We start from the raw sequence: 57,671 nt of genomic DNA, 5'->3' as shown, positions 1-57,671 counted from the left end.
TGCTCACCCCAGTCGAAGTCGTCCCCGGGCGGGCCGACGAACAGGTGGAAGAGACGCAGCGAGTCGGCACCCACGCTCTCGAAGTAGCGCTCGGGCGCGACGAGGTTGCCCTTGGACTTCGACATCTTCGAGCCGTCCATCGTGATCATGCCCTGCGTGAACAGGCGGTCGAACGGCTCGCGAAGGCCTTTCGGCGCGAGACCGACGTCCGCGAGCGCCCGTGTGTAGAAGCGGGCGTAGAGCAGGTGGAGGATCGCGTGCTCGATGCCGCCGATGTACTGGTCGACCGGCATCCAGCGCTCCGCCGCCGCGGAGTCGATGGGCTGCGTCTCGTCCCATGGGTTGCAGAAGCGCAGGAAGTACCACGACGAGTCGACGAACGTGTCCATGGTGTCGGTCTCGCGCTCTGCCGGACCCCCGCACTTCGGGCAGGTCGTGCGCAGGAAGCCTTCGTGGTAGCGAAGCGGTGACTCGCCGGTGGGCCGGAACTCGACGTCGTCGGGGAGCAGCACCGGCAGTTCGTCTTCGGGCACCTTGACGATCCCGTCGTTGGGGCAGTGGATCACCGGTATCGGGCAGCCCCAGTAGCGCTGGCGCGACAGCAGCCAATCGCGCAGGCGGTAGTTGACCATCCTCTCGCCGGCGCCCTGCGACTCCAGCCATTCGATTGCTTTGGACTTCGCCTCGGACGTATCGACGATCCCGTTGAGCCATTCGCTGTTGATGCGCGGTCCCTCGCCCGTGTAGGCCTCGCCGTCCCAGCCCGCCGGCGGTTGCACGGTGCGGATGATGTCGATCCCGTACGCCGTTGCGAAATCCCAGTCGCGCTGGTCCTCCGCCGGCACCGCCATGATGGCGCCGGTGCCGTAGGTCATCAGGACGTAGTCCGCGAGGTAGATGGGCACACGGCGCTGGTTGAACGGGTTGATGGCGTGCGCGCCGGTGAAGACGCCGCGCTTCTCGAGTGATCCCTCGCTCGACTGGCGCTCGATGTCTGACTCGTTGCGGACGCGCTCGACGAACGCGTCGACCTCGGCTCTCCCCTCGGGAGCGACGATCCGGGCGACCAGTGGGTGCTCCGGCGCCAGGACCACGAAGGTCATGCCAAACGAGGTGTCCGGTCGCGTCGTGAAGACCCTTATCGGGTCCAGGTCGTCGCGGCCGTCCACCGGCAGGTCGAACTCGGCTCCTTCGGAGCGCCCGATCCAGTTGCGCTGCATGGTCTTGACCCGCTCGGGCCAGTCGAGACCATCGAGAGCGTCGAGCAGGTCGTCGGCGTAACGGGTGATGCGGAAGAACCATTGCTCCAGATCCCGCTTCTCCACCGGGTCGCCACTGCGTTCGCAGGTGCCGTCGGGGAGGACCTGCTCGTTGGCCAGGACGGTCTGGCAGCCGGGGCACCAGTTGACCGGGGCGTTCTTGCGGTATGCGAGGCCGGAGTCGAGGAACCTCTGGAATATGACCTGGTTCCACCGCATGTACAGCGGGTCGTGCGAGCGGATCTCGCGCCGCCAGTCGTAGGAGGCGCCGAGACGCTTGAGGCTCGACTTGAGCTCCTCGATGCGGGCGTCGGTGAACGTGCGCGGGTGGACGCCGGTCTTGAGCGCCGCGTTCTCGGCGGGCAGGCCGAAGCTGTCGAATCCGAGGGGGCTCAGGACCGCCTTGCCCTGCATGGTGCGCTGCCGGACCAGGAGATCGCCGAATGTGTAGTTGCGCACGTGCCCCTGGTGGGCGGGCCCGCTCGGGTAGGGGTACATGCAGAGGACGTACTGGGACGGGCGGGGGTCGTCGTTGTCGACCTGGTACGCGCCCTGCTCCTCCCAGCGGCGCTGCCATTTGGCCTCGATGGCCTGGGGGTCGTACTGCTCTGCCATAGGCCCCAGGCTACTTGTGAGCGCTTGTCGGCTCCCGTGGGTTACGTGGCCCGCCGCCGGCGGCAACTTTCACGGCGTTCGGGAGCAGGTACTCGGCCGCGAACCGGATCCCCTTGGCCTGGTTGTTTGCTGGCGGGCCTAGCCGGAGGGAGCAGCCGCTGTGGGCGAGACCCTCCAGTGGGACCAGGTACGCAGATTCGAGATCGGGGGAGTAAACGCCGAATGCATCCACCTCACCGTGATAGCTGCGGGGAATGTTCTTGGTGTTACTGCAGGTGCGGAAGAAGAGGGTGCTGCCGAGGAGACGTGCGGTCTTACATTGCACCCTCATGGTTTCGTCAGGACGCAGGGCTACCAGGTCAACGCGCGAATGGGCGCAGAAGACCGGGAGGTATACCTGCCAGCCCGCCCGAAGGAGCGCGTGCGTCACTTCGAGTTCTGCTCTCGCCCCCACCTCAGACGGCATTTCGTGCATGCGCGTACCCTACGGACGGGCTGAGACAATGACCCGTGATGCTAGAGTGACAGTCCCCACGGGGCTGTAGCTCAGTTGGTAGAGCGGCGCCATGGCATGGCGTAGGCCACGGGTTCGATTCCCGTCAGCTCCACCGGAAACCGCAGGTCGCGGTGTCGCGGTAGCCACGTTGAGAGCGGTTGACGAGGCCAGCTCGGAGAGGCAGAGGGCACGTCGGCCGGGCGGATCGGCTCACTCGACGTAGCGCAGTGTGCCGGGCAGGTTCATCCGGCGGAGCCTGCGGGCCACCAGGGTAGGCGCGGTCGACGTCGCAGCCACTCCTATCAGGGCGGTCACGACGAAGGAGGAGGTGGTGACCGACCGCAGGACAGCGAGTTGGGGCACGGCCGCGGGGAAGACGAGGTCGAGGATCCATTGCAGGACGGCGAGACCCAGGCCCAGCCCGACCGCTGTGCCGGCCAGTCCGAGGAGCAAGCTCTCGATGACCCCGACGAACACCACACGGGGTACGCCGATACCGAAGGCCATCATGGTGGCGTGCTCACGGGCCCGTTCGTCGCTTCCGACCTTGCTGCTGTTGTACGCGACCAGGAAGGCCAATACGCCGATGACGATCTGCAGGATCACGAACAGTTCGGTGACGATAGAAAGGGTGTCGCGCATGGTCCCCAACAGGGAACTCGCGGCGAGGGCGGACGCGACCCCGGGAAGCGACGAGGTGAACCGCTGCAACTCGTCCATTGAGACACCGGGCCGCGGCACGAGGGTGGCGACGTTGACTATGTCCTGCAGCCCCATCATCTTCTCGTCCTTCAAGTCCATGTATGCGATGAAGCGATACGGACTGGAGATGACGGCGCGCACCGGCACCGCGGTGTCGACGAAGCGGTAGCCGGTGCCCTGACGCAGCGGATGGCGCAGCTCGACGGTGCGGCCGGTGCCGACACCAAGATCCGAGGCCGCCTTGGCCGAGATGACGATCCCACCCGGCGCGAGTCGTCGGGCGGCTACATCACTCGGGACGGCCAGAGGGTCCGACAGGTCCACCATGCTGATCGACACCTCGACGGTGGTGTTGCCTCGCAAGAGGTATCCCCCGGTGTTGAACCCGAGTGCGCTCTGTCGGACTAGGGGAGAGCCGGTGATGGACGTAACCGTGACCGAGTGCGCCGGCTGGTAGCCAGCCAGGTCGACGAGCAGTCGGTCGCCGCGCACCCCCGAAAGCGTCCTGGTTCCGGCATCGAGGGTGGCGCGGGTCGAGTCGGTTGCACCGAGGGCGGCCAGGAGCGGCGCGAGGATCACGCCTACGGCGAGCACCGTCATGACCGATCGAGTGGGAGCGACGGTGATACGACGCAACGGCGCCTGGGCCAGAGTCGTGCCCGGTAGCCGCAGCCGGCGAAGCAGCGCAGCAAGTCGGTGCCGTCCGCCCCGAAGATGCGGAGGCAGCAGTGCATAGGTTGGTGTGACCCGGACCGCCCGCCAGACCGGGTAGAAGCTGCCCGCCAGTGGGATGGCGAGCCCGAGTGCCGCGGCCACGACGAACAGGTGGCCTTGCCAAGGCGTCTGCCAGAACGGCAGGGGGAAGCGCGTCTTGATGATCGCCAGCACCCACGCGCCTATCAACCAACCGGCGACGACACCGAGGACCGTGCCCGCGATCGCCACCTCCGCAGCCAGTGCCAGGGGGCGGATCGTGATCTGGCGCGTCGGGACCCCCAGGGACATCGCGATACCGATGTCCCGCCTCTGAGACTCCACCACCCGGCGAGTCAGGTTGAAGGCGGCGAAGCCCGCCCCGCCCAGCACCAGGAGGGCGAACACGTCGAAGATCCTCTGCTCGCTGGTGATCTCGTCGTACAAGGCCCGGGTCGCCGGAGCGTCCCGACGGACCGTCACGGTGGTGGCGACGTCCTGCAACGTTGCGTTGAGGGCGCTGGTGAGGGATCTGGCCACCTGGCGGGGATCGCTGCCGTGCCGGGTCAGCGCCACCACGTCGTTGATCTCTCCCGGCGCGCCGCCCAAGCGCTGCACGAGGGTGATCGGAGCGAAGATGACCGCCCTCGTCGCCGCGCCCTGGATAGTCGCGCCGAGGATCGAGGTGAGGTTCAAGTACTCGGGCTCGAGGACGGTCCCCACGTAGGCGACCGTCAAGCCCCCGATGGTGAGGCTTCCCGAGGGGGGGAGGTGATGCTGGGCTGCGAAGTGCTCGTCGAGCAGCACGGACGACCCGCTCGCGTCCTGTGACCCGAGCGAGCGCCCGGCTGTCACCTTCCACCGGTCGACCTCGACACCACGCGCCAGGTCCACCCCTACGATGACGCCCGCGGCGGGGATCTGACCCTGCCCGCCCGCTCGGACGGGCAGATCGACGACGAACCGTCCTTCAGCGGCCGTGAGCTGATTGCCTCCGGCCGACTGAACCGCCCCGAGGAGCTTGGCGGACGGCAGCCCCAGACCAGCCGCGGTGGTGACCTCCAGGTCGTGGGCTGCAAGCCGGGCGAACGTGAGGTCGAGCGACTGGCGTCTCCATGCCGAGGTGCTGGCCAGGCCAGCGTAGATGCCCGCTCCCAGGGCGACGATGACGGCGATGGCAGCTACCTGCGTGACCCGCTTGCGCAGGTCTCGCCACGACCAGCGGACCCACAGCCCGGTGCTCACGCTACCAATGCAGCTCACCGGGCTTCGCGGGTCCACCCACCGGAGCTGTTACCGATATGACCCGCCCGTTGCTCAGCTCGACTACCACGTCGGCCATCCGAGCTATCTCCCGGTTGTGGGTGACGATAACGACGGACTGGCCGGTCGTCGCCCGGTCACGCAGCAGTTGGAGGATCTCGATGCCGGTGCGGAAGTCGAGCTCGCCGGTCGGCTCGTCGGCCAGGAGCACCGGGTTGCCCGTCGCCAGGGAGCGGGCTATGGCGACACGCTGTTGCTCGCCGCCCGACAACTCGTGCGGAAAGTGATGGAGGCGGTCACCGAGCTTCACGTCGCGCAGGATTTGGGCCGCGAGCTCGCCGGCCGGCCGCCTGCCCGAGGCCTCCGCGCCGAAGCGCACGTTCTCCAGTGCCGTCAACTCGGGAAACAGGTTGAAGGCTTGGAAGACGAACGTAACGGTCTTGCGCCGGTAGGCGAAGAGCTGCTGCCGGCTGAGATCCGTTATGCGCTGCCCCGCGACCTCGATCGCGCCCTCTGTCGGCGTGTCGAGGGCGCCGATCATGTTGAGCAAGGTCGTCTTGCCGCTCCCCGACGGCCCGAGCACCACGACGAGCTGGGCCGCTGCGATCGAGAGGGTCGCTGCGTCGAGCGCCACGACGGTCCCCGCCGGGGTCACGAACCTCTTGGTGACTCCCTCCAACCGGATGATCGCGCCGCCGCCTGGGGTGACATCTGTCTCCTCTGGCCCAGTCCCCGCCGCCTTCGGTCGAAGGAACGCGCGCACGCTGGGATCCTAAGCAGCGGCCGCTGGACGTACTAGGGCCGTTCGACCCTCAGCGCGCCGGTCGATCAGAGGGTGTCCGCCGGGGTGATCCCCAGTTCGGTGAGCCGTCTCGACCACTCGATCTTCGCCTGATCGAGACCAAGTGGAACCTGCCGGCGTGGATCGCGCAGGATTCGACCGGGCAGTAGTCAAAGAGGGTCGTGCTGCTCTGGGCCCAACGCGGCCACCGCCTCGTTGACCGAGGCGAAGAAGTGGTCGCGGCCGAACCGATCGGCAAGGCCGAAGCGGACGAGACTGTTGCGCATGTGCTCACCCGCGCGCGCCACCGCGAACGCCGCTTTGCGTTGTGCGATCTCATCGAGGACCTGGTCAAGAGAGCGAGCGCCGGTGAAGTCGATGTCACTCATCCCGATAGCGTCGAGCACGACCAGTTGCACGGTGCCCACCGCACGGCGAAAGGCGGCGTTCAGCTGATACCGGAAGTGCCCCTCGTTGGCGTACCAGAGCGGGGTTGCGAACAGGACGACGAGAACGCCAGGAACTTGCTGCGGCTCTTCTGAACTGGATAGCGGTGCCCAGCTGGTCGTCCGTGGGATCCGTCCGAGTACGTGCAACTGCGGCCGGGCGGACAGCCGGGTGCGGTCGAGGATGGCCAGCCCGACCGCAAGTCCGATGCCCTGCTCGATGCCGACGAGTGCGACGGTGAGGAGCGTCACCACGGCGAGACCGAACTCGATGAGGTTGAACGAGGCGATTGACCTCAGGTCGCGGATGTGCACGAGGCGGCCAGCGATGAACAGCAGAACTGCCGCGAGCGTCGCAAGCGGTAGGTCTTTCAGCAGACCGGCGACGGGGATCAGCAGCGCGAGCGCGATGGCAGCGGACAGCCCCGAGAGCTGGGTGCGGCCCCCTGCAGAGGCGGCGGCGGCCGTGCGTGGCGGGCTCGCGTCGACCGGGAAGGAGCCGGCGAGTCCGGAGAGGACGCTTCCAGCACCGACTCCGATGAAGTCGCGTCCTACGTCCACCTCGTAGCCGCCCTGGGCAGCGAACGCGCGGGTGGTGGCCGCAGTCTGGCTGATGACCACGATGGCAACGACGCCGGCGATCGGAAGCACGCTGCCCAGAGCCGACCATGAGAGCTGGGCCAGGCCGAAATGCGGTGCCCCGTGCGAGATGGTTCCGAGTATGGCGACCCCGTGCCGGTGCAGGTTGGCGAGCGCCACGACGAAGGCGGAGGCGACCAGCCCAACGAGGGCACCCGGCAACCGCCGGTCGATCCGGTCGACCACGATCACGATGGCCAGCACGGCAGCGCCGATGCCGAGCGTCCATCCGTTCGTTGCACCGAGGTGGTGGACGATCTCGTAGATGCGGTGCAGGTTGCCGCCCTTCGCCGCCGGGATGCCGAGGAAGTCCGGCAGCTGGTGGATGACGATGATGACCGCGACCCCCGCGAGGAACCCCGTGATGATCGGTTCGGAGAGGAACTCGGCGATCCAGCCGAGGCGCAAGAGCCCGACGAGGGCGACGATTGCACCGACGCTGACAGCGAGCAAGCCGACAAGTGCTATGTAGCGGGGTGAACCCGTCGCGGCGAGGTGACCGATCCCGACCGCGAACAGCGGCGCGATCGTGGAGTCGGCGCCCACCGACATCTGCGGGTTGGATCCGAGCGCAGCGAAAAGGAGCGCGCCGGCGATGAAAGCGTAGTAACCGGTGATCGGCGGCATCCCCGCGAGCCTCGACGTGGCGAGCTGCTCGGGGACGGCTATGACCAGGAGCGTCAGTCCCGCCAGCAAATCCAGCCCGGCCCACCGGCGCTGGTAACCACGCGCCGACGAGAACACCTGGCCCGCTGACTGGCGCAGTGCCGGGCCGAACTGTGCGAACCAGCGGTTCATCCGCGGTCACGGTATATCGCGATCGAACCCCCGCCTTCAGCAGGCGGGGGTTCGGATTCACGTCTGGGTTGTAAAGGCCTGGTTCAGCCGAACGAACTCCCGCAGAAGGTCTGGATGTCCTGCGAGGTGTCGGAGGCCGTGCCTTCCGTGCCGTTCAAGGATTCCTGCGTCTGCTGGCTGGAGCTCTCCATGGCCTCGCCGGCGGCGGCGAGTGCCTGGAAGGCGACGCCGTTCGCCTGCTTTTCAGCTTGGCCTTGGGCGCTGCCGCTGCCCGCTGCTTCGCAGAGCCCGTTGTTGTTGTGGCCATTGGGGCCAGGGTTTCCTGAGCCCGAGCTGCTCGCCATCGCCGGGACGAATCCTCCAAGGGACAAGGAGAGGATCCCCGCGGCGATCAGTGCCTTCCGGATCATCGAACCTCCAGGGTCGTATCGCCGGGCCGGTGCGCCCGGCGGCACAGAACGGTACCGGTTTGAGATGTTCTGTACCAAACAGGCATATCACGTATGTCTCAACCTTCCTGCCGGGTCCTCCGATAGCAGTCATATGAGAACAGGGCGGGCAGGCCCGTGGCGGTTGGGACGCGGCGGTGTGGAGTGGCAGCCATGAGCTTCAGGGTTCGGATTCCTCTACCCGGCCGGCGGCGCGCTGCCGAACTGAAAGCGGCGCTCAAAGCGGTCGAGGCGCTCAGCGGCGAGGTCGGCGATCTCAGGTCCGAGATCGACGACCTGCGCATGGAGAACGACCTACTCGCTCACTCGGTGCTCATCGACGTGCACACCGGGCTTGCGAACGCGGCCGCATTCGAACTCGATCACTTGCAGCTCAACGCCCGCCGGCGCCGCTCGGATCAGCCCTACTCAATACTGCTGGGACAAATCGACCACGGGGACAGCGGCGACAGTGCGACGCCGGAAGACAACGACGCGAGGCTCCTTGCGGTGGCCGAGGTGTTCAAGGCGAGCGTCCGGCAGGGAGACCGCGCCTACTGCTGCGACCAGAACAGGCTCGCTGTCTTGCTGGCGGGCTCGGACCTAAAGCAGGCGGTCGCCGCCGGCGAACGGTTCCGGTCTCGCGTCGAGAACGCCGGCATCGTGGACTGCTCGAACCCGCTCGGGGTGGTGACCGTCACGGTCGGCGTCATCGAGGCCGGGTACCGGCACGAAGCAGCCAAGGATGTGTTCGTCGAGGTGGAGGCTCTCGTCTCCGAGGGCGGGGCAGCCGGCTCCAACCAGCTCCTCTGGCCGCACTGACGGGCCTGGTACGGCGGGTTACTCGCCGGCGGCCAGGCGGGCAGAGGCTGCCGCCTCGGAGCCTCCGTCCCATGCCCATCGCTCTGCGTCGCCCCAGAGGCGATCGAACTGGTAGAAGTCACGCGCTTCGTCCAGGAAGATATGGACAACGAAGTCCCCGTAGTCCATCAACACCCACCGCGCATCGTCGAGTCCTTCGACTGAACGCGGCGAGCGAGCACTGGCCGCTTTCACCTTCGCCTCGACTTCCTCTGCGATGGTGCGCACCATCCTCGGGTTGTTGCCGCTGGTGATCACGAACGCGTCGGTGATCGCAAGGACTTTGCCGACCGCGAGAATTACCGTGTCGCCACCACCTTTGGACCACGCGGCCCGAGCGGCGACCGAGCAGTCCTCCTGCACCTGGTCGAGGGTTTCCGGGTCACGTGGTGCTGCTGTCACCGCAGCGTGCCCGCCAACTTCTTCACGCAGGACCTCCTGAGAGAGTGATTGCTGCAGATGACGCCGCCGCAGACCCCGACGTGACGCTGCCATTGCCGAGCCACTGCATGGCCAGCACGCCGACCGTGATCGCCAGCACGGCGAGCAGGAACATCACCACCAGGATTTGCTCCCTCACCAACCGCCTGCGCCGCTGCAAGCGGCGGAGCCTGTCGCCGGGCGGGGTCTCACGGACATCCACCACGTCGGTCTGCCGGAGCGAACCCGGAAGAACCATCAGGGTGTCCGGGAGCTCGCCGCCAGCCGCCAAGCCCCGGCCTGCGCCGGCGACCGCGGCCGTACGGGCAGCGGCACGAGGCGTGCGGACCGTCGTCATCTATCCCCAGCGTACATTCGCCGCTCCCTGATGCAGTGGACTGCGGCCTCGGGGATCAGATAGTCGAGCGGGCGACCGTTCGCGGCACGGGCGCGCAGGTCGGTGCTGGAGATCTCGAGGTTCGGGACGGTCACCTCTGCGACCCGCCACCCCTCCTCCTCCAGGGCCCTCGGGCGGCCCGACCCGGGCCGGTTCACGATCACCAGGGTCGACAGCCGGCGGATCTGGTCACCGCGCTCCCAGGTGGCGAGCTCACCGGCGACATCCCACCCGACTATGAGGAACAGCTCGTCTGCGGGGTTCTCCTCGTGCCATTGCGCAAGGGTGTCCGCCGTAAAAGACTCCCCGCCGCGCTCGATCTCCATGCGGCCTGCTTCGAGCCCGGGAACGTCGCCGACGGCGGCCGCCACCAACGCGAGCCGGTCACTTGCGGTACTCACCGCGCGGGACTCGGCCTTCTGCCAGGGGACGTTGGCGACCATGAGCACCACGCGGTCGAGACCCAGCGCATGCTTGGCGTTGATGGCCGCTACGAGGTGGCCAACGTGGATCGGGTCGAAAGTGCCACCGAATATCCCGATCCGCTCGCCCATGCGGTTGCCGACGTTAGGTGATCTGCTTTGCTCTCGGGCCCGGTTTCAGCCACCCTGGTTCTCTGTGAAGGAGACCTGGTCGCCGACAAGTTGGCGTGACTTTCATGCCGAACAGCAGCCGGAGTGGCCAGACGCGCACGCGCTCGAGCAGACGCTGAAGACGCTTTCCGTGCTGCCCCCCCTGGTCTTCGCTGGGGAGGCCCGCAGCCTCCAGCACGCCCTGTCCGAGGTCGCGGCGGGCGAGGCCTTCCTGTTGCAGGCGGGGGACTGCGCTGAGTCTTTCAACGACTTCACCGCCGACAGCATCCGCGACAAGCTCAAAGTGATCCTCCAGATGGCTGTCGTCCTCACCTACGGCGCCGGCGTGCCGGTGGTGAAACTCGGCCGGATCGCCGGCCAGTTCGCCAAGCCCCGCACCTCCCCGACCGAGGTCGTCGACGGGCGGGAGCTGCCGAGCTTCCGGGGCCACATCGTCAACGACGACGCCCCCACCGAGGACGCCCGCGTCCCCGACCCGACCCGGATGCTGACCGCCTACCACCAGTCCGCGTCGACGCTGAACCTGCTGCGGGCGTTCACGAAGGGCGGTTTCGCGGATCTGTCGCAGGTGCACACGTGGAACCAGCAGTTCGTCGCCCGCAGCACCGGCGGCCAGCAGTACGAGGAGCTGGCCGCCGAGATCGAGCGTGCGTTGCGGTTCATGCGCGCGTGCGGCATCAACCTGGGCGGCGAGACGACCCTGCAGCAGGTGGAGTTCTGGACCAGCCACGAAGCGCTCGTGCTCGGGTACGAGGAGGCGATGACGAGGCGGGACTCGTTGACCGGGGACTGGTACGACACGTCCGCACACCTGCTGTGGGTCGGTGAGCGCACCAGGCAGGCCGACGGGGCGCACATCGAGTTCCTGCGCGGCCTGTCGAACCCGTTGGGGGCGAAGATCGGTCCGGCCGCAACGCCCGAAGAGGTCGTCGCGGTCTGCCGGGCGTTGGACCCCGACCGGGTGCCGGGCCGCCTGACGCTGATCACCCGGATGGGCGCGGGACGGGTCGAAGGCGCACTGCCGGCGCTGCTCGAGGCCGTCCGCGAAGCGGGCCATCCGGTGGTCTGGGCGTGCGACCCGATGCACGGCAACACCTACACGAGCCCGGGAGGGCGCAAAACCCGGCATTTCGACCATGTCCTCGCCGAGATCCGGGAGTTCTTCGGGGTGTGCCGCCAGGAGGGGGTTTGGCCGGGCGGGGTCCACGTCGAGCTCACCGGCGACGACGTGACGGAGTGCCTCGGCGGGACCGAGGAGATCCTCGAGAACCATCTGGAGCTGCGCTACACGACTACCTGCGACCCCCGCCTCAACGGGAGCCAGTCGCTCGACCTGGCCTTTCAGGTAGCGGACCTGTTGCGGCGCTAGCCCACACCAGCAAAACCCTTAAAAGTTGATAAACACAGTCAGCTTTGCTTGACTGGCCCCGTGGAGACCGAGACCAGAGAGATCGATCCCGAGCTCGCGGCGGACATCGCCAAGTTCAGGCGCCTGTTGGCCGACCACCTGGCGGACCGGGTTGACGAGGACTCCTTCCGGGTCTTCCGGCTCAACAACGGCATTTACGGCCAGCGCCAGCAGGGCCACAACCAGATGGTCCGGGTGAAGCTCCCCTACGGGAACGTCTCGCCGGAGCAGCTCGAGCTGCTCGGCTCCGTCGCGGACCGCTACAGCCGTGGGTGGGGCCACATCACCACCCGGCAGAACATCCAGTTCCACTTCGTGCAGCTGGAGACGGTCCCGGACCTGCTCGAGGAGCTGGCGCAGGCCGGCCTGACGACGCGTGAGGCGTGCGGAGACACCGTCCGCAACGTCATGGGCTGCCACCTCGCCGGCGCCTGCCCGTTCGAGGTGCTCGACATCAGCCCTTGGGCGGAGGCGACGTTCCGCTACTTCCTCCACCATCCGTACGCGCAGCGGTTGCCGCGCAAGTTCAAGATCAACTTCTCCGGTTGCGTGACCGACTGCGGTCAGGCGATGTTCAACGACGTGGGCGTCGTTGCGGTCTCCCGGCCGCGCTCAGACGGAACGCTCGAGCCGGGTTTCCGGGTGTTCATCGCCGGCGGTCTCGGCGCCAACCCGCACCCCGCGCAGGCTCTCGAAGAGTTCACCGCCCGCGAGGACCTGCTGCCGACGATCGAGGCGGTGCTGCGGACGTTCGACCACTTCGGCAACCGCTACAACAAGCTGCGCGCCCGCCTGAAGTGGGTCGTCGACGAGCTCGGCATCGAAGAGCTCCGCCGGCGGGTCCTCCGCGAGCGCCAGCTGCTGCTCGCCTCGTCGAGCTGGCCCGGCGGGATCCCCGAGCTCGTTCAGGAGCTCGGCGACGAGCCGGCCGGCGTGTCGACCGCGGTGCAGCCGACCCCCATGGGAGTTCCCGTCATGTTGCGGGTCAGCCCGAAGGCAGATCCTTACACCCGCTGGGAGTCGACCAACGTCGTCGTGGGCGTGGCCAAGGGCACGGTGTCCGCGATCGCTTACGCCCGCCTCGGGGACATCACATCCGACCAGTTCCGGGCGCTCGCGTCGATCGTGCGCGACTTCGGCGTGACCGTGCGCACCACCAACCGGCAGAACCTCGTCTTCCGCGGTCTGTCCTCGGAACAGCTGCAGGACCTGTACCGGCGCCTCGACGAGATCGGAATGGCTCAACCGGGTGCCGAGCTCGCCCGTGACGTCGTCTCCTGCCCCGGCGCCGACACCTGCAACCTCGCCGTGACTCAGAGCCGGGGTCTCGCCGAGGACATCGGGCGCGCCCTGGAAGAAGCGGGACTGGCCGACGTCGGCGGGATCCGCATCAACATCTCCGGTTGCACCAACAGCTGCGGGCAGCACCACGTCGCGGACATCGGCTTCCATGGAGCGGAGCGCCGTGCGAACGGCCGGCAGGCCCCGGGTTACCAGCTGCTGCTCGGCGGCCACCTGAGCAACACCGAGGTCCAGTTCGCCCAGCGCGCCCTGCGACTGCCGGCGAAGGCTGCCGCGGAGGCGACGGTGCGGCTGGTGGGTCGTTTTGCCGAGGAGAGGGACGCGGGCGAGCCGTTCGCCGAGTGGATGCAACGAGTCGGCGGCGCCAAGGTCCTCGCCACCGAGCTCAAGGATCTCGACGAGTGGCCTGATCCCGAGGAGCGGCCCGACTACTACATCGACTTCGGCGAGACCGGCCCCTACGTGGCAGAAGTCGGTGAGGGCGAGTGCGCGGCGGGCTGACGGTCAGACCCCTGGAGGGCGGGTACCGGGCGGACGGCTACCGGGCGGGAAGGCACTAGGCGTGAGCACCCTGGTCGGCACCGGGACCCATCTCCACGCGCCGGCGTTCAGCCATGCAGAGCTCGCGTCTTTGAACCGGGAGTTCGAGACGGCGCCGGCGCAGGCGGTGATCGAGTGGGCCGTCGAGCAGTTCCACCCGTTCATGTGCCTTTCGGCGTCGATGACCGACGCGGTGCTCATCGACCTGGCGGTCAAGGTCGAGCCCTCGATCGAAGTGGTGTTCATCGACACCGGCTATCACTTCCCCGAGACGCTCGAGACCGTCGAGAACGTCCGGCGCCACTACGGGCTCAACCTGCGGGTGCTCACCGTCGCTCCCCAGCCGGTCGAGCTGTGGAAGAAGGACCCGGCCAACTGCTGCTCGAGCTCGAAGGTGGAGCAGCTCGACCGCGCGCTCGCCGGCAAGCTGGCATGGATGAGCGGGCTCCGCAGGGCAGAAGCGCCGACCCGGGCTAGCGCCCCCATCGTCGCCCGCGATCTGAGGGGCTTGGTGAAGGTCAACCCGATCGCCGCGTGGACCGATCTAGATGTGGATGGGTACATCGCCGACCACGGAGTCCCTCACAACCCGCTGCGCGACCGGGGCTACCCGTCCATCGGGTGCATGCCCTGCACCAAGCCGGTCGGGGACGGCGAGCACAAGCGCTCCGGGCGTTGGGCCGGCCAGGACAAGACGGAGTGCGGCCTGCACACCTGACAGGTGGGATCTACCGCTGGCCGGTCCCGCTGCCTACCCCACCGTCATATTTGATAGCTTTTCGCAGCGGGCGGAACCTGGGCAGGCATAGCCGTGCCCCTGTCGAATCCTCAAAGGTTGGTTTTGAAAAGGCGATCAGGCCCTTCGGGCCATCCCGGCCGGCGTGCGGCGGCCCTGCTGGCGGTCACGGGGATTCTCCCCTTCGGAGGAGTCCTCGTGGGAGTGGCCGCGGGCGCGACCGTCGCGGCTCTGGCCGCGCCAACCGCTGGCTGGGCCTCGCCGGGGATCGCAGGCGACGGGACCTCCGGCGGCACCACGGCCACCACCACCCCGCCGCCGACGCTGCCGGGCGTCGGCAGCACGACGACTACCACCCCGCCGACGACCGCCCCTCCCGGGTCGGGCGGCGGGTCGGGGCCCACGACGACTTCGCCCAGCGGTTCGGGCGGCGGCGTGCCGAACGTGCCGACCGGCGGCCCCCCGACCACGGCACCACCCAAGCCCGGCACCCCGCCCCCGCCCCCACCGAGTCCGGACCCGATCCTCACAGCAGTCGACGCCGACATGACGCAGCTGACTGCAATCAGCGAATACCCCCAGGCCGTCAACGACGTCACCGCCAAGCAGCAAGCCGTCACCGCCGCGGTCGCCGGATTGCAGTCGGCGCAATCGGTTCTCACCTCCGCGCAGACAGCCCAGGCCTCGGCCTCCCGGCGCGTGGAAACCGCCAACCAGCGGCTGGAGCACCTCGCGATCGCCGCCTACATCGGTCTCGGATACGCCACTCCCGCCGCTGGACCTCAAGGCGTGGGAGCCAGCGGGATCGGCACCGTCGACACCCCCGGCGGCCTGACAGGCACCGACGCCAGCGACGCCCAGGAAATGCTGCGCCTCGTCGCGCAGCGCATCCGCAGCGAGGTGACCCACACCCACCGCGCGCTCGACCAGGCCAAGCAAGCGACACAGCAGGCGACCAACGGAGTGAACCAGGCGCAGGCGAACGTGGCCACCGCGCAGACCGCCCTGCAGGACAGCCAGGCCGCCCTCGCGGTGCTCACCAAGGCGGCGACCGTTCCAGGCGTCGCCGCGCAGATCGGGCTGCTGGGCCTGCCATCCGTGGACGGAACTGCGCCACCCGGCGGTGCCGCATCGCAAACCGCCGCCGCGAAGCCAGCCGGGCAGCCCCTCCCGGGTGCGGTCGACGCCGCCGCGAGCCAACCGGCGCAGCCCCTGTCGCCCTCGATCCTCGGGCCCTCCCTCCTGACCGGTGACGACCTGGCCGCCTGGTTCGCGAGCACCGGCCACACTGCGAACACCACGGTGCCAATGCCGCAACTCGCGACCGACTACCAGACCGCCGGTGCCGCCACCGGTGTGCGATTCGATGTCGCGTTCGCACAGTCGGTCGTGGAGACCGGGTACTTCTCGTTCCCCGCCGGCGGACAGCTCACGCCGGCGGACAACAACTTCGCCGGCATCGGCGCGTGCGACAGCTGCGCCCACGGCTGGCACTTCCCCGACGCGCAGACGGGCGTGAGCGCGCAGCTGCAGCTGCTCGAAGCGTACGCATCGCCCCAACCGGTGGCGACGCCTCTGATCGGCTCAGTCGGGGTCGGCGGTTGCTGTCGCGACTGGATGGCGCTGGCGGGCAAGTGGGCTACCAGCACCGTGTACGGCATCTCGATCATGACCATCTACCAGCAGATGCTGGCGTGGGCGATCCCCCAGCACCTCCTCGCGGCCGGGCTGACCGCTCCGGCGGCGCCGGCGGTCGCGGTCGGGCCGAGCCTGGCCCAGCTGCCGACCGCCGGCTCAGCCCACTGACGGGATACGGCCCCAGTTCGGCGGGATACGGCCCAAGTTTTTGTGGGACGGTGACGTTTTGTGGGACACAGCCGTCACCTGACGACGTGTCCGTCCCGCAAAACGGATCCGTCCCACAAAAAGGTGTTCTGCGACTCAGTAGGACGCAGGTACCTGGGCGATCCGCGCGAGGACCCAGTCGTACTGGCCTGAGCTGACCGGCGCCTTGCAGTACTTGCACTCGCCGGCGAGGTCCAGGTCGAGCGGTGCCCCGCAGTTGGGGCACTTGGCCGACAGCGTGCCGCCGGTGGGCTTGGTCGTCGCGGACGAGGAGCGCTGGAACGTCCAGTCCTCCGCCCACTGCTCGACGCGCTTGTTGCCGCGCACGATCTTCCCGGAGTTGTCGTCCACGTCGTAGTCGGCGCACGCGGCGGTCACCCGTACCGTGATGGTGTCGTAGTTGGTATCGCTGTGCGCGGCGATGACCGTGAGGTTCCCGACGGCGAGGTCCTCGAGCACGTTGCGCTTATGGGCGTCGATGTAACCCTGGATCTGCACCTTGTGCTGCTGCCACAGCCCGTCGGCCATCACTTGGCGGCTCATGTTGGGCTGACGCTGCGACCACGCCTCCTGGACGATGAAGAAGGTTCGCTGCACCTGCTCGAGGAAGGCCTCTTGCTCGAAGCCGGGGTCGTGGGCGGTAATGGCTGCGAGCCCCTCGGCCGCGCTCTCCGGATGGGTGGCGTGCTCGGCTGTCCCAGGAAAAAGATCCCCGCGAACCGAGTTGATCGCCGGCGCGTCGTCGTGGGACCACTGCGTCCCGCCAGGGGACACCGGCGCGCCGGTCCCGCCCTCAACCGGGTCCGGCACCGACGGATCCCCCCGCCCCCCGATTCGCCGGCTCATGCGCGGCCGGATCACCCCGAAGAAGATGAACAACACGATCGCGATGATGATCAGCACCGAAAAGCCGCCGGCGCCCCCTCCGCCGCCACCGCCGCCGAAGAAGAAGAAGCCTCCCCCTCCGCCGCCGCCGAAACCGCCGGCGCCGCCGCTGGAACCACCGCCGAAACTGTGGCCTCCGCCGGCGCGCTCGACCAAGCCGGAAAGCGTGACGAGAACGCTCATGCCGGCGGTGCCTGCCCGAGCGCGGTGCCGCACGACGAGCAGAAGCGCGCGCTCGGGACGTTCTCGGCGTTGCAGTTGGGGCAGACCACCGACGCTGGCGCCGGTGCCTCTAGGCGGGTCCCGCACGACGAGCAGAACTTGGCCCCGGCGGGGTTGTGCGCCTTGCAGTTCGGGCACTCCACGCCGGCGGCGGGTGCTGCCTGACCGCCGGCGGCGGGTGCTGCCTGACCGCCGGCGGCTGTTACTGCCTGACCGCCGGCGGCGGGTGCCGGCGCCTGCCCACCGGTGAAGCCGGCGCCTCCCCCGACGAATCCCGGTCCCGGCGGTGGCGTGGGGCCGGGTGCAGCAGTCGCGGCCTGACCGGCCGCTCCCACCCCGGCGGCCAGGAACGCGCCTCCCACGGCCGCACCACCCTTGGCCATGCCCTGCCCCGCACCGAGTGCGGCCTCCCCGGCGGCGTACTGGTTGAAGCTGCCGGCGAGTCGCGAGTACGCGGTGTCGCGCGCGAGGTTCTTCAGCTGCGCCTCGTCCTGATCGGACAGGTTGATGTCGAAGTTGCCCATCCGCACGAGCGCGACGCCGTAGGGCTGTAGTTGCGCGTTGCCGGCGGCGATGACCTCGGTCTCGATCTGCGGCGTGTACGCGGAAAGGCCCAGGATCGGCCAGCCGTTCTGCACTATCTGCACCGTCATGTGGGTGCGCAGGACCTTGAGCAGCTGGTCGGAGACCCAGCCGGTGATGGAGTCGTTGTCGGCGACGTCGACCGTCCCGGTGAGGTTGGTGATCAGAGCTGCGGGGTCTTTCACCTGGATCGAATAGTCCCCGAAGACCCGCAACGTCACGATCATCCCCGTCTGCGGGTCCTGCACGTCGTCGATGCGGCCGCCGAAGGTGTTCCCCGGGTACTCGCGTGTTCCGACGAAGTACAGCTCCGCCCTGTAGGCACGGCCGCCCGTAGCCGCGTCGATGAGGACGCCGAGGCCCGGCATCTCGTCCGCGTCGATGTCGTGCCGGCCGGGTCCCATCGTCGCCACGACCTGCCCGGTGTTCACGAACAGCGCCAGCTCGTCCGCGTTGACGATCGCCTTCGTATAGCGACGGATGCTCAGGTCCGGCCACTTATAGACGATCTGGTGCTTGCGGTCGTCGGGGACCGCAATGAACTCACGTCCGAGAAGGGCCATCGAGAACTCCTAGTTGTTTCTGTCGCGCTCAGGGTAGCCACCGCCCCTGACAACCCGGCGGCAGCTCCGGCGAAATCCTCCTGAGGTTGTAGGCCCGGCCGTGCGTGGGATGGAGGCCCCACGACCACGAACGGGGCCCTATTACGGATGGGCGCCAGGGTCGAACCCCTCGGTAAGCTGCGGCGACACCACAGATAGAAGGATGCCGATCGAGTGAGCGACGCCGCGCCCAGCCTGTTCGAGTCCCCCGCTGCCGTCCGCGAAGGGCTGCGCAGGGTCAACTACCTCGCCGACGAGGGCATCGCAGGCGTCGTGTACCTGGCCGAGCGCCTCGGGAAGCCGGTATTGGTCGAGGGGCCCGCGGGTACGGGCAAGACCCAGCTGGCCAAGTCGGTCGCCGAGCTGACCGGCGCCCGCCTCATCCGCCTGCAGTGCTACGAGGGCCTCGACGAGTCCAAGGCCCTCTACGAGTGGAACTACAAGAAGCAGCTGCTGCGTATCCAGGCACAGCGCGTCTCCGAGAACGAAGGCGGCGGCACGTGGTCCGACATCGAGGAGGACATCTTCTCCGAGCCGTTCCTCCTCACCCGGCCGTTGCTCGAGGCGATCCGGGCGGACGACCCGGTCGTGCTACTCATCGACGAGGTCGACCGCGTCGAGGTGGAGACCGAGGCGCTGCTGCTCGAGATCCTCTCCGACTACCAGGTATCGATCCCCGAGCTCGGCACCGTGAGCGCCACGCAGATCCCGCTGGTGTTCCTCACCTCCAACAACACCCGTGAGCTCTCCGAGGCGCTCAAGCGGCGCTGCCTGTTCCTGCACATCGACTACCCGGACATCGACCGCGAGCGCGAGATCGTGCTGACGCGGGTGCCCGGCATCTCCGAGTCCCTCGCGGACGAGGTGGTCCGCATAGTTCGGTCGATCCGCAACCTCGAGCTCAAGAAGGCTCCGTCGGTGTCGGAGACACTCGACTGGGCACGCACGCTGCTCCTGCTCGGCATCCAGTCCGTCGACGCGGAGACCGCGACCGAGACCCTGCACATCCTGTTGAAGTACCAGTCCGACATCGACAAGGCGGCGAAGGATCTCGCCGGGTCGGCCTCGGGCTCCAGCCGGTGATGCCGAGTCGATGAGCCCAATTCAATGAGCCCAATTCAATGAGCACAGAGCTTCCCGCCGGCAGCAGCGCGGGGCTGCTCGAGTCGCTGTCAGGGTTCGTCAAGGAGCTGCGCACCGCCGGCATCCCGGTGAGCCTCACCGAGAATCTCGACGCGATGGAAGCGTTGACTCACATCCCCCTCGACGACCGCGACGCCTTCAAGTACGCCCTCGCAGCGACTCTGGTGAAGAACAACGCGCACTGGAAGGCCTTCGAGACCGTCTTCGAGGTCTACTTCTCACTGCGAGGACGTGAGTACCGCCTGACCGACGACGAGTCCGGCTCCTCCGTCGACGAGCTCGTCAATGACATCCTCGGTTCGCGCGAAGGCGAGTCCGCAGGGGGCACGGAGGGGCTGACACCCGAGCAGCTCGCCGAACTCCTCTTCAAGGCGCTCATGGACGGCAACGACGCCATGCTGCGCGCCATCGCCCGCGCGGCGGTCACCCGCTTCGCGGGCATGGAACCGGGGAGGCCCGTCGGCGGCACCTACTACCTCTACCGGACGCTGCGCCAGCTCGACCTCGACTCGGTGCTCGAGAAGATGATGCAGTCTGCACGCGACAAGGCGCCGGGCGAGCTGACGGAGTTGGAGGAGCGCCTGGCCAAGGAGGAGTACGAGGCCCGCCTCGGCTCACTTCGCCGGGAGATAGAAGCCGAGATCCGCCGGCGTCTGGTCGATGACAGGGGCGCGGAGGCGGTGGCGAAATCTCTGCGCAAGCCGCTGCCCGAGGACATCGACTTCATGCACGCCAGCCGCGACGAGTTGACCGCTCTACGCAAGGCGATCGCGCCCCTGACCCGCAAGCTGGCTGTGCGCCTCGCCCGTAAGCGGCGCCACGGGCGGAAGGGGCCGCTTGACTTCCGCAGCACGGTGAGGCACTCGTTGTCGTACGGAGGTGTGCCGGCGGACCCGAAGTTCCGCTACCCGCGCCCTTCGAAGCCGGAGATCATGGTCATCGCCGACATCTCCGGGTCGGTTGCAGCCTTCGCCCGCTTCACGCTGCAGATGGTGTACGCGATCAGCTCGCAGTTCAGCCGGGTTAGATCGTTTGTGTTCATCGACGGGATCGATGAGGTCACCGACTACTTCAAGGCCACGGAGGACATCGGCGCGGCGATCCACCGCATCAACACCGAAGCGGACGTCATCTGGGTCGACGGGCACTCCGACTACGGGCACGCGTTCGAGGCGTTCTGGGAGCGGTGGGGCCGGGATATCAACCCGAAGACGACCGTGCTGCTGCTCGGCGACGCGCGCAACAACTACCACGCGGCGCAGGCCTGGGTCCTGGCGGAGATGTCGAAGAAGGCGCGCCACGTGTACTGGCTCAACCCCGAGCCGCGCTCCTACTGGGACACCGGCGACTCGATCGTGAGCCAGTACTCCACCCATTGCGACGGGGCGTACGAGTGCCGGAACCTCAAGCAGCTGGAGCGTTTCGTAGAAACGCTGGGCTAGTTCGGCTGACGAACGTCAAGTCCGGATATGTCCGCTCCCGGTCACGAGGTATTTGGTCGTGGTCAGCTCCCTCAGAGCCATCGGCCCTCGTGCGTGAAGCTTTTGCGTGCTGATCCCTATCTCTGCGCCGAAGCCGAACTCGCCCCCGTCGGTGAACCGGGTCGAGGCGTTGACGACGACGGCAGCGGAGTCGACCTCGTGCTGGAACCGCCGCGCCGTCGCGATGTCAGTGGTCACGATCGCCTCGGTGTGGCCGGAGCTGTAGCGCTGTACGTGATCGATTGCGGCGTCTAGATCGTCGACGACCCTCACGCTCATGATCAGGTCGAGAAACTCGCAGCCGTAGTCGTCGTCGGTCACAGGCGACACACGGTCCGGGCCGAGGATCCGGATGGACTCGTCGTCGCCGCGCAGTTCGACCCCGGCGAGACCAGGTTCGACCAGTGGGAGGAATCGCTCGGCGACGGCACGGTGCACGACGAGGGATTCGGCGGCGTTGCAGACGCTGGGGCGCTGCGTCTTCGCGTTGACGACGATCGAGGCGGCCATGTCGAGGTCGGCAGCTGCGTCGACGTAGACGTGGCAGTTGCCGTCGCCGTCGATGACGTAAGGCACCGTCGCGTGCTCGAGGATGGCGGCGATGAGCGACGGACCGCCGCGCGGGATGAGGCAGTCGATGACCCCCCGCAGGCGCATGAACTCGCGCACGGATTCGTGACTGGTGTCCTCGACGAGCACCAGCGCATCTGAGGGAAGCCCCGACTTCTCGTACCCCTCTCGCAAAAGCGCGGCGATCGACCGGTTCGACTCGAGTGCGGCGGAGCTTCCGCGGAGGAAAGCGGCGTTTCCCGACTTGAGGCACAACCCGGCGGCGTCGCTCGTGACGTTCGGCCGGTTCTCGTAGATGATCCCGACCACGCCGAGCGGGACGCGCACCTGTCGTATCTCCAGCCCGTTGGGCCGGACCCAGCCGTCGACGGTCTGGCCGACCGGGTCCGCCAGGGCAGCCACGTCGCGAAGGCCCGCGGCCATCGCGGCGACGCGCCGGCCGTCGAGACGCAGCCGGTCTACGACCGTGGCGTTCGACCCGGCCCTCTCGGCGGCGACCACGTCGGCGACGTTGGCTTCGAGCACCCGGTCCACGCCCGCCTCCAGCAGGTCCGCGGCTGCGTGAAGGGCGGAGTCCTTCGCTGCCGTCGAGGCGAGCGCGAGCACTTTGCTGGCAGCCTTCGCGCGGGCGCCGAGATCCTGCATCGTCGCGATGACCATGAGCAATCGTAGGCCGTAGCCTGCTCGTCATGCTTCCGAGCGTCCCCGAGGAAGGCGGGTCCTCCGGCCGCAACAGAGGGCTCGTGCGTGCCGGCCGGGCGCGGCCCGGATGGCTGCTGGCGCGCGACGCCGCGGGCGCCTCGGCCGGTTCGGCGCTCGCCGGCTTGGCCGTGAGCCTCGGCGCGCACTCCTCCATAGCGGGTGTGATCGCCGGCGGGGCGATCTGGGTCGTGGCGTGTGCCGGAGTTGCGCTCAAGGGTTGGCTGCGGAGTTTCCGCCGCTCCGGTGGTCCGCAGATCGACCCGTGGGCGTTGCCTGAACCGTGGCGCGGCCTGGTGCGCGACGCGGTGAACGCGGGACGGCGCTTCGAGGTGGCAACGGCCAGCCTGCCGGCCGGACCGATCCGCGACAGGGTGGCGGCTATGGAGCCGGCGGTCGCCAAACAGGTCAGGGCCGTGTGGGACTCGGCACGTCGCGGAGCGGTGCTGAGCGGTGGTTACCCACCTGGGACCCGGCGGGAGCCGGCATCGAGCCTCTCCGAACGCATGCAGGCCCTGCAGGACGAACGGGTGTCGCTCGGTAGCGGGACGGCCGGCCGGCGGGCGGAGCTCGACCGCGCGGAGGACGCGCTCGCGTCGCAGTTGCGCGAGGTGAAACGCGCGGACGCCGCCGCGGCCTGGTTGCAGGACGGACTGAGGTCATCGATAGCGCGGTTGGAGGCAGCGGTGACGTCGTTGGCGGAACTCGCTTCTCAACCCGCCGGCGGCGGGGACGTCGACACCCTGGGCACGTCGATCGAATCCGTGACGGACGAACTGTCAGCCCTCCAAGCCGGCCTGTCGGAGGTGTCCGGTAGCCTGCCGGCGACACGGGGCCTGCCGGTGAGGCGGCGTAAGCCCTAGCATGACGGCATGGGCATCATCGATGTGCTGCGCAAACGCTGGAGATACTTCACCGCGAAGGCGGACAGCCGTTTCGAGGCCAACGCCGACCCGAAGATCCAGCTCGAGCAGGCGATAGCCGACGCTCAGGACCAGCACCGGCGCCTGGTCGAGCAGGCAGCGAGCGTCGTGGCGAACCAGAAGCAGCACGAGCTCCAGCTCAACCGGGCGATCGAGGAACTCGAGAAGGTGAGGGCCTCGACCAAGCAGGCGCTGGTCATGGCCGACCAGTCGGGCCGCGGCGGCGACGTGGGCAAGGCGCGGGAGTACAACCAGACTGCTGAAGCGTTCGCCAACCGCCTGGTCGCGACCGAGAACCAGGTCGAGGATCTGAAGACCCTGAGCCTCCAATCGGCGCAGGCGGCGGATCAGGCCAGAGCCGCGGTGCAGCAGAACTCGTTGCTGCTCCAGCAGAAGCTGGCCGAGCGGCAGAAGCTCCTGTCCCAGCTCGACCAGGCGAAGATGCAGGAGCAGCTCAATCGCGCGATGAGCTCCCTCAGCCAGTCGGCCAATACCGAGGGGCCGTCGCTCGATCAGGTGCGCGCCAAGATCGAGGCGCGCTACGCCAAGGCGCTCGGGATGTCCGAGGTCAGCGGCCAGACGGTCGAGTCGCGGATGCTGGAGGTCCAGCAGGCGACGATGGGATCTGAGGCCAGGGCCCGGCTCGACACCCTCCGGGCGGAGCTTGGCTTCGCGAGTCCTTCCGAGCTCGGCCCGAGCGGGAACACCACGACCTCCTCACCGTCCGATACGCCGGTCGAGGCCCGGGAGGGTCCCGAGAGCGTGTAGAAAGGCGGTGTGTCGGCCTTCAATGTCGAGATCGGCCCCCGGGAAGCAGGCCTGGACGGCCGGGCACCCGTCGACAGGGCTGCGAACGCCGGCCAGACGCACCCCTCCACCCGGTACCTGAACCGGGAGCTGTCCCGGCTCGAGTTCAACGCCCGGGTGCTCGCCCAGGCGCAGGACGAGAACCTGCCGCTGCTGGAGCGGATCAGGTTCCTCGCCATCTTCAGCGAGAACCTCGACGAGTTCTTCCAGGTGCAGATAGCGAGCATCAGGGACAAGCTCATCGGCGGTTTCGGTAGCACGTCGACGGTGGACGGACTGTCACCCGCCGAGCAGTTCCAGGTCGTGCGGGAGAAGGTCGACGAGCTCCTCGCGGCCCGGCTCGCCACGTTCAGCGAGAGGCTCGTTCCGGCCCTCGCCGACGCCGGCATCGCGCTGACTGACTGGGATGGGCTCGACGAGTCCGACCGGGCGTACCTGGTGGGGGTCTTCGATCGCCAGATATTCCGGGTTCTGACGCCCCTTTCAGTGGACCCGGCCCATCCGTTTCCGGAGATCTCGAATCTCTCGCTGAACCTCGGGGTGGTGGTCGTCAACCCGTCCACTGGTGAGCGTCGCTTCGCCCGGGTGAAGGTACCCGAGTTGCTGCCGCGGTTCTTGGTGACCCCGGACGGTCACCGGTTCGTCCCCCTCGAGCAGGTGATCGCAGCCCAGCTGCCGATGCTCTTCCGGGGCATGACGATCGAATCGCACGTCTCGTTCCGCGTCACCCGCAATGCGGACCTCATCGTCGAGGAGGAGGAAGCAGACGACCTTCTCGAAGCAATCGAGCTCGAGCTTCGGCGACGAAGGTTCGGGCGTGCGGTGCGTCTCGAGGTCGACAACCGCATAACCGGCGAGGTGCGCGAGATCCTGCTGCGGGAGCTGGAGCTCGAACCTGGCGACCTCTACACGGTCGACGGGTTCGTCGACTACACCGGGCTGTGGGCCCTCTACGACCTCGACAGACCGGAGCTGAAGGTCGAGGCGTGGGCACCGATGACCCAACCGGCGTTCGCATCCGCCGACGGTGACCCGGTCGACTTCTTCTCGGTGCTCCGGGGTCGCGACGTCCTGGTTCACCACCCGTATGACTCCTTCACAACCTCGGTGGAGGAGCTCATCAAGCAAGCCGCGGCCGATCCGAAGGTGGTGGCCATAAAGCAGACTCTCTACCGCACGGGCGGGGACTCGCCCATCGTCGAGGCGCTCATCGACGCGGCCGTGGCGGGCGTCCAGGTCGTCGTGCTCGTGGAGCTGAAGGCTCGCTTCGACGAAGAAGCGAACATCGCTTGGGCGAGACGCCTCGAGGACGCGGGAGCCCACGTCGTCTATGGCATCGTGGGGCTGAAGACCCACGCGAAGATAGTTCTGATCGTTCGCGCTGAAGAGGGTGAGCTCCGCCGCTACTGCCACTTCGGCACCGGCAACTACAACGGGCGAACTGCCCGCCTGTACACAGACGTCGGGCTGTTCTCCTCGGACGAAGCGCTGACGGACGACCTCACGGAGCTTTTCAACTTCCTCACCGGCTACAGCCGCGGCATCGACTACCAGAAGATCCTGGTGGCCCCCGGGACACTACGCCCGGCGATCATCGACCTGATACGCGAGGAGGCCGCCGCCGGCGAGGCAGGCAGGGTGGTCATGAAGGCGAACCACCTGGTCGATCCTGCGATCATCGACGCCCTCTACGAGGCATCCCAGGCCGGAGCGCAAATCGACCTGATAATACGGACCATCTGCTGCTTGCGCCCCGGAGTGCCGGGGCTTTCGGAAACGATCAGAGTCCGCTCGATCGTCGGGCGCTACCTGGAACATTCGCGGATCTTCCTCTTCGGCGGAGAGAGCGAGCGCCCCCGACGCCTGTTCATCGGATCGGCCGACCTGTGGCAGCGGAATCTCGACCGCCGCATCGAACTCATGGCACCCATCTCGGACGAGGTGCTACAGAGCGAGCTCGCGGAGGTACTCGAGACCAACCTCCTTGACGACACCTGCGCATGGGAGCTGCACTCCGACGGCACCTGGACCAAGGTGGCGACGGTTCGCGGGATCGACACCTTCGCAGTGATGCAGGACCTCGCTCACGCCAGGGCCCGCCGGCGGCGGTCGGCCGAAGGCATCTCGGCATGAGCCGGAGGCTCCACGTCCACACCACGCGACATCGAGGCGCCGCAACGGGGTAGGACTTCCACGCTGGGTATCCGCGACTTGGACCCCAGTCCTGCGTACGTTTGATTCCTGGCATGCGGATAGGCGCAATCGACCTCGGTAGCAATTCGTTCCACCTGCTCGTCGCTGACACGAGCGGGCCCGGAAAGCTCCGTCCCGTCGCCAGGGAGAAGAAGGCGCTCCGTCTCGGCGACCTGGTCGCAAGGTACGGATCGATCTCCGATGTGGCAGCCGACGAAGCCGTGCTCACCGTCCGGCAACTGCGCAACCGGGCGATCTCGTCGGGCGCGCATTTCGTCTTCGCTGCGGCCACGAGCGCGTTCCGTGACGCGCCGAACGGCCGCGAGGTGCTGGACCGCATCGAGCTCGAGACCGGGGTGCACGTCAAGCTCATCGACGGTTGTGAGGAAGGGCGCCTGGTCTTCGAGGCCGTGCAATCCAGCGTGGACCTCGCCGACGAGCCTGTCGTGTGCCTGGATCTCGGTGGCGGGAGCCTCGAGATCGTGGTCGGCAACCAGGACGAGATCCTCTGGTCCGCCAGCCTGCCGCTCGGCGTGGCCCGGTTGCGGGCGCAGCTCCTCAGCTCGGACCCCCCTGACCCCCAGCAGGGCAGGCGTCTGTCAGAGCATGTCACTCAGGTGATCACGTCGAAGGCAGGCCCCGCGTTCGGCTTCCGCCCCAGGCTCATGGTCGGCGCAGGAGGCACTTTCCGGTCGATCGGCCGCATGGTGGCTTCAGAGCGGAATTCGACGATACCGGCCTCCATCAACGGGATGGTCATCGACCGGTCGGAGCTCCTAGCGGTGTCGGAGAGACTGCACCGTCTAACTGCTGACATGCGAAGGCAGCTTCCCGGAATCGGCCGGAGGCGGTCGGAGTTGGCGCCCGCCGGCGCCCTGATCGTCCTGGCTGCGTTGGAGGTGTTCGGTCACGACCAGATCACGGTGGCCGAGTGGACCTTGCGCGAGGGCCTGATCCTCGATGCCCTGGCCAACCGGGAGGAATCCGGATGGCTCGACGCCTCGCGCGTGCTCGCCCTCGCGATCCGTCACCAGGTCGATCTGTCTCACGCCGAGACCGTCGCCACTATCGCCGTACGGATATTCGACGCCGTCGTGGCCACCGGCGCGAGCTCCGGCGAGGAACGTTCCTTGCTCGCCCAGGCGGCGCTTCTTCATGACATCGGGCGGTCCGATGGGAACGACTCACACGGCAAGTCCGGTGCCCGCACCGTCCTGCGTGAGCTGGGCCGCTCCGGCAATCCGCACATCCTGGAGATCGCATCGTTGGTGAGGTCCCACAGCAGCCCCACACCGAAGCAGTCCTACGAAGCCTTCCGGGCGCTCAGGCCACGACGCCGGCAGGTCGTGCAGGACCTCCTGCCCCTGCTCCGTGTCGCCGACTGGCTCGCCAAGAGCTACGGGGCCGATGAGATCAACGTGGAGCCGCGTGAGGGAGGGATCACGGTCGAAGTCCCGGCTGCATCCTCGGCGGCGGGCTTCTGGGAGCTCAACCAGAGAGCGCAGCACCTCGAGCGGCACGTGGGCTGCCGGGTGGAGATCTCCCGCAGCGTCAGCGCTTTCGACTCGGCCGCCCGCTGATCACCGGCCGCATCGCCGCCGTGATCAGGAGCCGCCGGCGGGGGGCTTCTCCGCGTGGCCTCCGAACTCCTTGCGCATGGCCGAGAGGACCCGGTCGGCGAAGTCGGCCTCTCCACGGGACGCGAACCGCTCGAACAACGCGGATGTGAGCACGTTCGCGGGCACGCCCTCGTCGATCGCCGCCAGGACGGTCCACCGGCCCTCGCCCGAGTCCGACACACGCCCCGCGAAGGTGCTCAATGCCGGGTCCTGGCCGAGCGCATGGGCGGTGAGGTCGAGCAGCCACGACGAGATGACGCTCCCGCGCCGCCACAGCTCGGCCACCGCGGCGGTGTCGATGTCGTAGCGGTAGTACTCCGGGTTCGCCAGCGGCGCCGTCTCCGCGTCCGCCTCTTCCGCCGGGTGAGACCCGACGTTGGCCTTGTGCAGGATGCCGAGGCCCTCGGCGTAGGCGGCCATGATCCCGTACTCGATCCCGTTGTGAACCATCTTCACGAAGTGGCCGGCGCCGTTGGGCCCGCAATGAAGGTAACCGTGCTCCTCCATCGAGGGTTCACCGGTCAGGCCCTCCGTGCGCGGAGCCGAGTCCACCCCCGGAGCGATCGTCTTGAAGATCGGCTCGAGGTGCCGGAAGACGTCGTCCTCTCCACCGATCATCAGGCAGAACCCTCGTTCCAAGCCGAAGACTCCGCCGCTCGTGCCGGCATCGACGTAATGCAACCCCTTCTGCTTCAGGGCGGCGGCGCGGTGGATGTCGTCGCGGTAGTAGGAGTTGCCACCGTCAATGATGATGTCGCCTTCGGACATCGCGTCGGCCAGGCGCTCGACCGTCTCACCCGTGTAGGCGGCCGGCACCATGACCCACGCGGCTCTGGGGACGTCGAGCTTGGAGACGAAGTCCTCGATGCTGGACGCTCCCGTGGCGCCCTCGGTCTCGAGAGCCTTGACGGCTGCGTCGTTGACGTCGTAGACGACGCACGTGTGGCCGCCTGCCATGAGCCGGCGGACCAGGTTGGCTCCCATCCGCCCGAGTCCGACCATCCCGAGTTGCACGCTGGACCCTCCGTTCAGAGCGTGAGTGGTCCCCATACTGTCAGCCCCCGAGCCTCCCGCCTGTCCGTCTCAGTCATCGGCGGGGGGCGGGGCCGGACCCCAGCCGGATCCGCCGGTGGGAGCGCGGCCGGATCCGCCGGTGGGAGCGCGGCCGGGAGGTGGACCCGCCGGTGGCGGCCAGAGAGGGTCGGGCGCCCATTGGCCTCCGCCACCCGGCTGCCAACCCCCCTGCGGCGGCCCGGCAGGTGGTGCGCCCCCGTTGGGTGGCCATCCTCCACCCGGCTGCCATCCGGCACCGGGCTGCCACCGGCCACCGTCGCCGCCCGGGGGGTACCCCCCGCCCCGCCGGTCGCGCTTGCGCCGGCTCACAACGACCGCCACCACCGCCACAGCCGCCCCCGCCACCACGAGCCCTACGACGATGAACGCCCCCAACCTGGTCGTCGCGGAGGAGATCGTGCTGCGGTCCCAGGCCGGATTCCGGGGGCCGAACATCGTCACGAGATCCTGGTACTCGTAGACCCTGAAGACGCTGGAGCCCCCGGTCCCGTGGACCGTTACGTGCAGCCACTGGAACCGCTCGTGGAACTTGTTCCACACCACACGGGCCACGTTCTGGGCGTCCGCGTTGGTCGCCGTCGCCGACACTTTGACGCTGACGTCCACCTCGTCTCCGGAACCCAGGTGGAAACTGACGCTCACCGACTGGTAGCCGGCGTCGCGCAGGGCCTGCGAGGTGTCGATCAACGTCGTGACCGCCGAGCAACCGGCGACCAGCAGGCACAGCGCGCCCACGACGGCGACGAGCAGTCCCCGTCTCAACGGTCGGCCTGCCAGCGAGCGGGTCACGGCAACAGCACCAGGTCGTCGCGGTGGACAACCTCGTGCGGTACGTCCACGGGCAGGTCGGCGGTCCGCCGGCCGGCGAGCTGGTTGACGATGGCCGAGGCGTGGCGGGCGAGCCCCTTGGCGAACACGCGCCCGTCGGGACCGGCGATCTCGACCGCGTCGTCGGCCGCAAACGACCCGATCGCCTTGACGACCCCCGCCGGCAGCAGCGACACGCCCCTCTCCATGAGCGCCGCTCTCGCCCCCTCGTCCACGACGATCGTCCCCGAGGACCCGACCGCGAAGGCGATCCAGAGCTTGCGGGCCGGGAGCCTCTCGGCGCGCGGAACGAAGATGGTCCCCACCCCGGGCTTGCCCGCGACCGCATCGACAAGGACAGATGGCCGGTCGGCTGATGCGATCACAGCACGCACGCCGGACCACGCTGCGATCTTCGCGGCGGCCAACTTCGATGCCATGCCGCCGCTACCGCGCTCGGTTCCCGGACCGCCGGCGATTGCCTCGAGCTCGTGGTCGACGGCGACGATCTCCTCGATCAACGACGCCTCCGAGTCGATCCTCGGGTCCCCCGTGAACAGCCCGGCGGTGTCGGTGAGCATGACGAGCAGGTCGGCCCGCACGAGGTGGGAGACCAAAGCGGCGAGACGGTCGTTGTCACCGAAACGGATCTCGTCGTCGGCTATGGCGTCGTTTTCGTTGACGACGGGGACCACACCGAGTTCGAGAAGCACGTTGAACGTTTGGCGCGCGTGGAGGTACTGCTGGCGGTGGACGAAGTCGAGCGGCGCCAGCAGAACCTGCCCACCGACAAGGCCATGCCTGGCGAGGGCCCTGTTGTAGTGGCCGACCAGGTGGCTTTGACCAACTGCGGAGACGGCCTGCAACACGGCGGGATCCACAGGCCGGTGCCCCGACAGCCCGAGCAGCGGGAGGCCGGCCGCGATCGCGCCGCTGGACACGACCACGACACGGTCGCCTCCCTGGCGCAACGCGGCGACGTCCGCGCAGAGCCGCTCGATGGCGTCGACGCGGATGTCCCCCGACTCGCCGGTCAACGACGAGCTGCCGATCTTGACGACGACGAGGCGCCCCATACCGCTTACTACTCTCGCACGCCGCGGCTATCCGGGCTCGTACTCGAACTCGAAGTCTCCGATGCGCACCCGGTCGCCCGAGCGAGCCCCTGCGCGCGCCAGCGCGCGATCGACCCCCATGCCGCGCAGCTTGCCCTGAGCGTAAGCGAGCGCGTCCGCGTCGGTCAGGTCCGACAGCGCGACGGCACGCAATGCCGAGCGGCCGAGCACGACCCACCCGCCGGATGAGTCCCTCTCGACATTGACGCCGGCCAGCTCGGGGCGATGTACCACGTACCTTCGCGGCTGCGGCAGTTGCTCCCTCGCGGCCTCGACCGCCTGGGCCATGCGACCGAGCAGCGGTCTCACCCCCTCCCCGGTGACCGCCGATATCCGCTCGCCTTCCCACTCGATCGCAGGATCGGCCGAATCCGACTTGGTACCCACAACCAGGCGCGGGCGTTCGAGCATCGAAGGCCGGTAGCGCTCCAACTCGTCGAGCAGGATCCGCTCCTGCTCCGCCGGCGGCCTGCCGTCCACGGGAGCGAGGTCGATGAGAATCGCCAGCACCCGCGCTCGCTCGATGTGGCGCAGGAACCGGTGCCCCAGCCCGCGCCCCTCGCTCGCGCCCTCGATCAGACCGGGGATGTCGGCGACGACGAACTCGTGCTCGCCGAAGCGCACGACCCCGAGATGCGGTTCGAGGGTGGTGAACGGGTAGTCGGCGACCTTCGGCTTGGCGGCCGAGATCGTCGAGATGAGCGTGCTCTTGCCGGCGTTCGGGAAACCGACCAGCGCGACGTCCGCCATCAGCTTGAGCTCCAGGTCGAGCCACAGTTCCTCGCCGAGCTCGGCCTGTTCAGCGAACGCGGGAGCGCGCCGGCGGTTGGAGAGGAACCGCGCGTTGCCCCTGCCACCCTGGCCGCCTCTCGCCGCGAGCCATCTGTCGCCGGCGGTCGCGAGATCGGCAACCACCTCGCCGGCAGCGTCGCGCACGACAGTGCCTTCTGGTACCGGGACCTCCAGGTCGGCGCCGTCGCGGCCGTGACGGCCCTTGCCCATGCCGTGGGTGCCGTTGCCCGCTCGCCGGTGCGGGTGGTCCTTGAACCCGTACAGCGACGCGACGTTGCGGTCGGCTACCAACCAGACGTCGCCGCCGCTTCCGCCGTCGCCACCGTCGGGACCGCCTTTGGCGACGTGGGCTTCCCTGCGAAAAGACACCGCCCCCGCGCCGCCGTCACCGGCTTTGACATGGACCTGGGCTTCGTCGACAAACGAGGACATGTCGGTGTGGCTCCCGCCGGCATGCGAATGCCAGCGGAATGAGGTCAGCCCTCGGTGAGGATGTCGACCAGCTTGCGGCCCTTGCGGCTGCCGAACTTCACCTTGCCGTCCTTGAGGGCGAACAACGTGTCGTCACCGCCGCGACCGACGTTTTCTCCCGGGTGGAACTTCGTGCCGCGCTGGCGCACGATGATCGAGCCGGCGGAGACGGCGGTGCCGTCGAATGTCTTGACGCCGAGCCGCTGGGCGTTGGAGTCGCGCCCGTTGCGGGTTGACCCGCCTCCCTTGGTCTTGGACATGCCTACGCCTCCCGGGTGATTCCGGTGATCTCGATGGTCGTGTAGCGCTGGCGGTGTCCCCAGGTGCGCCGTCCGCGGGTCTTCGGCTTGTATGTGAAACCGCGGATCTTGGGCCCCTTGGACTCGCCGACCACCCGGGCCGAGACCTTGGCGGAGGCGAGTTGATCGCGCGCAGCCACGACGGCGTCGCCGTCGACCACCAGCACGGGAGTGAACGACACCTCGTCGCCGGTCCCGGCGCTCAGCAGCTCCACGGAGAGGGTCTGACCCTCCTCTACACGCTCCTGCTTTCCACCTGTCTGGATCACCGCATACACAAGGGGGAGAGTATATCCGAGCAGCCGGAGCCACGCCTCGCGAGGTCTTTTCCCGCCCTTTCAGTGCCTGTCACAGCAGCGACTGGTCGAACACGATTCCCCGGCCGCCGCAGGTCGGGCAGGTCTCCGAAAACGACTCCACCAGGCCCTCCGAGATCCTCTTCCGGGTCATCTCGACCAAGCCGAGTTCCGATATGTCGAACACCTGAGTGCGGGTCTTGTCCCGCGCCAGCGCCTCGCGGAACTTCTTGACGACCTCTGCTCGGTTCGCCGCGATCTCCATATCGATGAAGTCGATGACGATGATCCCGCCGATGTCGCGAAGCCGAAGCTGCCGGGCGATCTCCTCCGCCGCTTCGAGGTTGTTGCGGAAGACGGTCTCTTCGAGGTTCGAGGTTCCGACGTTCTTCCCGGTGTTGACGTCGATGACCGTGAGCGCCTCGGTGCGCTCGATGATCAACGACCCCCCCGAAGGCAGCCACACCTTGCGATCCAGCGCCTTGTGGATCTGCTCATGGACGTGGTGCCGCTCGAACACAGGGAGCGGGTCGTCCGTGTCACCGGCCCACTCCACCCGGTCGGCGAGCTCCGGGTTGATGCTGGCTACGTAGTCGCGCACTTCCTCGTAGAGCGCGCGGTCGTCGATGACGACGCCGCGATAGTCGCGGTTGAACTCCTCCCGGATGACTCGCACCGCCATGTCCGGCTCGCGGTAGAGCAGAGCCGGCGTGCGCGCCGTCTTGGCGAGAGCGTCGATGCGGTCCCACTGCTGGCTCAGCCGGGCAACGTCGCGGCGCAACTCGTCGGCGGTTGCCCCCTCGGCCGCCGTGCGCACGATGAGGCCGTGGCCCGCCGGGCGGACCTCGTCGAGGATGCGACGCAAGCGCTTACGCTCCTCGTCGGGAAGGCGCTTGGAGATCCCGTAGGTGTCGCTGTGCGGGATGAGCACGACGAACCGGCCCGGCAACGAGACCTCCTGCGTGAGGCGCGCCCCCTTGGTGCCTATCGGGTTCTTGGTCACCTGGCAGAGGATCGTCTGGCCGGTCTTCAGCAGTTGCTCGATGCGGGCGTCGCGAGCGACGCCGCTGAGGCGGCCGCGCGTGGGAGAGCCACCGGCGTCTGACGCGGTCGCGTCGGTCGCCTCGAGGTCGTCCTTGTCGTAGCGGACGTCACCGCGGTAGAGGACAGCGTTCTTCGGCGTGCCGATGTCGACAAACGCCGCCTCCATGCCGGGCAGGACGTTTTGCACACGACCGAGATAGATGTTGCCGTCGATCTGTGTGGCGTCGTCCGCCGGGCGCGAGACGTAGTGCTCGATGAGCGCGCGGCCTTCCAGCACCGCTATCTGGGTGACCGACTCGCGCTTGTGCACCACCATGAGATAGCGGCCGACGGGACGGCCCTTGCGCTCACGGCCTCGGCGGCGCTCCCGCGTCGCCTCGTCGATCTCGACGGGTTCGTGGACGAGGACGGCTTCGACCGGGCGGCGGGAGGTGTCAGCGGGGCGCGATCCTCGCCCACCGCGCCCCCGGCGGCGCTTCTTGTCGCCGGAGGTGCCGCCGTTGCCGTTTCCGCCGTTCGCTCCGTCCGCCGCCGGGCGAGGCGCCGGTGGCGGTGCCGGGCGGGTGTCGCCGATCTTGGGCTTGGCCGGGACGATCGGGGGGGGCGGCACAGCGCCAGAGGCGGCAGGCGCCACTGGGGCAGGTGCCGGCCCTGCCGGTATGCCGGTCGTTTGCGCCGGCGATTCGCCGTCGCCTTCGGTGACCGGTGCCTGATTGGCGGCGGACCGGCTGCGGTTGCGCCCGCCCCTCGAACCGCGGCGGCGCCGGCGCGCCTGGCCGGCTTCGCCGGCCTGGTCAGGACCGCCGGTTGGCGGCTGGTCTTCTGCCGGAGTCGCTCCGGCAGGTATCGGTGGCTGCGGCCCGGTGATTTCCGGGCGGGCCGGCGCCGAGTCGGACATGTTCGCGTTCCCTTCTCATGAAGCACGCTCCAGGGCGTGCCGCGCGCCGATCGCGCCGGGGAGATCCGCTTCGGAGAGCGGCTCACACCGGGCGCCGTCGCGCCAGATCCATTGGTGCATTCTCCGTACGCTGCGTTCCTCGAGCCCCGGGCCCAACGCGAGGGTCACCTCGGAGGGCCTGATCGCCCGTGGCTGGCAGGCCAGTTCGGCCTGAAGCCAGACGCCGGCGGAGTCGCCGGCCCCGTCGGGGCCGGCCAGTTTGATGTCCACGATGCCCGGACGGATGTTGTCCGTCTGCACCACGCCTTTGCGGGGCCGTGTGACCTGGAGCTCGCCGGCGCCGAGGCACGCCTCTACGCGCGCACCGAGCTCGTCGGGCGAGGGGGTCGCCTGGCCCTCGGGGGCTTCGACGGCCCATCGCCAGGTGCACGAGGTCACTTCCTCCTGCAGTGACGGGGCCGACGGCGCCATCACTTCGGCGGCCGTCGCGTCCACCCCTTCGGGTAGAGCCGACGACAACCTGGCGGGCAGCATGGCGACGCCGGAGGCGGGGAACCCGACCAGGTCGACGTCGATGTACTCGGCCACGGACTCGTAGCCGGTGGGGAGGGCCAAGCCGAAGCTGACCTTGGGACGCGGGGAGAACCCACTGCTGTACGCCAGCGGCAGGTGCTCACGCCGGAACGCCCGCTCCCACATGCGGGCGACATCCCTGTGACTTGTCCAGCGGATCTTACCGAGCTTGCTGAAACGGATCCGTACGCGGAGCCGTTCGGCCCTGTTGCTCGATGGGTCTGGGCTGGTCGATGTGTCTGCGCCGCCAGGCGCAGTGCTGCTCATGCTCGTGCCCCAGCACCGGCCGTGGGCCTGAGCAGGACGGGCACGTCTCCGCCGCTGCCGAGGTCCTGACCTGTGCCCTGGCTGCCGCCGGCTGGCGGCACTGCGGACGCGACCACGTGCTCGATCCCGTAGCCGGTGCAAGCACCGCAGTCGTAGCACGGCGTCCACCTGCAATCCGGGGTTCCCGACGCCGCCAGCGCGTCCTCCCACTCCTGCCAGAGGAAGTCCTCGTGCAGGCCGGCGGAGATGTGGCCCCAGGGCAGGACCTCGTCGCGGTCGCGGTCGCGGTGGACGTACCAGTCGATGGACAGCCCGTGGGCCGCCATCGCCTCGGTCCACAGCTCCAGCGAGAACATCTCCGACCACTCCTGGAAGGTCCCGCCGCGACGCCAGACCTCCTCTATCACCGCGCCGACGCGGCGGTCACCCCTGCTGGCGATACCCTCCGCGAGCGACGCCTTGGGGTCGTGCCAGCGCAATTGCACCCCGCGATCGGATCTGGTCGCCTCCCGCAGCATCCGGATCTTCCGGGAGAGCTCAGCGGGAGTGTCCTGACCGAACCACTGGAACGGTGTCTGCGGCTTGGGCACGAAACCCCCGACGGACGCGGTGACCGATGCGCCGCGGTTGTGCCGGCGGCCGGCGGTCACGCAGTTGTGCGCGAGCTCCGCGATCCCGAGAGTGTCCTCGTCGGTCTCGGTGGGAAGTCCGGTCAGGAAGTACAGCTTCACCCGGCGCCATCCCTGCGAGAACGCCGATTCCACAGCGCCGTAGAGGTCCTCTTCGCGTATCAGCTTGTTGATGACCTGGCGCATGCGCCACGTTCCCGCTTCGGGCGCGAACGTAAGTCCCGTGCGCCGTACCTTCTGGATCTCGGTGGCGATCCCAACCGTGAACGCGTCGACCCGCAGGCTCGGAAGGCTGACCGAGACCTCGCCGTTCGAGACCGGATCGTCGACGATTCCCCTCACGACCTCCTCGATGCCGGAGAAGTCGGCGCTCGACAGCGAGGTGAGGGCCACCTCGTCGTAGCCGGTACGGGCCAGGCCGTCGGAGACCATGCGTGCGACCTGATGGGCCGGTCGTTCGCGGACCGGCCGCGTGATCATTCCGGCCTGACAGAACCGGCAGCCGCGCGTGCAGCCCCGGAACACCTCGACGTTGAGCCGGTCGTGTACCACCTCGGTCATCGGCACCAGTTGGCGCTTCGGGTAAGGCCACGCGGCGAGGTCGGCGATGGTCCTCTTCTCCACGCGCTCGGGAACGTCGGGATACTTGGGTGCGACCGACAGGAGAGCAGGACCCTCGTAGACCACGTCGTAGCAGGAGGGCACGTAGACGCCCGGGATCGAGGCGAGGTCGCGCAGGAGGCGCTCACGCGAGCCGGGCGTGCGACCGCCGGCCTTCCAGTCGGCCACCGCGGCCGAGATCTCTCCGACGACCTCCTCGCCGTCGCCGATGACAAACAGGTCGACGAAGTCGGCGAGCGGCTCGGGGTTGAACGTGCAGTGACCGCCTGCGGCCACCAGCGGGTGGTCCGGGCCCCGGTCGGCGGACCTGACGGGCACGCCCGCGAGATCCACGCAGTTCAGGAGGTTGGTGTAGACCAGCTCGGCGGACAGGTTGAATGCGAGCAGGTCGAAATCGCCGGCGGGGCGGTGGCTGTCCACGGAGAACAGCGGGATCCGCCGGCGCCTCATCTCCGACTCCATGTCGGTCCAGGGGGCGTAGGTGCGCTCGGCACGCGTGGAGGGGTTCTCGTTGAGGATCTCGTAGAGGATCTGGAGTCCCTGGTTGGGCAGGCCGACCTCGTAGGAGTCGGGGTAGATGAGCAGCCACCCGACCCTGCCTTCGAGCGGACCCTCGGCCACCGCGCCGTCCTCGCACCCTATGTAGCGGGCCGGTTTCTGTACGTGGGCGAGGGCGGGCTCTATCCGAGGCCACAGGGACGTCATGTCCAACCCACTCTAGTGGTGGGCCTCACGGACGGCGGTGCTACAGAGCGCCACGGTGGTGCCGCCCGGGGGTGCCGTGCGGGGTGCCCCCTTAACTGAATCTCCGCATGCGGACGTTGAGCACCAGGCCGACAGCGGCGAACATGGCGATCAGCGCGGAACCTCCATAGCTCATGAAAGGCAGCGGGATGCCCGCAACCGGCATTATCCCCATCGTCATCCCGATGTTCTCGAACACCTGGAACGCCAGCATGGCGAGAACCCCTACACAGATGAGCATGCCCACCCTGTCCCGGCTCAAGGTTGCCGCCTGCCAGGTGCGCCAGATCACAAGGGCGAAGAGGAGCAGCAGGAGTCCGGATCCGAGGAGCCCGGTCTGCTCTCCGACGGCGGTGAAGATGAAGTCGGTGCGCTGCTCGGGAACGTACGAAAGGTTCGTCATCGTCCCCTTGCCGAGTCCGCGCCCGGTCATGCCGCCGTCGCCAATCGCGGTCTTCGCCTCGGCGATGTTGTAGAGGTTCGCGCCGGCGGCGGACCGCAGCAGCGCCGCGTCCGGTTGGTCCGGCGAGTTCACGAAGGACGTGAGCCTCGCCTGCTGGTAGCTCTTCAGCACCCCGAAATGGACGACCCCAAACGACGCCACCGCCGTGATCACCGCCAGCACCGCGAGGTGCCGTGGGGACGCCCCTCCTATCAGCAGGACTGCTGCGAGCACTGCTGCAAGGACAAGCGCGGTGCCGAGGTCCGGCTGCTTGTAGATCAGCAGGAAGGGGATCGCCGAAAGTCCCAGCACTGCGACTAGGGCCCGCCCCGAGAGACTTCGCTTCGACGCGGCGCAGTACGTCGCCAGCGAGATGATCAGGGCGATCTTCACGAACTCTGACGGCTCGAGCTGGTAGGACCCGAACTGGAACCACGCCTGCGCGCCCTTGCTTTTGTGACCGACGACGAATACGGCGATCAGAAGCAGTATCGAGAACCCGTATATCGCCGGCGCCCAGTCCCGGAACTTGCGGTAGTCGATGGACGCGACCACGGCCATCGCGACGATTCCGGCCACAATGAAGATGGCCTGCTTCTTCAAGTAGTAGGTGGGACTGAGCCCAGCAGCCTCGAGCTGATCCCGTGTCGCGGTGTAGACCATGAGGCAGCCGAACAGTGAGATGAGGATGGTGGCTCCGACGAGCACGACGTCGAGGTGACGCCACACTCCTGGTCCCTGCCTGCGAGCGAGAGCCCCCGGCGCCGCCATCAGTTCTGACCCCCGCTGCCGGCGGCCGAGTAGCTCACCGGCTGGAGCGGTTGCGCGAACAAGGCGTCGTAGATCTCGCGCACTACCGGCGCTGCCACAGATGCTCCGTAGCCGGCATCCTCCACGAACGAGTCGACGACATACTGCGGGTTGCTAGCGGGGGCGAACGAGGTGAACACGGATGTGTCCTGCTTGGGCGCGACCTGTGTGGCGGTGCCCGTCTTGCCGGCGATGTCGTGAGCGACGAGAGGGGTCCCGGCGAAGACACCGTAGGCGGTGCCCTTGGGGTTGTTCACGACACCCTCGAAACCTGCGAGCAGTGCCGCTCGCCACGCCGGCTGCAAGTCCACGGTATGGAAAACCTTGGAGGAAAAAGACTGGACGACGTGGCCGGTGGCCGTCTCGGCGTCGAGGGCGAGTTGTGGGACCATGACCTTTCCACCGTTCGCGAAAGTGGCGTATGCATTGGCCAATTGGAGCGGGGTCACCAGCACCTCGCCCTGGCCGATCGCTGTGTTCTGGCTGTCACCGGGAAACCATTGCCCGTTCGGAAACGCCGTCGGATTCCGTTGGTGGTCCCGCACGTACGACTCGGGTGTCGGGATCCTCCCTGGCGCCTCGTCGGGCAACGCGATCCCGGTCTGGGTGCCCAGCCCGTAGGACTTCGCGACGCTCTGGAGCGCGTCGTCGCCGTACTGCGTACGCCCGTACCACAGCTTGACACCGATGTTGTCGAAGAAGAGGTCGCTCGAAACGGTGATCGCCTTCGGCAGGTTGATCTCGCCGTAGGACTCGTAGTTGTCGTTGTGCGCTGGGAAGTTGCCGATCATGAGGCGACCGGTGTCGTTGAAGTAGTAGTTGGGTGTGATCAGCCCGTACTGGAGGCCGGCGGTACCCGTGACCAGCTTGAAGGTCGAGCCGGGCGCGTACTGACCTTGAATGCTGCGGTCGAGAAGCGGATCGGACGGGTTGTTGAGCAGGGCCTGGTAGTTGGCCTCGCTGATCCCGCCCACGAACTGGCTCGGGTCGTAGGTCGGGTTGGTGGCCAGGGCGATGATCTGACCGGTGTTGGGATCTTCGACCACGGCCGACCCAGCCGGTGCCTGGAAGTTGCGGCGGGTGACAGCGTCGAACGTGTGCCGGGCTGCGACCATCCCCTGGTTGAGAGCCGTCTCTGCCGCCAACTGTATGTTGCCGTCGATCGACAGGCGCAGGTTCAAGCCGGGGACCGGCTTCGTGACGCTGAGCGTCGTGAGCACATCGCCGCGCGAGTCGACCTGGACCTTCTCGACGCCCGGCGTCCCGCGGAGGATGCTCTCGTAGCTCGACTCGATGCCGGCGAGGCCGATCTCGTCTCCCGGCTGGTAGCCCTGCCCTTTCAGTTTCTTGAGCTGCCTGTCGCTGACCTGACCGACGTACCCGACCACGTTGGCCGCGGCCAGACCCATCGGCGTGTAGGAGCGCTGGGTGACGGACGTCGCCTGCACCCCGGGGAACAACGACTGGTTCTCCTGGATGTAAAGGATCTGCTGCGGGGACGCGTTGCGAAGCACCGGTACCGGCGCGTAGGGGCTGTACTGGACGTTGTCGATGGCCCTCTGGAGTTGGGGCGCGGTCATGTTGAGCAGGGGCGCGAGCCTGGCGACCATGTCGGGGTTCTGAGCGGCGACCTCGCGGCTGACTTCGATCACCGGCACGTTGACGTCGCCGACCAGCACGTTTCCGTTGCGGTCCAGGATCTCGCCCCGCGGGGCGGGGATGTAGATGAGTCGGATGCCGTTGTTCTGGGCGGCCGCCTGCGCATTCGGCGCGTTCACCACCTGCAGGAACCACAGGCGTGCGAAAAGCGCCGCGAAGAGGCAGGCCACGACCACCAAAAGGATCGTGAGCCGCATGAGCGGCGATTCCTGCTCGTGGGTGCTCATCCCGGTCGACCTACCGGATCCCGGCCAGCCGCTCGCGCTGGCGGGGCAGGCCGAGAGTCATCCCGAAACGCTCGGAGCCGACGGATCCTCTCGCCGCCCGCGAGTACAGCCACCCGATGGGCAGGGACAGGACTAGGTTCCACGCGGCCTCGATGACCGCCACCCGGATGAGCCAGGAGCCACCGGCGTCGAGCAACTGGCCCTGACCGAGGATCTCGCCAAAAGCCACGAACAGCAATACTGCTGCGGCAGTCGCCAACATTGCAGTCACGGGCACCACGAGCGATCGCTCCGGCATGACACTCGCTCGGGCGGTCCCTATGAGCGCGCCGATCACGCAGTAGGTCAGCGCGGACAGCCCGAGCGGCGTCGACGCGAGGAACATGTCCATGAGCAGCCCCGAGAAGAAGCCGACGACCGCACCAGCCTCCGATCCCCCTGCGAGGCCGGCGAGCACCGCGACCAGGACCATGAGGTCGGGAGCCACGCCGGCGACGCGCAGATCGGACGCGAGTGCCGTCTGCAGCACCGTCGCCACTACCAGCAAGACGGCAATGCGGAGGCGGGCGAGGGTGTGCGCGCTCACTGGGGTGACCAGAGCAGGACTTGCAGGTAACTGAGGCGGTTGAGGTTCACGAGGGGGGTCAGGGTGATGTCGGGCTCGGAAGCCCCGGGGGGGGTCTTCGCGCTGAGCACCTTGCCCACCGGGATGTTGGGAGGGAACTTCTCGTTGTTGAGACCGCTCGTCACGACCGGTTCACCCTTGGTCATCGCGGGCGATGGTTGGTTGGTGGTAATGACCGAGACGTTGAGCGAGCGACCGCGTCCTGTGCCTTCAACCGATCCGGTGTTGCCTCCGGCCAACCGCACGCCGACCACGTAGGACGGATTAGTGAGGAGCAGGACGGTGGCCGTGTGAGCGCTGACACTCTCGATGCTGCCGACGAGGCCGCCGGCGGCAACGACGGGTTGACCGGATGCGATGCCGCTATCGGCGCCTTTGTTGATCGTTATGAACGTCTCGAAGTTCGACGATCCGTCGTCGATGACCTGAACCGTCACCGTGGGAATTCCACCGACAAACGACAGGTTTCGCTCAGCGAGAACCTGTTCCGCCGCCGCCTGCTCCGCGGCGAACTGGACCCGCAGACGTTCCAGCGAGGCGACCTGGTCTCGCAGACGCTGGTTCTCGCGCTTCAAGGATCCGTAGTCCACCGCTCCCGTCAGGAAGTCGCCTATCGGGCGCAGGACAGCGTGAGTGGCGCGCTGGAGCGGCGAGAACACGTCCTGCACCTTGGAGCGGACATCGGCGGTCACTCCGGATCCGTTGCTGCGAGCGTCGATGGTCACGAGCGTGAGCGCGGCTAGGACGAGCACCGCCACGACGTAGCGGGTGCGCGAGGAGCGTCGGTATACGGCCACGAGGGGCGGGGCCCTCTCCTAACGGCTCTGGGACGACGACGACATGAGCACGCCCTTGAGGACGTCGAACTCTTCGAGGCACTGCCCGCTGCCTATCGCCACCGAGTGAAGCGGGTTGTCGGCGATGACAATCGGCATGCCCGTCTCGGACATCAACCGGGCGTCGAGACCGTGAAGCAGAGCCCCTCCACCTGTCAGGACGATGCCCTGCTCCATGATGTCGGCGGCCAGTTCAGGAGGGGTCTTGTCGAGGGTCACCTTGACTGCATCGACGATCGCTGAGACCGGCTCCTCGATCGCGTCGCGGATCTCCTCGGTCGTCGTGACGATCGTCTTGGGCAACCCGGTGATGAGGTCGCGCCCGCGGATCTCTGCGTGCAGCTCCTCCTCGAGGGGGCACGCGGTGCCGAGAGCGATCTTGATCTCCTCGGCAGTGCGCTCGCCCAGAGCGAGGCTGTACTCCTTCTTTATGTACTGGATGATCGCCTCGTCGAGCTCGTCACCGCCGATCCGGACCGACTGGCTGGTGACGATGCCACCGAGGGAGATGACGGCGACCTCGGTAGTGCCGCCGCCGATGTCCACGACCATGTTGCCGGTGGGCTCGTGAACCGGAAGGCCGGCGCCGATGGCGGCCGCCATCGGCTCCTCGATGATGTGAGCCGGCTTGCGCGCGCCGGCGGACTCCGCAGCCTCCTGCACCGCTCGCTGCTCGACGCCGGTGATGCCGGACGGAACGCAGATCACCATGCGCGGCTTGGCGAACTTACGAGGCCCGTGCACCCGCCTGATGAAGTAGGCGAGCATCTTCTCGCAGATGTCGAAGTTGGCGATGACGCCGTCGCGCAGCGGGCGGATGGCCTTGATGTGGCTCGGCGTACGACCGATCATCCGCTTGGCTTCGATTCCCACTGCGAGGGGACGGTCGTCCTTGACGTTGACCGCGACGACCGACGGCTCGTTGAGCACGATGCCCCGGCCGCGCACGTACACGAGGGTGTTCGCGGTACCGAGGTCGACGGCCATGTCCCGTCCGAAAAAACCAGCGAGAAAGTTGTCCGACACGCGAAATTTCCTGTCAGGGGGCCCGGGGACCCAAAGAGGCTACCCGGCGTACTGGGGCGCGTCCACCCGCGCTGGGCGGGGGTCCACCACTTTGGCCGGCGCTGCGGCTATGGGCCTCGGGTGGGGCTACTGGGTAGCCTAAGTATCCCAGGAGACCACTTAGGCTACCCAGAAGCTCCCGCGGCAAGTGGCGCCGCGGAAAGCAGCACGGAGAGCGGCGCCACGGTGAGTTGCGCCGAGAGAGGCGTCACGGAGAGCGGCGCTAGCCGGCTAGGGCGGGGAACCAGATCTTGATCTCGCGTTCGGCCGATTCCGCACTATCCGACCCGTGCACGAGATTCTCGCCGGTGTCAGTGGCGAGGTCACCGCGGATCGTGCCTGGGTCAGCGTTGGCCGGGTTCGTGGCGCCCATCATCTTTCGCACCACCTGCCACGTGTCCACCGGGCCCTCCACCACCAGCAGCATCACCGGCGAGCGGGTGATGAACGCGATGAGGTCCTCGTAGAAGCCCTTACCCTCGTGCTCGGCATAGTGGACCGCCGCGGTCTCGCTGTCGACGTGGCGCAGTTCAGCGGCGACGATGCGCAGGCCCTTGCGCTCGAGGCGCTTGATGATCTCTCCGGTAAGGCCGCGCTCGACGGCATCGGGCTTGCAGATGACGAGGGTGCGATTCACGAACGGAGCAGGCTAGCCGTCGCCGCCGCACCGCCGCCCCGCGCCACCGGCGGGCGAAGGGTTACTCGTGGCTCGTGCCGACCGCGAGACAGGCGCGGGCCGCGCCGACCACGTAGAGCGATCCGGTGACCAGCACCAGGTCGTCGGCGCCGGCGGAGGACAGGGCCAGCTCGAGCGCTTCTGGCACCGACTCCGCTTCGAGGGCTTCGACCCCTAGCGAACGAGCCGCCTCGGCCACCACCGCCGCCGGCTGCGTCCTGGGCGAAGGGGCGGGGCACGCCACGACCAGCCGGGCTCGGTGAGCGCCGAGTGCCTCGAGCATTTCGGCGGGGTCCTTGCCGCGGAGCATGCCCACGACGAGAATCTCCGACGCGGCGCTGCCGAACTCCTCGGCGACCGCCTCGGCTGCCCGGTGCGCGCCTTCGAGGTTCTTGGCGCCGTCGAGCACCACCAGGGGTTGGCGGCCGACGATCTCGAGCCTGCCGGGAGACCGGACCGTGCCGGCCGCCTCCCGGACAAGGCGGTCGTCGAGCGGGCCACCGAAGAACGCCTCGCAGGCTGCGAGGGCCGCCGCGAAGTTCTCCCCCTGGTGGCGGCCGTGCAGATCGAGCCAGACTCCCTCGTAAGTGGCCCCGGGGGTGTGGATGTCAAGGACTCGCCCGCCGACGGCAGGGTCGTTGCGCGTGCACCCGTACTCGACGCCTACCAGCCATACTTCCGCGGGGTCCTGCCTGTCGAAGATGGACCGCAGCTCGTCGTCCCGCTCCCCCAGCACGAGCGTGGCCCCGGGCTTGACGACGCCGGCCTTCTCGCCGGCGATGTCCGCCCGTGTCGGGCCAAGGAACTCGACGTGGTCCATGCCGACGTTGGTGACCACCGCCACGCCGGCGTCGGCCACGTTGGTGGCGTCCCACCGGCCGCCCATCCCGACCTCCAGCACCGCGATGTCGACCGGGCGGTCCGCGAACCACAGCATCGCCGCGCCGGCGAGTATCTCGAACCAGCTCAACCTGACACCGTCCCCCAGCATCGGTTCGACCGCGGCGATCTCGGACAGGACGGTCACCAGATCCTCGTCGGAGATGGGCTCGCCGTCGCTCGCGATCCGCTCGTTGATCGATTCGAGGTGAGGGCTGGTGAAGGTGCCGGCGCGCAGCCCCTTCGCCGACAGGAGAGAGCTGACGCAGCGTGCGGTGGAGGTCTTGCCGTTCGTGCCTGTGACGTGGATGACTGGGGCCGCCGCCTGCGGCTGGCCGAGCGCGTCGACGAGCTGGCGCATGGAGGCCAGGTCCGGCGCCGGCCTGCGCGTGTCCGCCAGCATCCGTTCGAGGTTCTGGTGGCGGTCGAGCCAGGCGAGTGCTTCGCCCAGGCTCCAGTCCCGGCTGGTTATGACGCCGCCCGGCGCGGCCGGGCCTGCGTGCGGGGCGCCTCGGTGCGGGGCACGAGAGTGGGTGCCACCCGCTCGAGGACGACCGACCGGTCGATGACGCACTGGCCGATGTCCTGGCGGCTCGGCAGGTCGTACATGACCTCGAGGAGGACCTCTTCGAGGATCGCCCTCAACCCACGCGCACCGGTGCCGCGAAGCAATGCCTGCTCGGCTACCGCCTCGAGTGCGTCATCGGAGAAGACCAGCTCGACGCTGTCGAGCTCGAACACACGCCGGTACTGCTTGACCAGCGCGTTCTTCGGCTCTACCAGGATCCGCACGAGAGCCTCGCGGTCGAGGTTGGACACCGCCCCTATGACCGGAAGGCGTCCCACGAACTCGGGGATGAGCCCGAACTTCAGGAGGTCCTCCGGCAGAACCTGCCCCAGCAGGTCGCCCTCGGACCGCTCCTCGCCCCGGCGGATCTCGGCACGGAAGCCGATGCCCTGCCGGCCGAGCCTCGAGTCGATGATCTTGTCGAGCCCGGCGAATGCACCGCCGCAGATGAACAGGATGTTGGTGGTGTCGATCTGGATGAATTCCTGGTGCGGGTGCTTGCGCCCGCCCTGAGGAGGCACCGACGCGGTCGTGCCCTCGAGGATCTTGAGAAGCGCCTGCTGCACCCCCTCACCGGACACGTCACGGGTGATCGACGGGTTCTCGCTCTTGCGCGCGATCTTGTCGATCTCGTCGATGTAGATGATCCCGGTCTCGGCCTTCTTGACGTCGTAGTCGGCCGCTTGGATGAGCTTGAGGAGGATGTTCTCCACGTCCTCGCCGACGTATCCCGCCTCGGTAAGGGCAGTCGCGTCGGCGATGGCGAATGGAACGTTGAGCATCCGAGCAAGAGTTTGCGCGAGGAGGGTCTTCCCGCAGCCGGTCGGCCCTAGCAGGAGGATGTTCGACTTGGCGAGCTCGACGTCCGATGTCTGCGTGGGCCCGGCCTGGACACGCTTGTAGTGGTTGTAGACGGCTACGGAAAGGATCTTCTTGGCGCGCTCTTGGCCGATGACGTAGTCGTCGAGGAAGGTGAAGATCTCAGCGGGCTTGGGCAGCTCATCGAATCTAACTTCGGTGGATTCGGAGAGCTCCTCTTCGATGATGTCGTTGCAGAGGTCTATGCACTCGTCGCAGATGTAGACGCCCGGACCGGCGATCAGCTTCTTCACCTGCTTCTGCGACTTGCCGCAGAAGGAGCATTTGACCAGGTCGCTCGACTCGCCGAACTTCGCCATGACTAACCCCCGCCTCCCCGGATCCTTACGCCACGCCCGCTGCCTGCGGGACCAACGCGAGCTCTCGTGTGGTGATCACCTCGTCGATAATGCCGTATTCCCTGGCCTCATCGGCGCTCATGATGAAGTCCCGGTCTGTGTCCCGGGCGACTTTGTCCACGTCCTGCCCGGAATCCGTGGCCAGCATCTGGTTCAGCAGGTCGCGCATCCGGAGGATCTCCTTGGCCTGGATCTCGATGTCCGCTGCCTGTCCGGCGGCACCGCCGTAGGGCTGGTGGATGAGGATCCTGGCGTGGGGAAGCGCGTAGCGCTTGCCCGGTGTGCCTCCTGCGAGGATCACGGCGGCAGCCGACGCGGCCTGGCCGTAGCAGAAGGTCGAGATGTCGTTTTTCACGAACTTCATCGTGTCGTAGATGGCGAACAGAGCCGTGATGTCGCCACCAGGACTGTTGATGTACAGGCTGATCTCTTTATCGGGGTTCTTGTACTCGAGGTACAGCATCTGGGCGCACACGGCGTTGGCGACGTAGTCGTCGATCGGCGTGCCAAGGAAGACGATGTTCTCCTCGAGCATCCGCGAGAACAGGTCGTAGCTCTTCTCACCGCGGTTCGTCTGCTCGAAGACGCCGGGGATGTGGTATTGGGCGACGGGCTCGATCACTGCTCTGCGGTCTCCGCTTCGGGCTGTTCCGGATTCTCGGTTTGATTCTCGGACTCTGGGTTCTCGGCTGATGCGGTCAGGTCCTCCGGTGATGCTGGTTCGAGAAGAGCCCTGTCAACTGGGCGCCCCTCCGGGTCCACGATCTCGACCCTTTCGAGGAGCCATTCCAGAGCCCTCGTCTTCTTCCAGTCCGAGCGTACCGCGGGCATCTGGTCCGCGCGGTCGAGGTTTCGCCTCAATTCCGGCGGCTTGACCCTGTAAGCCTCGGCGAGGCGGGCGATCTCGGCATCGAGATCTTCGTCCGTGGGCTCGATCTGCTCTGCTTCAGCGACCGCTCGGAGCGCGAGATCCGCCTTGACGGCACCCGCTGCCCCGTCGCGCATCGACTCCACGACCTGCTCCGGTGTCTGCCCGGTGGCCTCGAGATACTCACCCACCGTGGCGTTCTGGGCCTGAAGTCGGTGCTCGAGGTCGTGAACCCTCCGTTGCACCTCGGCGTCGACGAGAGGGGCGGGAGGGTCGATATCCACCAGCTCGACGAGAGCGTCGATCGTCGAGTTGCGCAAAGCGATCGTCGACTGGACCTTCTTGACCATCCCGATCCTCTTCGAGATGTCGGATCGCAACTCTTCGACGGTGTCGAATTCGGAAGCCTCAGATGCCCACTCATCGGTTACCTCCGGGAGCAGCTTCTCCTTCACGTCCTTTACAAAGACCCGGAACTGGACCTTGCCGCCAGGGAGATCGGCGTCAAACGCGAGGATGTCGCCCACCTTCGCGCCCTGCAGCTGCTCATCCAGTTCGGGCAGGACGGTCCCGCTACCGAGCTCGTAGAGGAAGTCGTCGGTGGTGAGCCCGGCAACTTCCTCGCCGTCCCGGCTTCCCTTCAAGTCGATGGTGAGGTGATCGGCGTCGCGTGCCGGCCGGTCCACACTCTTCAACTCGCCGAAGTTCGAGCGCAGTCGGTCGACCTGCGCGTCGACCTCTTCGTCGGTGACTTCCGGGCTGGGGACCTCGACGCGCAGGCCCTGGTATCCCGCCAGTTTCAACTGCGGCCGCACCTCGACGACAGCATCGAACGCGACCGCCCCGGACTCTTCGCCGGCGGTGATGTCGATCTCGGGCGGAGCTATCGCGTCGACGTCGTGGTCACGCAGGGCCTGGCTGTAGTAGCCGGGCAACGCGTCGCGAAGCGCCTCCGTCCTGCCCGCCTCCTTGCCGAGGCGCGCCTCGAGGATACGGCGAGGCGCCTTGCCCGGCCGGAAGCCGGGGATCCGCACTTCCCGGGCGATCTTACGAAAAGCCGCGTCGATCGCCTTCTCGAACTCGTCCTCTTCGACCTCGATCGAGAGCTTGACCTTGTTCCCCTCGAGGGGCTCTACCACGGCTTTCATATAGGGCTCGGAGTCTAGAGAGGTTCGCGCCATTGGTGGAGCAGAAGAACGCTGCTGAGCAGCGTTCTTCTGCTCAGGCAATTCTGCGAACCTCTCTACGTGCGGAGGGCGGAGACGCGGGTCACGGTAGGTTGGTCGCGTTTCAGGAGCTTCCGGCTCCTGCGGGGAGTAGCGCAGCTTGGTTAGCGCGCCTGCTTTGGGAGCAGGAGGCCGCGGGTTCGAATCCCGCCTCCCCGACACAACAGCCTCCCGACACAACAGCCTCCCGACACAACAGTCTCCCCGACACAGGCTCACTGACGCCGGCGTGCTGGTCACGTGGTGCGGTCACCCGGTTAGGATCTTCTTGCGTCGCGGGCGTAGCTCAACGGTATAGCTCCAGCCTTCCAAGCTGGTTACGCGGGTTCGACACCCGTCGCCCGCTCCCGAGATGAGCTTCCGAATCAGAGATGTGCCCCTCCGCTGACCTCGTATCCAAGCGCCGGAACCCCGCTTCCGTCCGCTGGCAGGGCGCTGCCGCGATCTCCCTCGTCCTGCTGTTCGGCGGGCTGAGCCTGAGCGCCGAAGCCGCATCCGCCGCCGGCGCGCGCTCCGTGGCGGCCGCCCCCCGAGACCTCTCGGTCCCCACCACTGAAGCGCCGGGCGACTCGGGCAACCCGCTCGGGGTGTCGCCGGCCCCCTCGGCAAGTGCGTCGATCCGCCCTGTCGGCAAAGGATCGGGTGCCAACTACCGGCCGGTCACTCGAGTCACGAGTTCGTCGTCCACGGGTTCGCCAACCCGCACCGAGCGCTCCGCCCTCGTCGGGCTTGCCCTCGCGGTGCCTCTCGGGACATGGCTGGTGATGGCGGCCAGTGATAGATGGAGGCGTCGCCGGCGCTAGCGCGGCTTTCGCGCCACCACGCACAGCAGGTAGCAGTCTTCGGCACGCGAGTACAGCCCCGAGTTGCCCGCCACCTCGTCGGCGTCGAACCGCCCGCTCGCGACACTGTCGGTCGCCAGGTTGGTTCCTTTGCAGTCTGCGATCTCGAAGCCGGCGCTTGTAACCAATTCCAGCAGCTCTTCGAGCGTGTACTCGACCTTGTGATCGGGGTCGATGAACTGCGGCTGCTGCACGCGTGTCACCCGCCCGTTGGGGGTGTCGAGCGCGAAGTACCCGCCGGGCTCGAGCACCCGGTACACCGATTTCACGACCTTGCGCCCCTCCGCGGGCGGCACGTGCTCGATCGACTGGCCCGAGTAGACGAGGTCAACCGACGCGTCGGCGAACCCGCTCAGGTCCGTCATCGAGTGGTAGCGGTAATAGACGGGCCCGAGCCAGGTCTTTACGGGGTCGGCGTGAAGGTCCGCTCTGTAGATTTCGTGTCGCTCGTCCGGGGGCAGATCCACGATGGTCAACGTCTCGAAGCGGTACGGGTAACCCATGGTGACCATCGCGCCCTCTGGCGACGCGAGATCGGTGCCTCCGAGATCGAGGATGTTCCTCGCGGCGGGCAGCGAACGAACGAACTCGCATCTGCTCGAGTGCAGCGAGGGGCCGAGCGTCCTGCCTGTGAAGTGCCGGTTGCGCCTGAACTCTCCCGAGCCCATCAGCCAGCTGATCATCTCGCTGGGAGACCAGGATCCGGTCCCCAGCATCGAAAGCGCAGTCTCGCGGCCGACCGGGTCGGCAGGCCTTCCCAGGACGATCTCGTACGCGACCTCGACCATCCGCCGGTGGCCCAGCGAGGCGAAGTAGCCGTCAGCGTGGGTGATGCGCCGCCTGACACGCGATGGCATCTGCTGCGCGGTTCTGACGCCGCGGTACGCCCTGCGGGCACCCGGGACCCTTGCAACCGTCGATCGCAAATTCATCCGGCAAACCATACGGCGTGCGGCCAGAGCGGTAAGACTCGTGGTGTGACCGAGCCGCCGAAGAGCCCCCATCCGTCGCGTAGCACGTCGTTATGGCTCGCTGTCGCCTCAGGGATGGTCCTGCTCGTCGTGCTGCTCGTGTTCATACTTCAGAACCTCCAGCGGGTGAAGGTCAGCTTCTTCACGGTCCATTGGAGAGCTCCCCTGGCTGTGGACCTTCTGTTCGCCACGGTGCTGGGGGGTCTCGTGGTGTTCGCCGCCGGTTCGGTCCGGATAATCCAGCTGCGCCGCACCGCCCGGCGCAACCAACCCGGTGTCGAGCGCAGCGGAGGCGGCGACATCGACGGGGGGGAACCCGGATCGGGCGCCCACCGGGGCTGAACCGGCCGCCGGTCGGGCCTGGGTCAAGCGGTCCGCACAATCGCCACCGAATCCGGCGGCAGGGACACCGCTTCCCCGGCAGAGGTGATGTCAGGGGATGAGGCGGCGATCAGGTCCCACGAGGGCACCAGGGGGAAGTCCTGCATCACCGCGGACAGGTTGACGAGCACGGTGAATACGCCTCGGTGCACGACCACCGTCTGGGTCTCTTCTTCCACGATCACCTCGGTCCGTTCGAGGCGGGGATCGCTCAGGTCCGCGAACCTGCGCCGTAGCGCGATGAGCCGCTTGTACCACGCGAGAAGGCAGCCGTGGGGCGCCTGTTCGCGCTCGTCCCAGTTGAGCTTGGACCTGTTGAACGTCGTGGGTGCCTGGGGGTCGGGTACGTCCCCTGTCCCAGCGCTCCAGTAGGGGAACTCGTTGCGACGACCCTCGCTCACTGCGCGCCCGAGCTCGGGATCGTGGTGATCGGTGAAGTAGAGGAACGGAGAGGTGGCACCCCACTCCTCGCCTTGGAACAGCAGCGGAGTGAATGGGCCGGTCAGCAACAGCGCGGCTGCGATCCGCAACCGCCCTTCGTTCATCAGCGCGGATGACCGCTCGCCAAGCGGCCGGTTGCCGACCTGGTCGTGATTCTGCGTGAACACGACGAAACGATGACCCGGCAGCCCGGACGGGGATCGCCCATGGTGACGTCCCCGGTGCCGGGACCACGTCCCGTCGTAGACCCAGGCCTGGCGGAGAGCCCTGCCCAGATGCGCCAGTGAGCCGAAATCCTCGTAGTACCCGGTCCTCTCGCCGGCGAGGGCCGCGTGCAGCGCGTGATGCCACTCGTCCGCCCAGGCGGAATCGAGTCCGTATCCGCCGGAGTCGAGCGGGCGGACGAAACGGGGGTCGTTGAGATCTGTCTCCGCGATGACCGTGAGGGGACGGCGGAGATGTGAGGAGAGAGCATCGACTTCAGCCGACAGTTGCTCGAGAACGTGGCGCGCCGAGTCGTCGACGATGGCGTGGACGGCGTCGAGGCGTAGGCCGTCGGCGTGGTAATCGCGTAGCCAGCCGAGCGCGTTGTCGATGACGAAACGGCGGACCTCGTCGCTGCCGCTGCCGTCGAAGTTGATCGCGGACCCCCAGTTCGTCTGATGGCGGTCGGAGAAGTAGGGGCCGAATTCCGGCAGGTAGTTTCCAGAGGGGCCGAGATGGTTGTAGACGACGTCCATCACGACACCGAGGCCGTAGCAGTGGCACGTGTCCACGAACCGCTTCAATCCGTCCGGTCCGCCGTATGCATGGTGTGGCGCGAACAGGTTGACGCCGTCGTATCCCCAACCTCGATCGCCGGGGAACTCGGCCACCGGCATCAGCTCGACCGCGTCGACTCCGATGTCGACAAGCAGGGGAAGCTTCTCGATCGCCGCGTCGAAGGTGCCTTCCGCAGTGAAGGTGCCGACGTGGATCTCGTAAAGAACTGCGCCCTTCATGGTCATGCCCGTCCACGAGGCGTCCTTCCAGGCGAACGCGGACTGGTCGACCACCTCGGACAGGTCTTCGGGGCCTCCGGGCTGGCTGGGTGAGCGCGGATCGGGCCGGGGTGGCCCGCCGTCGAGGCAGAATCCGTAATGCGTGCCCGGCCCGGCTCGTTCGTCGCTGACGTGCCACCACCCTCCCGAGCCACGGTGCATCCGAAGCTCGCGACCGCCGGACAGGAGTGTGACGCTCTCGGGTTCGGGAGCCCAGACCTTGAACTCCTGCACGCCTACCCGGCCCGTTCGAGAACCGCGACCGGCAAGCGCGAGAGCAGGGATGCGACCGGCTGCAGCCCGCCCGACACAGCAGCGCCGGTGACGACGTCGGTCCACTGGCCGGCGGGCAACTCGACGGACAACGGGCCGGCAACGGCGCTCCTGCAAGGAACGATCACCACGAGCGAGTCGCGCTCGAATGCGACGATCCCCTCACCGTCGACGGGCAACGGCTCATAGCCACTCTTCGAATAGGGGTCGGGATTGGAGCTTCTGTGAGCGAGCAGCTGCCGGATCAGCTGAAGCTTCGATCTCCCGAGCGCGTCGTCACCTATATCGAAACCGTCTTCTCCGCCGGCGCGGCTGAGCAGGTGCGCGCGCGACGCATAGTCGACGGGCCGGCGGTTGTCGGGGTCGACGAGGCTCATATCCCACAACTCGGTGCCCTGGTAGATGTCCGGGATGCCGGGGCACGTGAGCAGGAGGGCAGCCTGCGCGAGCGAGTTGCGCCGGCCGCGCTCCACCACGCGATTGTCGCGCAGGAAGGATCCGAGCAGCGACAGGAAGTCGGGGTCGCCGAGGATTCCACGGACAAAGACCTCGACGTCGCGCTCGTAGGCCTCGTCGGGGTCGGCCCACGAGGTGTGGACTCTGGCTTCTCGAAGCGCCTTGGACATGTAGCCCGTAAGCCGGTCCGGCTCTATTGGCCATGCACCGACGATTGTCTGGTAGAGCAGGTACTCGGAGTTGGGGTCGGGACCGTGGCGACCTCGGTACCGCGCGGTCACCCGGGCCCATGATGCGACAGCGCCGGCCCACTGCTCGGGAACCTCGGAAAGCACGTTGATCCGCGCCCGCACGTCGGCGCCGCGCTTGGTGTCGTGCGTCGCGAGGGTGAGCATCGACTCGGGAGACCGGTGCGCCGTACGTTGCGTCGCGGTGTGGAACTCGTCGGCCGGGAGACCGAAGGTTCCCGGATCGCCACCCACCTCGTTCAACGACACCAGCCGGTTGTACCGGTAGAACGCCGTATCCTCGACGCCCTTCGCCATCACGGGTGCTGTCAGCTGCTGGAAGCGCGGCACGAACTCGTCGGCACCTTCGCCTGCGTGATGCCCCTGCGCGAGCTCTCCGATGAAGCGCAACAGCTCGAGGTCGATGTCCTCACGGCAAGCCACGGCGCCGTCGACGGCGTCCTCGACCCACCGGCGATCGCTTCCGCCAGCGGGTGTGCCGGCTGAGTTGTACGTCCGGTAGACGCACATGTGCGCGACGACCTCGCTGAGCGCGTCGCGGAGTTCGCGCCGGGTGTGGTCGCGGTGGCGGCGGTGGGTTTCGCACACCCCGGACAGCAAGGAGGTCAGGCGCCCCACCTCCGGGGCGAGGTCGCGCCGCATGATCTCGATCTTCGACTCGTGGGCCACGTCGGCGAACGTCGCGGTCTGGCCGGTAAACGACCCGTACGCGTCGGTCATCGGGCGCTCGTTGGCGGTCGCGACGAAGAGGTTGTTGACCCGGATCAGGAAGTCGTAGCCGGTGGTGCCCGCGACCGGCCAGCTGTCCACCAGCAGCTCTTCTCGGGCCAGGATCTTCTCGACGACGGTGTAAGTGCCCGACGTCGCCCCATCCAACCGCTCGAGGTAACCCTCCGGGTCCCGGAGCCCGTCGACATGGTCGACTCTCAGCCCGTCGACGGTCCCGTCGTCGACGAGTTGGAGGACAAGACGGTGTGTCTTTTCGAATACGTGCTCGTCCTCGGCCCGCAGCCCGACGAGTGTCTCTATGTTGAAGAACCGCCGGTAGTCGAGCTCCTCGCTCGCCGTCCTCCAGTACGCCAGCCGGTAGTTCTGCCGACGGAGCAGCTCGTCGAGGCGGTCCGGGTCGCGGTTGACCACCTCCACCTCTTCGTCGAGTGCGTCGGCGAGACCGGGATCGTCCCGGCAGAGCTCGACGACGCGCGCCACTAGCGTCTCCTTCCTCTCGTGCCGGTGCGCGACGGCCTCACGGTCCGTGACTCTTGCCGGCGGGAGACCGGCGAAACCGGCCTCCACCTCCGCCAGTTCCGGCGAGCCGGCACGGCGGGCCGCTCGCCCCACGATTTCATCCACTGTCTTGGGCGAGACCGGCAGCTCGTGTTCGTGGTAGCGGAGGACGAAATCGCCACCGCTGCGCGCGAGACGAACCTCGCCTCGCTCGATGACCCGGCCGTAATGGTCGCCGAGGATAGGGACCAATACGGTGAACGCCGATCTCGATTCACCGCCCTCCCAGTCGATGTCGAAGAAGCCGGCGTACTGGCTGGACGGCCCGTTTTCCAGGACGTCACGCCACCAGAGATTCGCCTTCGGATCGGCGGCCATGTGGTTGGGCACTATGTCGAGGATCTGGCCGAGCCCGTGCTCTCTCAGTGCGCCCGAGAGGAGGGAGAGGCCGGGTTGGCCGCCGAGTTCGTCGTTGGGCCGCTCGGGGTCGGCGACGTCGTATCCGTGCGTGCTGCCTGGCGCGGCTTGCAGGTAGGGGGAGCAGTACAGATGAGAGATACCGAGGACCGCGAGGTAACCGGCGATCTCCGCTGCCTGCGCGAAGGTGAAGTCGCGGTTCAGCTGGACCCTGTAGGAGGCGCGCCTGGCAATCCCGGCCTGTGAACCGCCCGCCTTCATCATCAGCCGCATGTACCCGAGCGCCGGCGGCGCATAAACGGGGCCCGTCGTTTGCTGCTCGCCCGAGGGTGTGTGAGGGCGGTGTGTGCCCCCGGCAGGACTCGAACCTGCGACCCGCCGCTTAGAAGGCGGCCGCTCTATCCAACTGAGCTACAGGGGCTTGGGCCGGAGACTCACCGTAGCGGGGCGCAGGGCGCACCTGGCCGTACAGGTACCTTTCAGGAGAGGTCCACCTCGATCGCCGTCGACTCGGGGTCGCAGGCGTGTCGCCCGACGAGGAACCGGTGGCGCCCCGAAGCCGGCCGTGACGTGTGCGCGACCGGGTCCCGCGTCTCGAGTCTCCGTCGCGGCACCCTGACCTCGAAGGTCTCCTTGCCGCCGGCGGCGACCTCGATTCTAGAGAATCCGACCAGCCGCGGCGGTGCCTCGGGATCCGGGAGCTCCGCGTACACCTGGACCACCTCGGCGCCGTCCATGTCACCGGTATTCGACACGGTTCCCGTGACGGTCACGCCGTCGTGCGCACTGAGCAGACCCACGTGGGTGAGGGCGAAGGTGGTGTAGGAGAGACCGAACCCGAACGGGAACGCCGGCTTGCGACCCGCCCTGGCGAGGTGCCACCAGCCGTGCCACCGGTCGTAGCGGAAGCTGGTGGTGTCGCGGTCGAACGCCGGCAGGTCGGCCTCGTCCACCGGGACGCTGAAAGGCAAGCGGGCTGACGGATTCACCTTGCCCAGAAGCACGTCTGCGAGCCCCGGGCCGGCCCGGCATCCTCCGTACCACGCCTGCACGATGGCGGCGACAGAGTCCGCCCACTCCGAGACGATGACCGCGCTGCCCGCCTGGATCACCACGACGGTTCGCGGGTTCTCAGCGGCGACGGCCCGGATCAGCTCGACATCGGGATCGGGCAGCCGGAGCGAGCTCCTGTCACCGCCGATGCTGAAACCCTTCGGTCGTTCGGAAAGTCGCTCGGGTGCATCGACCGATCGCAGATCACGCAGGGACGCTTCGTAGGCCTCGACGACGCCGGGTTCGTCCGAAGGTGGTAGCAGGTGCGCGAGCCCAGAGCCAGCATCGCCGATGTACTCGCCCTCGTCCCGGTAGGTGTATCCGGCTACCACCACGCACGCCTCGGCATTCGAGGCGAGGGTGACTGCCCGAGCAGTGTCGCTTCCGTCGTCGTAGCGGACCTCACCGGCGAACTCTGCGCGCAGGCCGTCGAGGATCGTGTGGCAGTCGAGGTCCCACACGTCGCTCGAACCACCGTCGCCCAAATTGACGGCGCCGGCCAGGCGGCCGAAGACGGCCACGGACTTGGTGGCGGAGGGCAGGGGCAGGACGGGCGTGCCTTCCACCGCCTCGTTTCGCAGGAGCACCACCGCACGACCGGCCACCTGGCGCGCAAGCTGCCTGTGCTCGTCACAGCCGACGACGCCGATCGGAGGCGCCGGTGCCCCGAGCATCTCGCCGAAGCGTAGAAGGCTCGAGACCACCCGGGTGACCGCCGCGTCGACGTCCTCCCATCTGGCGTCTCCGCGGTCGAGCGCGCCAGGAAGGTGCTGCGCCCGGACCATGCGGTACGGCATCTCGATGTCGAGACCTGCGCCCAGCGACTTCGCGGCGTCGCGCAGCCCGAGAATCCAGTCGCTGATGACGTAACCCTCGAAGCCCCATTCGCCGCGGAGCACATCAGTGAGAAGGTTCGTGCTCTCCGCGCACCAATCACCGTTGACGGAGTTGTAGGCCGACATCACGGCCGCGACGCCCTCGTCGACCACGCGGCGGAAGTGCGGGAGGTAGACCTCGTGAAGGGCGACCTCGTCTACCTCGATGTCGACGCTGAATCGGGCATTCTCCATCGAGTTGCACGCGAAGTGCTTCACGCAGGCCATCACGTGGCGCTGCAGCCCTCGCGTGAGCGCGGCGCCCAGTTCGCCAACGTGATGAGGATCCTCACCGTAGGTTTCCTGCGCTCGACCCCACGCCGGATGGCGAAGCAAGTTCACGCACACAGCGCCGGTGAGGTTCGCGCCGAGAGCCCGCAGTTCACGCCCGATGGCCTCGCCGACGCGTTCCTCCAGAGCGGGGTCCCAGGTCGCGGCTCGAGCCATCGTGACCGGGAAGCACGTCGCGTTCCCGATCACCGCACCTCGCGGCCCGTCGGAGAAGGCGATGCCGGGGATCCCGAGCCGTTCGACCTGAGCGGCGACGAACGGTGCCTTGTGGTACCCGTTCTCCTGGTGCATGAACGCGAGGCCCGCCCAGGTCGGCGCGTCCCCGTCGAGGCACCACAGCCGCTCTTCTGGGGTCATCTGCGAAACGAGTTCGCCGGCTGCCGCGGCGGGCGCCATCCCGGAGGCTACGGCTGCGCGTGCTTCGTCGAACGTGCGGATGCTCACACGGTCATGATCGGTCGTGGACCACCGGTCGGTCCA

General features: G+C 67.8%; 48 protein-coding genes and 4 tRNA genes (1 of these 52 running past the window's edge). 16 read left to right on the top strand and 36 right to left on the bottom strand.

Features of this window, described 5'->3' with window-relative positions; genetic code table 11:
* Together leuS and VNF71_09060 are read right to left on the bottom strand one after the other, a co-directional pair.
* Window positions 1–1,874, bottom strand: partial view of a leucine--tRNA ligase gene (gene leuS / locus VNF71_09065; GenBank protein ID HVA74700.1) — the 5' portion only. 601 nt of this gene lie to the left of the window's left edge; the window shows 1,874 of its 2,475 coding nt (coding positions 1–1,874); the start codon lies at window positions 1,872–1,874; its stop codon lies off the left edge, out of view.
* A gap of 10 nt (window positions 1,875–1,884) precedes the next feature.
* Window positions 1,885–2,349: a group I intron-associated PD-(D/E)XK endonuclease gene (locus VNF71_09060; GenBank protein HVA74699.1), complete on the bottom strand. Its 465-nt coding sequence runs from the start codon at window positions 2,347–2,349 to the stop codon at window positions 1,885–1,887.
* Between the two features lie 60 nt (window positions 2,350–2,409).
* Here VNF71_09060 and VNF71_09055 point away from each other — a divergent pair.
* Window positions 2,410–2,482: transfer RNA gene (locus VNF71_09055), tRNA-Ala, on the top strand.
* Window positions 2,483–2,580: 98 nt separating this feature from the next.
* Here VNF71_09055 and VNF71_09050 read toward each other — a convergent pair.
* The 4 genes from VNF71_09050 to VNF71_09035 all read right to left on the bottom strand — a co-directional run bounded on the left by VNF71_09050 (window position 2,581) and on the right by VNF71_09035 (window position 8,102).
* Window positions 2,581–5,010, bottom strand: coding sequence for an FtsX-like permease family protein (locus tag VNF71_09050; GenBank protein ID HVA74698.1), 2,430 nt, complete (start codon window positions 5,008–5,010; stop codon window positions 2,581–2,583).
* A 1-nt stretch (window position 5,011) separates the two neighbouring features.
* Complete coding sequence (locus VNF71_09045) at window positions 5,012–5,791, bottom strand: ABC transporter ATP-binding protein (GenBank protein HVA74697.1); 780 nt, start codon at window positions 5,789–5,791, stop codon at window positions 5,012–5,014.
* Between the two features lie 188 nt (window positions 5,792–5,979).
* On the bottom strand, window positions 5,980–7,692 hold the full coding sequence (locus VNF71_09040) for a SulP family inorganic anion transporter (GenBank protein HVA74696.1): 1,713 nt from the start codon (window positions 7,690–7,692) through the stop codon (window positions 5,980–5,982).
* An 83-nt stretch (window positions 7,693–7,775) separates the two neighbouring features.
* Window positions 7,776–8,102 carry a hypothetical protein gene (locus VNF71_09035; GenBank protein ID HVA74695.1) on the bottom strand — a complete coding sequence of 109 codons (327 nt, stop codon included), beginning with the start codon at window positions 8,100–8,102 and terminating at the stop codon, window positions 7,776–7,778.
* Between the two features lie 192 nt (window positions 8,103–8,294).
* Between VNF71_09035 and VNF71_09030 the strand changes: the two genes are divergently transcribed.
* The gene (locus VNF71_09030; GenBank protein ID HVA74694.1) at window positions 8,295–8,942 is read left to right on the top strand and encodes a diguanylate cyclase; all 648 of its coding nucleotides are present in this window, start codon (window positions 8,295–8,297) and stop codon (window positions 8,940–8,942) included.
* 18 nt (window positions 8,943–8,960) lie between these two features.
* Here VNF71_09030 and rsfS read toward each other — a convergent pair whose 3' ends face one another.
* Genes rsfS through nadD form a run of 3 tightly spaced genes read right to left on the bottom strand, consistent with a single transcriptional unit; the run spans window position 8,961 to window position 10,352 of the window.
* Complete coding sequence (gene rsfS, locus VNF71_09025) at window positions 8,961–9,383, bottom strand: ribosome silencing factor (protein HVA74693.1); 423 nt, start codon at window positions 9,381–9,383, stop codon at window positions 8,961–8,963.
* Between the two features lie 22 nt (window positions 9,384–9,405).
* Complete coding sequence (locus VNF71_09020) at window positions 9,406–9,759, bottom strand: hypothetical protein (GenBank protein HVA74692.1); 354 nt, start codon at window positions 9,757–9,759, stop codon at window positions 9,406–9,408.
* Complete coding sequence (nadD, locus tag VNF71_09015) at window positions 9,756–10,352, bottom strand: nicotinate-nucleotide adenylyltransferase (protein HVA74691.1); 597 nt, start codon at window positions 10,350–10,352, stop codon at window positions 9,756–9,758. Before nadD ends, VNF71_09020 begins: the two co-directional genes overlap by 4 nt.
* 64 nt (window positions 10,353–10,416) lie before the next feature.
* On the opposite strand from nadD, the gene VNF71_09010 reads away from it, so the two are divergent.
* The 4 genes from VNF71_09010 to VNF71_08995 all read left to right on the top strand — a co-directional run bounded on the left by VNF71_09010 (window position 10,417) and on the right by VNF71_08995 (window position 16,183).
* Window positions 10,417–11,760, top strand: coding sequence for a 3-deoxy-7-phosphoheptulonate synthase class II (locus tag VNF71_09010; protein ID HVA74690.1), 1,344 nt, complete (start codon window positions 10,417–10,419; stop codon window positions 11,758–11,760).
* 60 nt (window positions 11,761–11,820) lie between these two features.
* Complete coding sequence (locus VNF71_09005; protein ID HVA74689.1) at window positions 11,821–13,602, top strand: nitrite/sulfite reductase; 1,782 nt, start codon at window positions 11,821–11,823, stop codon at window positions 13,600–13,602.
* Between the two features lie 61 nt (window positions 13,603–13,663).
* A complete protein-coding gene (locus VNF71_09000; protein ID HVA74688.1) occupies window positions 13,664–14,359 on the top strand; it encodes a phosphoadenylyl-sulfate reductase in 696 nt (231 codons plus the stop codon).
* Between the two features lie 123 nt (window positions 14,360–14,482).
* Window positions 14,483–16,183, top strand: a complete 1,701-nt coding sequence (locus tag VNF71_08995) for a glucosaminidase domain-containing protein (GenBank protein HVA74687.1) — start codon at window positions 14,483–14,485, stop codon at window positions 16,181–16,183.
* A gap of 135 nt (window positions 16,184–16,318) precedes the next feature.
* Here the strand turns inward: VNF71_08995 and VNF71_08990 are convergent, their stop codons facing one another.
* Window positions 16,319–17,290 carry a Tim44-like domain-containing protein gene (locus VNF71_08990; protein ID HVA74686.1) on the bottom strand — a complete coding sequence of 324 codons (972 nt, stop codon included), beginning with the start codon at window positions 17,288–17,290 and terminating at the stop codon, window positions 16,319–16,321.
* Window positions 17,287–18,474, bottom strand: a complete 1,188-nt coding sequence (locus VNF71_08985) for an SPFH domain-containing protein (protein ID HVA74685.1) — start codon at window positions 18,472–18,474, stop codon at window positions 17,287–17,289. The genes VNF71_08990 and VNF71_08985 overlap by 4 nt, the downstream gene beginning before the upstream one ends.
* Window positions 18,475–18,687: 213 nt before the next feature.
* On the opposite strand from VNF71_08985, the gene VNF71_08980 reads away from it, so the two are divergent.
* Both VNF71_08980 and VNF71_08975 read left to right on the top strand, forming a co-directional pair.
* A complete protein-coding gene (locus VNF71_08980; GenBank protein ID HVA74684.1) occupies window positions 18,688–19,596 on the top strand; it encodes a MoxR family ATPase in 909 nt (302 codons plus the stop codon).
* A gap of 38 nt (window positions 19,597–19,634) precedes the next feature.
* Entirely contained in the window at window positions 19,635–21,098 is a 1,464-nt protein-coding gene (locus VNF71_08975; GenBank protein ID HVA74683.1) for a VWA domain-containing protein, read from the top strand.
* A 15-nt stretch (window positions 21,099–21,113) separates the two neighbouring features.
* Here VNF71_08975 and VNF71_08970 read toward each other — a convergent pair whose 3' ends face one another.
* Window positions 21,114–22,367 (bottom strand): glutamate-5-semialdehyde dehydrogenase, encoded by a 1,254-nt coding sequence (locus tag VNF71_08970; protein HVA74682.1) that lies wholly within the window; start codon window positions 22,365–22,367, stop codon window positions 21,114–21,116.
* Window positions 22,368–22,396: 29 nt separating this feature from the next.
* Here VNF71_08970 and VNF71_08965 point away from each other — a divergent pair, with 29 nt between their 5' ends.
* The 4 genes from VNF71_08965 (at window position 22,397) to VNF71_08950 (ending at window position 27,909) form a co-directional block, all read left to right on the top strand.
* The gene (locus tag VNF71_08965; GenBank protein ID HVA74681.1) at window positions 22,397–23,269 is read left to right on the top strand and encodes a hypothetical protein; all 873 of its coding nucleotides are present in this window, start codon (window positions 22,397–22,399) and stop codon (window positions 23,267–23,269) included.
* 9 nt (window positions 23,270–23,278) lie between these two features.
* On the top strand, window positions 23,279–24,097 hold the full coding sequence (locus VNF71_08960; GenBank protein HVA74680.1) for a PspA/IM30 family protein: 819 nt from the start codon (window positions 23,279–23,281) through the stop codon (window positions 24,095–24,097).
* A gap of 9 nt (window positions 24,098–24,106) precedes the next feature.
* Complete coding sequence (gene ppk1, locus VNF71_08955) at window positions 24,107–26,269, top strand: polyphosphate kinase 1 (protein ID HVA74679.1); 2,163 nt, start codon at window positions 24,107–24,109, stop codon at window positions 26,267–26,269.
* 113 nt (window positions 26,270–26,382) lie between these two features.
* Complete coding sequence (locus tag VNF71_08950; GenBank protein ID HVA74678.1) at window positions 26,383–27,909, top strand: Ppx/GppA phosphatase family protein; 1,527 nt, start codon at window positions 26,383–26,385, stop codon at window positions 27,907–27,909.
* 24 nt (window positions 27,910–27,933) lie between these two features.
* Here VNF71_08950 and gnd read toward each other — a convergent pair whose 3' ends face one another.
* The 19 genes from gnd to tig all read right to left on the bottom strand — a co-directional run bounded on the left by gnd (window position 27,934) and on the right by tig (window position 48,598).
* Window positions 27,934–28,998: a decarboxylating 6-phosphogluconate dehydrogenase gene (gene gnd / locus VNF71_08945; protein HVA74677.1), complete on the bottom strand. Its 1,065-nt coding sequence runs from the start codon at window positions 28,996–28,998 to the stop codon at window positions 27,934–27,936.
* A gap of 33 nt (window positions 28,999–29,031) precedes the next feature.
* Entirely contained in the window at window positions 29,032–29,784 is a 753-nt protein-coding gene (locus VNF71_08940; protein HVA74676.1) for a hypothetical protein, read from the bottom strand.
* 23 nt (window positions 29,785–29,807) lie between these two features.
* Window positions 29,808–30,905 (bottom strand): glutamate 5-kinase, encoded by a 1,098-nt coding sequence (proB, locus tag VNF71_08935; GenBank protein ID HVA74675.1) that lies wholly within the window; start codon window positions 30,903–30,905, stop codon window positions 29,808–29,810.
* Window positions 30,906–30,932: 27 nt separating this feature from the next.
* Window positions 30,933–32,168: a GTPase ObgE gene (gene obgE, locus VNF71_08930; GenBank protein ID HVA74674.1), complete on the bottom strand. Its 1,236-nt coding sequence runs from the start codon at window positions 32,166–32,168 to the stop codon at window positions 30,933–30,935.
* 44 nt (window positions 32,169–32,212) lie between these two features.
* Window positions 32,213–32,467: a 50S ribosomal protein L27 gene (gene rpmA / locus VNF71_08925; protein HVA74673.1), complete on the bottom strand. Its 255-nt coding sequence runs from the start codon at window positions 32,465–32,467 to the stop codon at window positions 32,213–32,215.
* Between the two features lie 2 nt (window positions 32,468–32,469).
* Window positions 32,470–32,784, bottom strand: coding sequence for a 50S ribosomal protein L21 (rplU, locus tag VNF71_08920; protein HVA74672.1), 315 nt, complete (start codon window positions 32,782–32,784; stop codon window positions 32,470–32,472).
* 70 nt (window positions 32,785–32,854) lie between these two features.
* On the bottom strand, window positions 32,855–34,744 hold the full coding sequence (locus VNF71_08915; GenBank protein ID HVA74671.1) for an Rne/Rng family ribonuclease: 1,890 nt from the start codon (window positions 34,742–34,744) through the stop codon (window positions 32,855–32,857).
* Window positions 34,745–34,759: 15 nt separating this feature from the next.
* Window positions 34,760–35,584 carry a TIGR03936 family radical SAM-associated protein gene (locus tag VNF71_08910; GenBank protein HVA74670.1) on the bottom strand — a complete coding sequence of 275 codons (825 nt, stop codon included), beginning with the start codon at window positions 35,582–35,584 and terminating at the stop codon, window positions 34,760–34,762.
* Entirely contained in the window at window positions 35,581–37,539 is a 1,959-nt protein-coding gene (locus VNF71_08905) for a TIGR03960 family B12-binding radical SAM protein (GenBank protein HVA74669.1), read from the bottom strand. The genes VNF71_08910 and VNF71_08905 overlap by 4 nt, the downstream gene beginning before the upstream one ends.
* A 91-nt stretch (window positions 37,540–37,630) precedes the next feature.
* Complete coding sequence (gene rodA, locus VNF71_08900; protein ID HVA74668.1) at window positions 37,631–38,791, bottom strand: rod shape-determining protein RodA; 1,161 nt, start codon at window positions 38,789–38,791, stop codon at window positions 37,631–37,633.
* Entirely contained in the window at window positions 38,791–40,716 is a 1,926-nt protein-coding gene (mrdA, locus tag VNF71_08895) for a penicillin-binding protein 2 (GenBank protein ID HVA74667.1), read from the bottom strand. The genes rodA and mrdA overlap by 1 nt, the downstream gene beginning before the upstream one ends.
* A gap of 10 nt (window positions 40,717–40,726) precedes the next feature.
* The gene (gene mreD / locus VNF71_08890; GenBank protein ID HVA74666.1) at window positions 40,727–41,302 is read right to left on the bottom strand and encodes a rod shape-determining protein MreD; all 576 of its coding nucleotides are present in this window, start codon (window positions 41,300–41,302) and stop codon (window positions 40,727–40,729) included.
* A complete protein-coding gene (gene mreC / locus VNF71_08885; protein ID HVA74665.1) occupies window positions 41,299–42,138 on the bottom strand; it encodes a rod shape-determining protein MreC in 840 nt (279 codons plus the stop codon). Before mreC ends, mreD begins: the two co-directional genes overlap by 4 nt.
* Window positions 42,139–42,156: 18 nt before the next feature.
* Window positions 42,157–43,203 (bottom strand): rod shape-determining protein, encoded by a 1,047-nt coding sequence (locus VNF71_08880; protein ID HVA74664.1) that lies wholly within the window; start codon window positions 43,201–43,203, stop codon window positions 42,157–42,159.
* Between the two features lie 262 nt (window positions 43,204–43,465).
* A complete protein-coding gene (gene ndk / locus VNF71_08875; GenBank protein HVA74663.1) occupies window positions 43,466–43,879 on the bottom strand; it encodes a nucleoside-diphosphate kinase in 414 nt (137 codons plus the stop codon).
* Between the two features lie 61 nt (window positions 43,880–43,940).
* Window positions 43,941–45,200, bottom strand: coding sequence for a folylpolyglutamate synthase/dihydrofolate synthase family protein (locus tag VNF71_08870; GenBank protein HVA74662.1), 1,260 nt, complete (start codon window positions 45,198–45,200; stop codon window positions 43,941–43,943).
* A 65-nt stretch (window positions 45,201–45,265) separates the two neighbouring features.
* Window positions 45,266–46,543 carry an ATP-dependent Clp protease ATP-binding subunit ClpX gene (gene clpX / locus VNF71_08865; GenBank protein ID HVA74661.1) on the bottom strand — a complete coding sequence of 426 codons (1,278 nt, stop codon included), beginning with the start codon at window positions 46,541–46,543 and terminating at the stop codon, window positions 45,266–45,268.
* 25 nt (window positions 46,544–46,568) lie between these two features.
* A complete protein-coding gene (locus VNF71_08860; GenBank protein ID HVA74660.1) occupies window positions 46,569–47,204 on the bottom strand; it encodes an ATP-dependent Clp protease proteolytic subunit in 636 nt (211 codons plus the stop codon).
* Entirely contained in the window at window positions 47,201–48,598 is a 1,398-nt protein-coding gene (gene tig / locus VNF71_08855; protein ID HVA74659.1) for a trigger factor, read from the bottom strand. The genes VNF71_08860 and tig overlap by 4 nt, the downstream gene beginning before the upstream one ends.
* Window positions 48,599–48,760: 162 nt before the next feature.
* On the opposite strand from tig, the gene VNF71_08850 reads away from it, so the two are divergent.
* The 3 genes from VNF71_08850 to VNF71_08840 all read left to right on the top strand — a co-directional run bounded on the left by VNF71_08850 (window position 48,761) and on the right by VNF71_08840 (window position 49,479).
* Window positions 48,761–48,835, top strand: a tRNA-Pro gene (locus VNF71_08850).
* Between the two features lie 116 nt (window positions 48,836–48,951).
* Window positions 48,952–49,022, top strand: a tRNA-Gly gene (locus VNF71_08845).
* Between the two features lie 25 nt (window positions 49,023–49,047).
* On the top strand, window positions 49,048–49,479 hold the full coding sequence (locus tag VNF71_08840) for a hypothetical protein (protein ID HVA74658.1): 432 nt from the start codon (window positions 49,048–49,050) through the stop codon (window positions 49,477–49,479).
* Here VNF71_08840 and VNF71_08835 read toward each other — a convergent pair.
* Window positions 49,476–50,450: a methyltransferase domain-containing protein gene (locus VNF71_08835; protein ID HVA74657.1), complete on the bottom strand. Its 975-nt coding sequence runs from the start codon at window positions 50,448–50,450 to the stop codon at window positions 49,476–49,478. The genes VNF71_08840 and VNF71_08835 overlap by 4 nt on opposite strands.
* Window positions 50,451–50,495: 45 nt before the next feature.
* Here VNF71_08835 and VNF71_08830 point away from each other — a divergent pair, with 45 nt between their 5' ends.
* Window positions 50,496–50,831, top strand: a complete 336-nt coding sequence (locus VNF71_08830) for a lipopolysaccharide assembly protein LapA domain-containing protein (GenBank protein ID HVA74656.1) — start codon at window positions 50,496–50,498, stop codon at window positions 50,829–50,831.
* 23 nt (window positions 50,832–50,854) lie between these two features.
* Here VNF71_08830 and treZ read toward each other — a convergent pair whose 3' ends face one another.
* From treZ to VNF71_08810, 4 genes are all read right to left on the bottom strand, one after another.
* On the bottom strand, window positions 50,855–52,585 hold the full coding sequence (gene treZ / locus VNF71_08825; protein HVA74655.1) for a malto-oligosyltrehalose trehalohydrolase: 1,731 nt from the start codon (window positions 52,583–52,585) through the stop codon (window positions 50,855–50,857).
* Window positions 52,586–52,587: 2 nt separating this feature from the next.
* Window positions 52,588–55,236: a malto-oligosyltrehalose synthase gene (gene treY, locus VNF71_08820; protein ID HVA74654.1), complete on the bottom strand. Its 2,649-nt coding sequence runs from the start codon at window positions 55,234–55,236 to the stop codon at window positions 52,588–52,590.
* A gap of 83 nt (window positions 55,237–55,319) precedes the next feature.
* Window positions 55,320–55,393 (bottom strand) — tRNA-Arg (locus VNF71_08815).
* Between the two features lie 58 nt (window positions 55,394–55,451).
* A partial coding sequence (locus tag VNF71_08810; protein HVA74653.1) for a glycoside hydrolase family 3 N-terminal domain-containing protein occupies window positions 55,452–57,671 on the bottom strand: 2,220 nt, incomplete at its 5' end.

Source organism: Acidimicrobiales bacterium, assembly GCA_035533095.1.
GTDB lineage: Bacteria > Actinomycetota > Acidimicrobiia > Acidimicrobiales > Palsa-688 > DATLUM01.
This window is presented reverse-complemented; position numbering and strand designations above follow the sequence as displayed.

Bases quoted from the DNA above. Each gene is read 5' to 3' on its own strand.
- VNF71_08960 (HVA74680.1), top strand. From the start codon at position 23,279: ATGGGCATCATCGATGTGCTGCGCAAACGCTGGAGATACTTCACCGCG.
- nadD (HVA74691.1), bottom strand. From the start codon at position 10,352: ATGGGCGAGCGGATCGGGATATTCGGTGGCACTTTCGACCCGATCCAC.
- VNF71_08990 (HVA74686.1), bottom strand. From the start codon at position 17,290: ATGAGCGTTCTCGTCACGCTTTCCGGCTTGGTCGAGCGCGCCGGCGGA.
- rpmA (HVA74673.1), bottom strand. From the start codon at position 32,467: ATGTCCAAGACCAAGGGAGGCGGGTCAACCCGCAACGGGCGCGACTCC.
- VNF71_08840 (HVA74658.1), top strand. From the start codon at position 49,048: ATGTGCCCCTCCGCTGACCTCGTATCCAAGCGCCGGAACCCCGCTTCC.
- VNF71_08970 (HVA74682.1), bottom strand. From the start codon at position 22,367: ATGGTCATCGCGACGATGCAGGATCTCGGCGCCCGCGCGAAGGCTGCC.
- VNF71_08985 (HVA74685.1), bottom strand. From the start codon at position 18,474: ATGGCCCTTCTCGGACGTGAGTTCATTGCGGTCCCCGACGACCGCAAG.
- proB (HVA74675.1), bottom strand. From the start codon at position 30,905: ATGGGGCGCCTCGTCGTCGTCAAGATCGGCAGCTCGTCGTTGACCGGC.
- VNF71_09020 (HVA74692.1), bottom strand. From the start codon at position 9,759: ATGACGACGGTCCGCACGCCTCGTGCCGCTGCCCGTACGGCCGCGGTC.
- obgE (HVA74674.1), bottom strand. From the start codon at position 32,168: ATGTCCTCGTTTGTCGACGAAGCCCAGGTCCATGTCAAAGCCGGTGAC.
- treY (HVA74654.1), bottom strand. From the start codon at position 55,236: ATGATGAAGGCGGGCGGTTCACAGGCCGGGATTGCCAGGCGCGCCTCC.
- VNF71_08870 (HVA74662.1), bottom strand. From the start codon at position 45,200: ATGCTGGCGGACACGCGCAGGCCGGCGCCGGACCTGGCCTCCATGCGC.
- VNF71_08910 (HVA74670.1), bottom strand. From the start codon at position 35,584: ATGAGCAGCACTGCGCCTGGCGGCGCAGACACATCGACCAGCCCAGAC.
- VNF71_09035 (HVA74695.1), bottom strand. From the start codon at position 8,102: ATGATCCGGAAGGCACTGATCGCCGCGGGGATCCTCTCCTTGTCCCTT.
- tig (HVA74659.1), bottom strand. From the start codon at position 48,598: ATGAAAGCCGTGGTAGAGCCCCTCGAGGGGAACAAGGTCAAGCTCTCG.
- VNF71_08950 (HVA74678.1), top strand. From the start codon at position 26,383: ATGCGGATAGGCGCAATCGACCTCGGTAGCAATTCGTTCCACCTGCTC.
- VNF71_08905 (HVA74669.1), bottom strand. From the start codon at position 37,539: ATGACGTCCCTGTGGCCTCGGATAGAGCCCGCCCTCGCCCACGTACAG.
- mrdA (HVA74667.1), bottom strand. From the start codon at position 40,716: ATGAGCACCCACGAGCAGGAATCGCCGCTCATGCGGCTCACGATCCTT.
- VNF71_09060 (HVA74699.1), bottom strand. From the start codon at position 2,349: ATGCACGAAATGCCGTCTGAGGTGGGGGCGAGAGCAGAACTCGAAGTG.
- clpX (HVA74661.1), bottom strand. From the start codon at position 46,543: ATGGCGAAGTTCGGCGAGTCGAGCGACCTGGTCAAATGCTCCTTCTGC.
- VNF71_08915 (HVA74671.1), bottom strand. From the start codon at position 34,744: ATGTCCGACTCGGCGCCGGCCCGCCCGGAAATCACCGGGCCGCAGCCA.
- VNF71_08835 (HVA74657.1), bottom strand. From the start codon at position 50,450: ATGAATTTGCGATCGACGGTTGCAAGGGTCCCGGGTGCCCGCAGGGCG.
- VNF71_09030 (HVA74694.1), top strand. From the start codon at position 8,295: ATGAGCTTCAGGGTTCGGATTCCTCTACCCGGCCGGCGGCGCGCTGCC.
- VNF71_08965 (HVA74681.1), top strand. From the start codon at position 22,397: ATGCTTCCGAGCGTCCCCGAGGAAGGCGGGTCCTCCGGCCGCAACAGA.
- rodA (HVA74668.1), bottom strand. From the start codon at position 38,791: ATGGCGGCGCCGGGGGCTCTCGCTCGCAGGCAGGGACCAGGAGTGTGG.
- gnd (HVA74677.1), bottom strand. From the start codon at position 28,998: ATGGGGACCACTCACGCTCTGAACGGAGGGTCCAGCGTGCAACTCGGG.
- VNF71_08975 (HVA74683.1), top strand. From the start codon at position 19,635: ATGAGCACAGAGCTTCCCGCCGGCAGCAGCGCGGGGCTGCTCGAGTCG.
- VNF71_09040 (HVA74696.1), bottom strand. From the start codon at position 7,692: ATGAACCGCTGGTTCGCACAGTTCGGCCCGGCACTGCGCCAGTCAGCG.